The 56686-nt window shown below is 62.2% G+C and carries 54 protein-coding genes and 1 pseudogene (1 of these 55 running past the window's edge); 44 read left to right on the top strand and 11 right to left on the bottom strand.

Annotated features, from left to right (window positions below):
* From CSQ91_RS26925 to tatC, 26 genes are all read left to right on the top strand, one after another.
* Positions 1 to 979, top strand: partial view of a glutamate synthase-related protein gene (locus CSQ91_RS26925; RefSeq protein WP_099390114.1) — the final stretch only. The gene continues 3722 nt to the left of window position 1, outside the view; only the last 979 of its 4701 coding nucleotides appear in the window; its start codon lies beyond the left edge, outside the window; its stop codon occupies positions 977 to 979.
* A 79-nt stretch (positions 980 to 1058) separates the two neighbouring features.
* A complete protein-coding gene (locus CSQ91_RS26930) occupies positions 1059 to 2522 on the top strand; it encodes a glutamate synthase subunit beta (RefSeq protein WP_070257787.1) in 1464 nt (487 codons plus the stop codon).
* Positions 2523 to 2782: 260 nt separating this feature from the next.
* Positions 2783 to 3592, top strand: a complete 810-nt coding sequence (locus tag CSQ91_RS26935; RefSeq protein WP_034781028.1) for an ABC transporter ATP-binding protein — start codon at positions 2783 to 2785, stop codon at positions 3590 to 3592.
* On the top strand, positions 3589 to 4371 hold the full coding sequence (mlaE, locus tag CSQ91_RS26940; RefSeq protein ID WP_034780952.1) for a lipid asymmetry maintenance ABC transporter permease subunit MlaE: 783 nt from the start codon (positions 3589 to 3591) through the stop codon (positions 4369 to 4371). The genes CSQ91_RS26935 and mlaE overlap by 4 nt, the downstream gene beginning before the upstream one ends.
* A 79-nt stretch (positions 4372 to 4450) precedes the next feature.
* Positions 4451 to 4921, top strand: a complete 471-nt coding sequence (mlaD, locus tag CSQ91_RS26945) for an outer membrane lipid asymmetry maintenance protein MlaD (RefSeq protein ID WP_034753810.1) — start codon at positions 4451 to 4453, stop codon at positions 4919 to 4921.
* Entirely contained in the window at positions 4918 to 5802 is an 885-nt protein-coding gene (locus CSQ91_RS26950; RefSeq protein ID WP_099390115.1) for an MlaA family lipoprotein, read from the top strand. The genes mlaD and CSQ91_RS26950 overlap by 4 nt, the downstream gene beginning before the upstream one ends.
* Before the next feature lie 71 nt (positions 5803 to 5873).
* On the top strand, positions 5874 to 6509 hold the full coding sequence (locus CSQ91_RS26955) for an MlaC/ttg2D family ABC transporter substrate-binding protein (RefSeq protein WP_034780950.1): 636 nt from the start codon (positions 5874 to 5876) through the stop codon (positions 6507 to 6509).
* Between the two features lie 52 nt (positions 6510 to 6561).
* Positions 6562 to 6909, top strand: a complete 348-nt coding sequence (locus CSQ91_RS26960; RefSeq protein WP_034780949.1) for an STAS domain-containing protein — start codon at positions 6562 to 6564, stop codon at positions 6907 to 6909.
* A 211-nt stretch (positions 6910 to 7120) separates the two neighbouring features.
* Positions 7121 to 8038: an ABC transporter ATP-binding protein gene (locus CSQ91_RS26965; protein ID WP_034780948.1), complete on the top strand. Its 918-nt coding sequence runs from the start codon at positions 7121 to 7123 to the stop codon at positions 8036 to 8038.
* Entirely contained in the window at positions 8035 to 8796 is a 762-nt protein-coding gene (locus CSQ91_RS26970; RefSeq protein WP_034753822.1) for an ABC transporter permease, read from the top strand. The genes CSQ91_RS26965 and CSQ91_RS26970 overlap by 4 nt, the downstream gene beginning before the upstream one ends.
* Before the next feature lie 46 nt (positions 8797 to 8842).
* Positions 8843 to 9079, top strand: a complete 237-nt coding sequence (locus tag CSQ91_RS26975; RefSeq protein WP_034753824.1) for a BolA family protein — start codon at positions 8843 to 8845, stop codon at positions 9077 to 9079.
* Positions 9080 to 9083: 4 nt separating this feature from the next.
* On the top strand, positions 9084 to 10334 hold the full coding sequence (gene murA, locus CSQ91_RS26980) for a UDP-N-acetylglucosamine 1-carboxyvinyltransferase (RefSeq protein WP_034780946.1): 1251 nt from the start codon (positions 9084 to 9086) through the stop codon (positions 10332 to 10334).
* Between the two features lie 12 nt (positions 10335 to 10346).
* Positions 10347 to 11015, top strand: coding sequence for an ATP phosphoribosyltransferase (gene hisG / locus CSQ91_RS26985; protein WP_034780945.1), 669 nt, complete (start codon positions 10347 to 10349; stop codon positions 11013 to 11015).
* Positions 11016 to 11041: 26 nt separating this feature from the next.
* Entirely contained in the window at positions 11042 to 12367 is a 1326-nt protein-coding gene (hisD, locus tag CSQ91_RS26990) for a histidinol dehydrogenase (RefSeq protein WP_070280158.1), read from the top strand.
* Positions 12364 to 13296: a DNA-methyltransferase gene (locus CSQ91_RS26995; protein ID WP_373630591.1), complete on the top strand. Its 933-nt coding sequence runs from the start codon at positions 12364 to 12366 to the stop codon at positions 13294 to 13296. The genes hisD and CSQ91_RS26995 overlap by 4 nt, the downstream gene beginning before the upstream one ends.
* A 33-nt stretch (positions 13297 to 13329) precedes the next feature.
* The gene (gene hisC, locus CSQ91_RS27000) at positions 13330 to 14424 is read left to right on the top strand and encodes a histidinol-phosphate transaminase (protein WP_099390116.1); all 1095 of its coding nucleotides are present in this window, start codon (positions 13330 to 13332) and stop codon (positions 14422 to 14424) included.
* Positions 14425 to 14443: 19 nt separating this feature from the next.
* The gene (gene hisB / locus CSQ91_RS27005; protein WP_010402123.1) at positions 14444 to 15034 is read left to right on the top strand and encodes an imidazoleglycerol-phosphate dehydratase HisB; all 591 of its coding nucleotides are present in this window, start codon (positions 14444 to 14446) and stop codon (positions 15032 to 15034) included.
* A gap of 38 nt (positions 15035 to 15072) precedes the next feature.
* A complete protein-coding gene (hisH, locus tag CSQ91_RS27010) occupies positions 15073 to 15711 on the top strand; it encodes an imidazole glycerol phosphate synthase subunit HisH (RefSeq protein ID WP_099390117.1) in 639 nt (212 codons plus the stop codon).
* A gap of 69 nt (positions 15712 to 15780) precedes the next feature.
* Positions 15781 to 16554, top strand: a complete 774-nt coding sequence (hisA, locus tag CSQ91_RS27015) for a 1-(5-phosphoribosyl)-5-[(5-phosphoribosylamino)methylideneamino]imidazole-4-carboxamide isomerase (RefSeq protein ID WP_099390118.1) — start codon at positions 15781 to 15783, stop codon at positions 16552 to 16554.
* A 60-nt stretch (positions 16555 to 16614) separates the two neighbouring features.
* Entirely contained in the window at positions 16615 to 17376 is a 762-nt protein-coding gene (hisF, locus tag CSQ91_RS27020; protein WP_034753845.1) for an imidazole glycerol phosphate synthase subunit HisF, read from the top strand.
* A gap of 34 nt (positions 17377 to 17410) precedes the next feature.
* Positions 17411 to 17848: a phosphoribosyl-AMP cyclohydrolase gene (gene hisI, locus CSQ91_RS27025; RefSeq protein WP_034753847.1), complete on the top strand. Its 438-nt coding sequence runs from the start codon at positions 17411 to 17413 to the stop codon at positions 17846 to 17848.
* Positions 17845 to 18216, top strand: coding sequence for a phosphoribosyl-ATP diphosphatase (locus tag CSQ91_RS27030; protein WP_070257793.1), 372 nt, complete (start codon positions 17845 to 17847; stop codon positions 18214 to 18216). The genes hisI and CSQ91_RS27030 overlap by 4 nt, the downstream gene beginning before the upstream one ends.
* Positions 18217 to 18232: 16 nt before the next feature.
* Entirely contained in the window at positions 18233 to 18604 is a 372-nt protein-coding gene (locus CSQ91_RS27035) for a histidine triad nucleotide-binding protein (protein WP_070257794.1), read from the top strand.
* An 80-nt stretch (positions 18605 to 18684) separates the two neighbouring features.
* Entirely contained in the window at positions 18685 to 18921 is a 237-nt protein-coding gene (tatA, locus tag CSQ91_RS27040) for a Sec-independent protein translocase subunit TatA (RefSeq protein WP_034780931.1), read from the top strand.
* A 48-nt stretch (positions 18922 to 18969) separates the two neighbouring features.
* Positions 18970 to 19503 (top strand): Sec-independent protein translocase protein TatB, encoded by a 534-nt coding sequence (gene tatB / locus CSQ91_RS27045; protein ID WP_099390119.1) that lies wholly within the window; start codon positions 18970 to 18972, stop codon positions 19501 to 19503.
* Complete coding sequence (gene tatC, locus CSQ91_RS27050) at positions 19500 to 20255, top strand: twin-arginine translocase subunit TatC (RefSeq protein ID WP_034780926.1); 756 nt, start codon at positions 19500 to 19502, stop codon at positions 20253 to 20255. Before tatB ends, tatC begins: the two co-directional genes overlap by 4 nt.
* Positions 20256 to 20339: 84 nt before the next feature.
* Here tatC and CSQ91_RS27055 read toward each other — a convergent pair whose 3' ends face one another.
* From CSQ91_RS27055 to CSQ91_RS27075, 5 genes are all read right to left on the bottom strand, one after another.
* Positions 20340 to 20720, bottom strand: coding sequence for a hypothetical protein (locus tag CSQ91_RS27055; protein ID WP_070280156.1), 381 nt, complete (start codon positions 20718 to 20720; stop codon positions 20340 to 20342).
* Positions 20721 to 20891: 171 nt separating this feature from the next.
* Complete coding sequence (locus CSQ91_RS27060; RefSeq protein WP_099390206.1) at positions 20892 to 22751, bottom strand: DUF885 domain-containing protein; 1860 nt, start codon at positions 22749 to 22751, stop codon at positions 20892 to 20894.
* A 169-nt stretch (positions 22752 to 22920) separates the two neighbouring features.
* Positions 22921 to 23409, bottom strand: a complete 489-nt coding sequence (locus tag CSQ91_RS27065; protein ID WP_099390120.1) for a hypothetical protein — start codon at positions 23407 to 23409, stop codon at positions 22921 to 22923.
* Positions 23410 to 23478: 69 nt separating this feature from the next.
* Positions 23479 to 27660 (bottom strand): DEAD/DEAH box helicase, encoded by a 4182-nt coding sequence (locus CSQ91_RS27070; protein ID WP_099390121.1) that lies wholly within the window; start codon positions 27658 to 27660, stop codon positions 23479 to 23481.
* Complete coding sequence (locus CSQ91_RS27075) at positions 27657 to 29600, bottom strand: dipeptidyl-peptidase 5 (RefSeq protein WP_099390122.1); 1944 nt, start codon at positions 29598 to 29600, stop codon at positions 27657 to 27659. Before CSQ91_RS27075 ends, CSQ91_RS27070 begins: the two co-directional genes overlap by 4 nt.
* Positions 29601 to 29800: 200 nt before the next feature.
* Between CSQ91_RS27075 and hemE the strand changes: the two genes are divergently transcribed.
* Positions 29801 to 30886: a uroporphyrinogen decarboxylase gene (gene hemE / locus CSQ91_RS27080; protein ID WP_034780918.1), complete on the top strand. Its 1086-nt coding sequence runs from the start codon at positions 29801 to 29803 to the stop codon at positions 30884 to 30886.
* Positions 30887 to 31457: 571 nt separating this feature from the next.
* On the opposite strand, the gene CSQ91_RS29325 is transcribed toward hemE, so the two are convergent.
* Positions 31458 to 31592: a hypothetical protein gene (locus CSQ91_RS29325; RefSeq protein ID WP_256607843.1), complete on the bottom strand. Its 135-nt coding sequence runs from the start codon at positions 31590 to 31592 to the stop codon at positions 31458 to 31460.
* Positions 31593 to 31727: 135 nt separating this feature from the next.
* On the opposite strand from CSQ91_RS29325, the gene CSQ91_RS27085 reads away from it, so the two are divergent.
* Positions 31728 to 33785 carry a primosomal protein N' gene (locus tag CSQ91_RS27085; protein ID WP_099390123.1) on the top strand — a complete coding sequence of 686 codons (2058 nt, stop codon included), beginning with the start codon at positions 31728 to 31730 and terminating at the stop codon, positions 33783 to 33785.
* Positions 33786 to 33799: 14 nt separating this feature from the next.
* On the opposite strand, the gene CSQ91_RS27090 is transcribed toward CSQ91_RS27085, so the two are convergent.
* A complete protein-coding gene (locus CSQ91_RS27090) occupies positions 33800 to 34690 on the bottom strand; it encodes an ArgP/LysG family DNA-binding transcriptional regulator (RefSeq protein ID WP_099390124.1) in 891 nt (296 codons plus the stop codon).
* Positions 34691 to 34818: 128 nt separating this feature from the next.
* Between CSQ91_RS27090 and CSQ91_RS27095 the strand changes: the two genes are divergently transcribed.
* Positions 34819 to 36267 (top strand): dihydrolipoyl dehydrogenase, encoded by a 1449-nt coding sequence (locus CSQ91_RS27095; protein WP_099390125.1) that lies wholly within the window; start codon positions 34819 to 34821, stop codon positions 36265 to 36267.
* A 166-nt stretch (positions 36268 to 36433) separates the two neighbouring features.
* Positions 36434 to 37555 carry an HD-GYP domain-containing protein gene (locus CSQ91_RS27100; RefSeq protein ID WP_257217493.1) on the top strand — a complete coding sequence of 374 codons (1122 nt, stop codon included), beginning with the start codon at positions 36434 to 36436 and terminating at the stop codon, positions 37553 to 37555.
* A gap of 9 nt (positions 37556 to 37564) precedes the next feature.
* Here the strand turns inward: CSQ91_RS27100 and CSQ91_RS27105 are convergent, their stop codons facing one another.
* Positions 37565 to 38050, bottom strand: coding sequence for an SRPBCC family protein (locus CSQ91_RS27105; protein ID WP_034780908.1), 486 nt, complete (start codon positions 38048 to 38050; stop codon positions 37565 to 37567).
* Between the two features lie 209 nt (positions 38051 to 38259).
* Between CSQ91_RS27105 and CSQ91_RS27110 the strand changes: the two genes are divergently transcribed.
* Positions 38260 to 40320, top strand: coding sequence for a UvrD-helicase domain-containing protein (locus CSQ91_RS27110; RefSeq protein ID WP_051991465.1), 2061 nt, complete (start codon positions 38260 to 38262; stop codon positions 40318 to 40320).
* A 7-nt stretch (positions 40321 to 40327) separates the two neighbouring features.
* Here CSQ91_RS27110 and CSQ91_RS27115 read toward each other — a convergent pair whose 3' ends face one another.
* Together CSQ91_RS27115 and CSQ91_RS27120 are read right to left on the bottom strand one after the other, a co-directional pair.
* Entirely contained in the window at positions 40328 to 40684 is a 357-nt protein-coding gene (locus CSQ91_RS27115; protein ID WP_099390126.1) for an addiction module antidote protein, read from the bottom strand.
* The gene (locus CSQ91_RS27120) at positions 40681 to 41073 is read right to left on the bottom strand and encodes a type II toxin-antitoxin system RelE/ParE family toxin (protein WP_306508877.1); all 393 of its coding nucleotides are present in this window, start codon (positions 41071 to 41073) and stop codon (positions 40681 to 40683) included. Before CSQ91_RS27120 ends, CSQ91_RS27115 begins: the two co-directional genes overlap by 4 nt.
* 154 nt (positions 41074 to 41227) lie before the next feature.
* Here CSQ91_RS27120 and CSQ91_RS27125 point away from each other — a divergent pair, with 154 nt between their 5' ends.
* From CSQ91_RS27125 to CSQ91_RS27175, 12 genes and pseudogenes are all read left to right on the top strand, one after another.
* Positions 41228 to 41446, top strand: coding sequence for a SlyX family protein (locus tag CSQ91_RS27125; RefSeq protein ID WP_070290273.1), 219 nt, complete (start codon positions 41228 to 41230; stop codon positions 41444 to 41446).
* Between the two features lie 154 nt (positions 41447 to 41600).
* On the top strand, positions 41601 to 43766 hold the full coding sequence (locus tag CSQ91_RS27130; RefSeq protein ID WP_257217494.1) for a M3 family metallopeptidase: 2166 nt from the start codon (positions 41601 to 41603) through the stop codon (positions 43764 to 43766).
* 223 nt (positions 43767 to 43989) lie between these two features.
* Complete coding sequence (locus CSQ91_RS27135) at positions 43990 to 46143, top strand: M3 family metallopeptidase (protein WP_099390129.1); 2154 nt, start codon at positions 43990 to 43992, stop codon at positions 46141 to 46143.
* A gap of 109 nt (positions 46144 to 46252) precedes the next feature.
* Complete coding sequence (locus CSQ91_RS27140; RefSeq protein WP_034780902.1) at positions 46253 to 46465, top strand: VF530 family DNA-binding protein; 213 nt, start codon at positions 46253 to 46255, stop codon at positions 46463 to 46465.
* 11 nt (positions 46466 to 46476) lie between these two features.
* A complete protein-coding gene (locus CSQ91_RS27145; RefSeq protein ID WP_034753883.1) occupies positions 46477 to 46755 on the top strand; it encodes a DUF4404 family protein in 279 nt (92 codons plus the stop codon).
* Between the two features lie 226 nt (positions 46756 to 46981).
* A complete protein-coding gene (locus CSQ91_RS27150) occupies positions 46982 to 49243 on the top strand; it encodes a YgiQ family radical SAM protein (RefSeq protein WP_218963777.1) in 2262 nt (753 codons plus the stop codon).
* Positions 49244 to 49534: 291 nt separating this feature from the next.
* Positions 49535 to 49639, top strand: a pseudogene (locus CSQ91_RS29430) (zinc-ribbon domain-containing protein); the annotation flags it as partial.
* Between the two features lie 186 nt (positions 49640 to 49825).
* Positions 49826 to 50599 carry a hypothetical protein gene (locus tag CSQ91_RS29050; protein ID WP_257217496.1) on the top strand — a complete coding sequence of 258 codons (774 nt, stop codon included), beginning with the start codon at positions 49826 to 49828 and terminating at the stop codon, positions 50597 to 50599.
* 49 nt (positions 50600 to 50648) lie between these two features.
* On the top strand, positions 50649 to 51374 hold the full coding sequence (locus tag CSQ91_RS27160; protein WP_143451104.1) for a hypothetical protein: 726 nt from the start codon (positions 50649 to 50651) through the stop codon (positions 51372 to 51374).
* A 66-nt stretch (positions 51375 to 51440) separates the two neighbouring features.
* Positions 51441 to 52556 (top strand): zinc ribbon domain-containing protein, encoded by a 1116-nt coding sequence (locus CSQ91_RS27165; RefSeq protein WP_143451105.1) that lies wholly within the window; start codon positions 51441 to 51443, stop codon positions 52554 to 52556.
* 8 nt (positions 52557 to 52564) lie between these two features.
* Positions 52565 to 53644: a zinc ribbon domain-containing protein gene (locus tag CSQ91_RS27170; protein ID WP_034780893.1), complete on the top strand. Its 1080-nt coding sequence runs from the start codon at positions 52565 to 52567 to the stop codon at positions 53642 to 53644.
* A 162-nt stretch (positions 53645 to 53806) separates the two neighbouring features.
* Positions 53807 to 54712 (top strand): EamA family transporter, encoded by a 906-nt coding sequence (locus tag CSQ91_RS27175; RefSeq protein WP_099390133.1) that lies wholly within the window; start codon positions 53807 to 53809, stop codon positions 54710 to 54712.
* On the opposite strand, the gene CSQ91_RS27180 is transcribed toward CSQ91_RS27175, so the two are convergent.
* Positions 54682 to 55413 carry a DUF4261 domain-containing protein gene (locus CSQ91_RS27180; RefSeq protein WP_099390134.1) on the bottom strand — a complete coding sequence of 244 codons (732 nt, stop codon included), beginning with the start codon at positions 55411 to 55413 and terminating at the stop codon, positions 54682 to 54684. The genes CSQ91_RS27175 and CSQ91_RS27180 overlap by 31 nt on opposite strands.
* Before the next feature lie 248 nt (positions 55414 to 55661).
* On the opposite strand from CSQ91_RS27180, the gene CSQ91_RS27185 reads away from it, so the two are divergent.
* Positions 55662 to 56621 carry a sugar ABC transporter substrate-binding protein gene (locus CSQ91_RS27185; RefSeq protein WP_099390135.1) on the top strand — a complete coding sequence of 320 codons (960 nt, stop codon included), beginning with the start codon at positions 55662 to 55664 and terminating at the stop codon, positions 56619 to 56621.
* The last annotated feature ends 65 nt before the right edge of the window (positions 56622 to 56686 follow it).

Below are 56686 nucleotides of genomic sequence, written 5' to 3' on the forward strand. Positions count from 1 at the left end.
GCAGGGCCTGGACTTCTCGGCCATCTTCCACAAGCCGGAAACGCCGGATGGCCAAGCCTGTCGCCACGTGGAATTCCAGGACCATGCGCTGGAAAAAGCGCTCGACCACAAGCTGATCGCGCAAGCGCGCGCGGCGCTGGAGAAGGGCGAGCGCGTCTCCTTCATCTCGCCCGTGCGCAACCTGAACCGCACGGTGGGTACCATGCTGTCCGGTGAAGTGGCGAAGAAATACGGCCATGCCGGCTTGCCGGACGACACCATCCACATCCAGCTGCAAGGCACGGCGGGCCAGTCGGCCTGCGCCTTCCTGGCGCACGGCATCACGATCGACCTAGTGGGCGAGGGCAACGATTACGTGGGCAAGGGCCTGTCGGGCGGGCGCATCATCGTGCGGCCGAATACGGAATTCCGTGGCTGGGCCGTGGACAACATTATCATCGGCAACACGGTGCTGTACGGCGCCATCGCCGGCGAAGCCTTCTTCAATGGCGTGGCGGGCGAACGCTTTGCCGTGCGCAACTCGGGCGCCACCACGGTGGTCGAGGGCCTGGGCGACCACGGCTGCGAATACATGACGGGCGGCACGGTGGTGGTGCTGGGCAACACGGGACGCAACTTCGCGGCCGGCATGTCGGGCGGCATCGCCTATGTGTATGACCCGGCCGGCGACTTTGCCAGCAAGTGCAACACGGCCATGGTCAGCCTGGACAAGGTCGTGTCCGCAGCGGAACAGCATCTCGACCGCGATGCCTGGCATACGCAGCACCGCGACGGCGTGCCGGAAGCCGACGAGGTCATCCTCAAGCGCCTGATCGAGCGTCACTTCAAGCACACGGGCAGCACCCGCGCCCGTGTCCTGCTGGACGACTGGGCCGCGGCGCGCGGCAAGTTCGTGAAAGTCTTCCCGAACGAATACAAGCGCGCGCTGATTGAAATGGCTGCCGATGCCGCCATGGAAGTCCAAGCCGTCGCCGCCTGAGCCAGCCAAGATCAATCGCATAGAGCAATGACAGGGAGCGGCCAAGCCGCTCCCAGCCAGCAAATACAAAGGAAACATCGTGGGTAAAATTACCGGCTTCATGGAATTCAAGCGCCAGGACGAACACTATCTGGAGCCTGCCGCGCGTCTGAAGAACTACAAGGAATTCGTGCTGCACCTGTCGGACGCGCAAGCGACCGTGCAAGGCGCGCGCTGCATGGATTGCGGCATTCCCTTCTGTACCACGGGTTGCCCCGTGAATAACATCATTCCCGATTGGAATGACCTGGTGTACCGCGGCGCCTACCGCGAAGCGCTCGACATCTTGCATTCGACGAATAACTTCCCGGAATTTACGGGTCGCATCTGCCCGGCGCCGTGCGAATCGGCGTGCACCCTGGGCATCCACGAAGATCCGGTCGGCATCAAGTCCATCGAACATAAAATCATCGACATGGGCTGGGAGCACGGCTGGGTCACGCCGCAGCCGGCGGGATTCAGCACCGGCAAGAAAGTGGCCATCGTCGGTTCCGGCCCTGCGGGCCTGGCGGCGGCGCAGCAGCTGGCGCGCGCCGGCCATGCCGTCACCGTTTTTGAAAAGAGCGACCGGGTCGGTGGCTTGCTGCGTTACGGCATCCCTGACTTCAAGATGGAAAAATCGCACATCGACCTGCGCGTGAAACAGATGGAAGCCGAAGGCGTGGTCTTCCGCACCAGCGTGCTGGTCGGCAAGGATTTCCCTGCTCACGTCAACAACTGGGCCAAGGAAACCATTTTCCCGGAAGACCTGGAAAAAGAATTCGACGCCGTCATCATGGCCGGCGGCGCCGAGCAGCCGCGCGACTTGCCCGTGCCGGGCCGCGAACTGAAAGGCGTGCATTTCGCCATGGATTTCCTGCCGCTGCAAAACAAGGTCAACGCGGGCGACAAGCTCAAGGACCAGATCAAGGCGACGGGCAAGCACGTGGTGGTGATCGGCGGCGGCGACACGGGTTCCGACTGCGTCGGCACCTCGAACCGCCATGGCGCCGCCTCAGTGGCCCAGTTCGAACTGATGCCGCAGCCGCCGGAACAGGAAAACAAGCCGCTGGTCTGGCCTTACTGGCCGACCAAGCTGCGCACCTCGTCCTCGCACGAGGAAGGCTGCGAGCGCGACTGGGCCGTGGCCACCAAGCGTTTCGAAGGCAAGGGCGGCAAGGTGGAAAAGCTGATCGCCTGCCGCGTCGAATGGAAAGACGGCAAGATGAGCGAAGTGCCGAACTCGGAATTCGAGATGAAGGCGGACCTGGTCTTCCTGGCCATGGGATTTGTTTCCCCTGTGCAACAAGTGCTGGAAGCGTTCGGCGTCGATACGGATGCGCGCGGCAATGTCAAGGCGACAACGGATGGCGCCGGCTGCTACCAGACGTCGGTGGCCAAGGTGTTTGCGGCAGGCGACATGCGCCGTGGCCAGTCGCTGGTGGTGTGGGCCATCCGCGAAGGGCGCCAGTGCGCGCGCGCCGTGGATGAGTTCCTGATGGGCGCATCCCTGCTGCCGCGCTAAAAAACGAGCAATTGTTCGTTTTTTTGCCAGGGCCACGGCGCGGATCGCGACGTGGCCTTTGTTCTTTTTACTTATCAAGTCAACAGCCATGCATGCCATCGCGCAGGGACGCGATGTGGCGGCCGAATTTCCACTACAATATCTGACTTTCGATTCATTAGTGTTGTATTCTTCCCCTTTACGGGGCTGTCCCAAGGGGTGTCTCAGCAGAGGTTGGCGTTTCTGCACTACAATACGCCATTAAAATAGTGAGCTTCGTCGTGCCAAATCTTGTTGAGATCCGTGATTTACACTTTGCCTATGGAGAACGTTCGATTTTATCGGGCCTTCAAATGGATTTCCCACGTGGAAAAGTTGTGGCCGTCATGGGTGGCTCCGGCAGTGGCAAGACGACCGTATTGCGCCTGATCGGCGGGCAGTTGCGTCCCAGTTCCGGTTCCGTGAATGTCGACGGCCAGATCGTGCATACGCTGGGGACCGACGAGTTATACCAGTTGCGCCGCAAGATGGGCATGCTGTTCCAGCACGGCGCCCTGTTTACGGACTTGACGGCGTTCGAGAACGTGGCGTTTCCCCTGCGCGAACATACGGACTTGAATGAAGAGCTGATCCGCACCCTGGTGCTGATGAAGCTGCACGCCGTGGGACTGCGCAATGCGGCGCAATTGAAGCCGGCCGAGATCTCGGGCGGCATGGGCCGCCGCGTCGCGCTGGCGCGCGCCATCGCGCTCGACCCCGAACTGATCATGTATGACGAGCCGTTCGCCGGCCTGGACCCGATTTCCATGGGCGTGACGGCGAATTTGATCCGCAATCTGAACGATGCGCTGGGCTCCACGTCTATCCTGGTATCGCACGATGTGAAGGAGTGTTTCGCCATCGCTGATTATGTCTATTTTCTGTCATCGGGCAAGATCGTGGCGCACGGCACGCCGGCCGAGATGGCCGTGTCGACGCATCCGTACGTCAAGCAGTTCGTCAATGCCGAGGCCGATGGCCCCGTACCGTTCCATTATCCGGGCAAGTCGCTGGCCGACGACCTGGGTCTGCAGACGGGGGGCGGCCGATGATCGCGCGTTTCCTGGCGGCGATCGGTGCATGGTTGCGCAATTCGGTACAAGACCTCGGCTTTGCCGTGCGTTCGTTTTTTATCATCATCGCCTCGTCGGGCGGGCTGTGGCGCCGTCCGCGTCTGGTGATTGAGCAACTGTTTTTTATCGGTAACCGCTCTCTGGTGATTACCGCCGTCTCCGGCCTGTTTGTCGGCATGGTGCTGGGCTTGCAAGGGTATTACACCTTGACCACGTACGGCGCCGAACAGTCGCTGGGCTTGCTGGTGGCGTTGTCCCTGACGCGCGAACTGGGCCCGGTCGTCACGGCACTGCTGTTCGCGGGCCGCGCCGGCACGTCGCTGACGGCGGAAATCGGCCTGATGAAGGCGGGCGAGCAATTGTCGGCCATGGAAATGATGGCCGTAAACCCGATCCAGCGCGTGCTGGCGCCCCGTTTCTGGGCCGGCGTGATCGCCATGCCGATCCTGGGCGCCATCTTTACGGCCGTCGGCATCATCGGCAGCTATCTGGTCGGCGTGGTGCTGATCGGCGTCGATGAAGGCTCGTTCTGGTCGCAGATGCAAGGCGGCGTGGATGTCTGGAAAGAAGTGGGCAATGGCACCATCAAGAGCCTGGTGTTTGGTATTGCGGTGACCTTCATCGCGCTGTTCCAGGGTTACCAGGCACAGCCGACGCCGGAAGACGTGTCCGGCGCCACCACGCGCACGGTGGTCATTTCATCGTTGATGGTGTGGTGGCTCGATTTCATGATGACGGCGTTGATGTTTAGCAAGTAATTGCCGATCAGCTACAAACAGCGGGCCTGGGCAAGATGTTGCGCAGGCGGCAGCAAGTAAAAATTATTTAGGATTGTTTATGCAACGTAAATCTTTGGATGTCTGGGTCGGCTTGTTCGTCTTGCTGGGTGTGGCGGCATTGATGTTTCTGGCGCTTAAGGCCGGCAATATGAGCTCGCTGTCTTTCAGCAAGACGTATACCATTAGCGCCAAGTTCGACAATATTGGCGGCCTCAAGCCGCAGGCGCCCGTCAAGGGTGCCGGCGTGGTCGTGGGCCGGGTCTCGGAAATCGTCTTTGACGACAAGACCTACCAGGCGCTGGTGAAACTCGACATCGAAGATGGCTACAAATTTCCGAAAGACAGCTCGGCCAAGATTTTGACGGCCGGTTTGCTGGGTGAGCAATATATCGGCCTGGAAGCAGGCGGCGATTTGGCGAACCTGGCAGAGGGCGACAAGATCGCCCGTACTCAATCGGCCACAGTGCTGGAAGACCTGATCAATCAGTTCATCTACAGCAAGGCAGCGGAAGGAAAGGACAGCAAATGAGCGAGTCGACCAAGCAATCCCAAGGCAGCCTGGTACGTATCGGCCTGGCCATGGCCATCGCCGCCAGCGTGAGCGCTTGCGCCACCGGCACCAACCCGCGCGACCCGCTGGAAGGGTATAACCGCGCCATGTTCAAGTTCAACGACACCGTTGACCAGGTGGCCCTGAAACCGGTCGCCACGGCTTACAAGAAAGTCACGCCATCGTTCGTGCAAACGGGCGTGGGCAACTTCTTCGGCAACTTGTCCGACGTGTGGAGCGCCGTAAACAACTTATTGCAAGGCAAGGCTGAAGCGGGCTTGCAAGACGTCGTGCGCGTCAGCATGAACTCGACTTTCGGTATCCTTGGCCTGATCGATATCGCCTCGCAGGCGGGCATTCCGAAGCACAGCGAAGACTTTGGCCAGACCCTGGGCTGGTATGGCGTCCAGTCTGGTCCGTACGTGATGCTGCCGCTGCTGGGCCCATCGACCGTGCGCGACACGGCGGCCCTGCCGCTCGATATCGCGGGCGACCCATGGCGCTACAAGGATCCGGTCAATGTGCGCAATATCGGCACGGTGACGCGCGTGGTCGACAAGCGCGCTGCGCTGCTCGACGCGACCAACCTGATGGAAGCGGCCGCGCTGGACCGTTATGAATTCATCCGCGACGGCTTCCTACAGGCGCGCGAAAGCAAGGTTTTCGATGGCGATACGGACCGCCGCGACCGCAAAGTGCCAAAAAACGACACCAGCGATTACGAGCCGGAGTACGATGCGAAACCCCAGGCGGCCCCGGTAGAAGCGCCGCCCGCCAAGGTTGCCGCCCAGCTGGCACCTGCGGACCTCGTAACATCTGGTAGCAATACCGTTGCATCCGAGGCCAAGTCGCAGGAGTAAACTCCGGTACAGGAACACCACGGCTGCGATCAACGCCAGCCGGTGCATAGCAACACCATGAAAGGTAAACCATGAAATTGATGAAACAACTGCTGGCGATGGCCACCATCGCCTTTGCCACCGCCGCCCAGGCCGCCCCCGCCGTGGAAGCGCCGGACGTATTGGTCAAACGCATCAGCCAGGACGTGATCGACACGGCCAAGTCGGACAAGGCCATCCAGGCTGGCGATATCAAGCGCGTCACGGAATTGGTGGAAAGCAAGATATTGCCGTACGTGGATTTCCAGCGCATGACGGCCCTGGCCGCGGGCCGCCACTGGCGCGATGCCACGCCCGACCAGCAAAAGCAGCTGGCCGCGGAATTCCGCACCCTGCTGATCTACACGTACTCGGGCGCCCTGTCGCAGATCAAGAACGAGACCGTGGAATTCAAGCCGCTGCGCGCCGATCCTAGCGATACGGAAGTGGAAGTGCGCTCGCAGGTGAACGTGGCGCGCGGCGAACCCGTGCCCCTGAACTACCGCGTGGCGAAAACCCCGTCCGGCTGGAAGATCTATGACATCAACGTGCTTGGCGCGTGGCTGGTGGAAACGTACAAAAGCAGCTTTGCCAGCGAGATCAGCAAAGGCGGCATCGATGGCCTGATCAAGACCCTGGCCGCGAAAAACAAGGCCCTGGCCAGCCGTCCCGCTGCCAAAGCCAAATAATCGGCTATCATATAGCTCCTGACCCAGCTCCAGACCAGCGCAGCCCGACGCCATGCCAGACTCTCTCGACACCTTGCAGTCCCTGACTTCCCTGACCGTGCACAATGCCACTTCGGCATTGGAGCAGGGTCTGGACGCCATCCGCTCGGGGCAGACGAAGTTTGACTTGCGCAACGTCAAGGCCGTCGATTCGGCAGCCGTCTCCGTCATGCTGACGTGGCAACGCGCCGCGCAGGATGCCGGCGGCGTGCTGGAGCTGAAAAACCTGCCGAACAACCTGAAAAACCTCACCAAGCTGTATGGCGTCTGCTCGCTCGTCTCGAGCACCCTGAGCGCCGACGACTGCGCCAGCGCCGGCGGCCACGCCGAACGCAGCCCGTCCGACCTGCATCATCATTGATCCTGTCCCACTCCCCGCATCAGCAGTAGCTTTCAAGCCGGCAGGCCAGCAGCGCCGCCGGATTGATCTCCAAGTGTTCCACGAATTTTCCAACTATAATTGACTGTTGCGCCGTCCTCGCCTGAAGGCGGCGCCCTGCACCGGCCTGCCGGCCTGGATGTCTCCGGCAACTGGCGCATCACACCAGACGCATTACACTTGAAACAAGCACATGACCGCAATTCAAATAACGAATGTAGAAAAGAGCTATAAATCGCTCAAGGCGCTGGGCGGCGTGTCGCTGGCCATCGAGGAAGGCGAATTTTTCGGCCTGCTCGGCCCGAATGGCGCTGGCAAGACGACCCTCATTTCCATCATCGCCGGCCTGATACGCCCCGACGCGGGCACCGTCAAGATCCACGGCCACGATGTCGTCACGGACTTCCGCAATGCGCGCCGCAACCTGGGCGTGGTGCCGCAGGAACTGGTGTTCGACCCGTTCTTCACCGTGCGCGAAACCCTGCGTTTGCAGTCCGGTTACTTCGGCCTGCCGAACAACGACAAGTGGATCGACGAGGTCATGGAAAACCTCGACCTCACCGGCAAGGCCGACACGAATATGCGCGCCCTGTCCGGCGGCATGAAGCGCCGCGTGCTGGTGGCCCAGGCGCTGGTGCACAAGCCGCCCGTGATCGTGCTCGATGAGCCGACGGCCGGCGTCGACGTGGAACTGCGCCAGACCCTGTGGAAGTTCATCTCGCGCCTGAACCGCGAAGGCGGCCACACGGTCGTCCTGACCACCCACTACCTGGAAGAGGCGCAAGCCATGTGCCAGCGCGTGGCCATGCTGAAGACGGGCAAGGTGGTGGCGCTCGACACCATGTCGGCCCTGATCCGCCGCATCGCCGGCTCGCAGCTGCAGGTGCACCTGAAACACGGCGCCTTGCCGGCCGACCTGCAGCACCTGGTGCTGCACCCGGAAGAACAGCAGGCGCCGAACAAGTTCAGCCTGCGCGTCAACGAATACAGCGAAGTCGAAAAAATCCTCGCCCGCCTGCGCGAAGCGGGCACCGAGATCGATGAAATGCAATTGCAACAAGCCGACCTGGAAGATATCTTCTTGCAGATCATGGATAAAGGTACCGTATGATTTCGACAGGATTTCGCACCCTCGTCTACAAAGAGACGCTGCGCTTCTGGAAAGTGGCGACGCAAACCGTGGCCGCGCCCGTGCTCACGTCGATGCTGTACCTGCTGGTATTCGGCCATGTGCTCGATGGCCGCGTGGAGCCGAGCCCCGGCGTCAGCTACACGGCCTTCCTGATTCCCGGCCTGGTGATGATGAGCGTGCTGCAAAACGCGTTTGCCAATTCCTCGTCCTCGCTGATCCAGTCGAAGATCACGGGTAACCTGGTGTTCGTGCTGCTTACGCCTTTGTCGCACTGGGAAATCTTCTCGGCGTATGTACTCGCTTCCGTCGCGCGCGGCCTGGCCGTGGGCTTTGGTGTGTTTGCCATCACGTGCTGGTTCGCCGACCTGTCGTTTGTCGCGCCGCTGTGGATCGTCGTCTTCGCGTTTCTCGGCGCCGCCATGCTGGGCACCATGGGCCTGATCGCCGGCATCTGGGCCGAGAAATTCGACCAGCTGGCCGCCTTCCAGAACTTCCTGATCATGCCGGCCACCTTCTTGTCGGGCGTGTTCTATTCGATCCACTCGCTGCCCGCCTTCTGGCAGACGGTGTCGCATTTGAACCCGTTCTTTTACATGATCGACGGTTTCCGCTACGGCTTCTTCGGCGTGTCCGACGTCAGCCCGTGGCTTAGCTTGTCCATCGTCGCCGGCTTCCTCGTGATCCTGGCGCTGGCGTCGATCCGCCTGCTGAAAAGCGGCTATCGCTTGCGCCATTGATTACGGCACATCACATCACTACATTATTCAATATCAAGGACTTATCGTGACCACCACTCCAGAACTGATCCACGGCTATCTGTCGGCCGGCCTCGAATGCACGCACCTCGAAGTGGAGGGCGATGGCCAGCACTTCCAGGCCGTGATCGTCTCGCCCGCGTTTGCCGGCAAGCGCCTGATCCAGCGCCACCAGATCGTCTACGCGGCGCTGGGCGACCGCATGCGCGAAGAAATCCACGCGCTGTCGATGAAAACCCTGACACCTGAAGAATTCCAAGGATAAGCACATGGACAAGCTCCTCATCAACGGCGGCAACCGCCTGAACGGCGACATCGCCATCTCCGGCGCGAAAAACGCCGCCCTGCCCATCCTGTGCGCCGGTCTGCTGACCGCGGGCGACCTGGACCTGACCAACGTGCCGCATTTGCACGACGTGGCCACCATGTTGAAACTGCTGGGCCAGACGGGCTTGAAAGTGCGGCAGGACGGCGACCGCGTGGTCCTCAACGGCAGCGCCATCGACACCCTGGAAGCGCCGTATGAACTGGTGAAAACCATGCGCGCCTCGATCCTCGTGCTGGGCCCCATGCTGGCGCGCTTCGGCGAAGCCAAGGTCTCGCTGCCGGGCGGCTGCGCCATCGGTTCGCGCCCCGTCGACCAGCACATCAAAGGCCTGGAAGCGCTGGGCGCCGAGATCCGCATCGAGGCGGGCTACATCTACGCCAAGTGCGCCAAGCTGAAAGGCGCGCGCATCGTCACCGACATGATCACCGTCACCGGCACCGAGAACCTGCTGATGGCCGCGACCCTGGCCGAAGGCGAGACCATCCTGGAAAACGCCGCCTGCGAACCGGAAGTGACCGACCTGGCGCACCTGCTGGTGGCCATGGGCGCGAAGATCGACGGCATCGGCACCAGCCGCCTGGTGATCCAGGGCGTGGACGCCTTGCACGGCGCTTCCCACGCGGTGATCGCCGACCGTATCGAAACGGGCACCTTCCTGTGCGCCGTGGCGGCCACCGGCGGCGACATCACCCTGCGCAATGTACGCACCGATATCCTCGACGCGGCGCTCGACAAGCTGCGCGCCATGGGCCTGACGATGACCTTCGGCGCCGACTGGATCCGCGCCGAGATGTCGGCCCGTCCGAACCCCGTCAGCTTCCGCACGACGGAATACCCGGGCTTCCCGACCGACATGCAGGCGCAGTTCATGGCCGTGAACACGATCGCCAACGGCGCGAGCCGCGTCACCGAGACGATTTTCGAGAACCGCTTCATGCACGTGCAGGAAATGAACCGCCTGGGCGCCGATATCACCATCGAGGGCAACACGGCCATCATCGCCGGCGTCAAGCAGCTGCGCGGCGCGCCCGTGATGGCGACCGACCTGCGCGCCTCGGCGTCGCTGGTGATCGCGGCCCTGGCCGCCGACGGCGAAACGCTGATCGACCGCATCTATCATCTCGACCGCGGCTACGACCGCATGGAAGTGAAGCTCTCCGCCGTCGGCGCGAACATCGTACGCATCAAATAACAAGGAACGAGCATGAACGGATCGAACACGGGCGACAATTCGCAGTTGATACTGGCGCTCTCGAAAGGCCGCATTTTTGAGGACACCATGCCGCTGCTGGAAGCGGCCGGCATCCGGGTGCTGGAAAACCCGGAGACCTCGCGCAAGCTGATTTTGGCCACCAACGATCCGAACGTGCGCGTCATCATCGTGCGCGCCAGCGACGTGCCGACCTACGTGCAGTACGGCGCGGCCGATTTCGGCGTGGCGGGCAAGGATGTCCTGCTCGAACATGGCGGCGAAGGCCTGTACCAGCCGATCGACCTGAATATCGCCGCCTGCCGCATGTCGGTGGCGGTGCAGGCCGGTTTTGATTACGAAAAGGCCGTGCACCAGGGCGCGCGTCTGCGCGTGGCCACCAAGTTCGTGCACACGGCGCGCGAGCACTTCGCCGCCAAGGGCGTGCACGTCGACCTGATCAAGCTGTATGGCTCGATGGAGCTGGCGCCTTTGGTCGGCCTGTCCGATGCCATCGTCGACCTGGTCAGCACGGGCAGCACCTTGCGCGCGAATAACCTCGTCGAGGTCGAGCACATCATGGAAATCTCGTCGCGCCTGGTGGTCAACCAGGCTGCGCTCAAGCTCAAGCGCGAGCGCTTGCAGCCGATTATCGAGGCGTTTGAACGCGCCTCGCAAGCCTAGACACATTCAGTAGCAGAAAGCCGATTATGCCGATACAGATACGCAAGCTCGATTCAAGCCAGGATGGTTTCCAACAATCGCTCGACACGCTGCTGGCGTTCGAGGCGGGCACCGATGCAGCGATTGAAATGTCGGTCGCGAAAATCCTGGCCGATGTGAAAACGCGCGGCGATGCCGCCGTACTGGAATACACCAACCGTTTTGACCGCATCCCGCATGGCGGCGCGGCGGAAATGGCGGCCTTTGATATTTCGCAAGCCGAATTGCAGGCGGCCCTGAACGGCTTGCCGTCGGCCCAGCGCGAGGCGCTGCAGATCGCCGCACAGCGCATCCGCGCGTTCCACGAACGCCAGCGCGAGGAATTGCGCGGTTTTACCTATACCGAGCCCGATGGCACGGTGCTGGGCCAGAAGATCACGCCGCTCGACCGGGTCGGCATCTACGTCCCGGGCGGCAAGGCTGCCTACCCCTCGTCCGTGCTGATGAACGCCATTCCCGCACACGTGGCGGGCGTGGGCGAAATCATCATGGTCGTGCCGACGCCGGATGGCGTGAAAAACCAGATGGTGCTGGCCGCCGCAGCGATTGCCGGCGTGACGCGCGTGATCACCATCGGCGGCGCGCAGGCCGTTGGCGCGCTGGCCTACGGCACGCAGACGATTGCCGCCGTGGATAAAATCGTCGGCCCCGGCAACGCCTATGTGGCCGCCGCCAAGCGCCGCGTGTTCGGCATCGTCGGCATCGACATGATCGCCGGGCCATCGGAAATCCTGGTGCTGTGCGACGGCACGACGGACCCGGACTGGGTCGCGATGGATCTGTTTTCGCAGGCCGAGCACGACGAACTGGCGCAGGCGATTCTGCTGTGCCCTGACGCCGACTACATCGCGAAAGTGGAAGAGAGCATCGCCAAGCTGCTGCCGACGATGCCGCGCCAGGCCACCATCAGCACCTCGCTGCAGGACAGGGGGGCGCTGATCAAGGTGCGCAGCATGGAAGAAGCGTGCGAGATCGCCAACAGCATCGCGGCGGAACACCTGGAAATCTCGGCGGAAAACCCGCAGCAGTGGGCCGAGCAGATTCGCCATGCGGGCGCCATGTTCCTGGGCCGCTTCTCGTCCGAATCGCTGGGCGACTATTGCTGCGGTCCCAATCACGTGCTGCCGACTTCGCGCACGGCGCGCTTTTCCTCGCCGCTGGGCGTGTACGATTTCCAGAAGCGCTCGTCCATCATTCACGTCAGCGAGGCTGGCGCGCAAACCCTGGGCCGCGTCGCCGCCACGCTGGCGTATGGCGAAGGCTTGCAAGCGCACGCACGCAGCGCCGAACTGCGTCTGAAGCCGCAGCCATGACGAATATGGCGGAGCAGCCGGACTGGGTCAACCGGGTCTATTGCGAAGATGCGCTGGCAGGGCTGGCGCGCATTCCCGATGGCTCGGTGGACCTGATCCTGACGGATCCGCCGTACAACCTGGGCAAGGATTACGGCAATGCTTCGGACCAGCAGTCGGTGGCCGATTACCTGCGCTGGACGGAAGAATGGATCGATGCGGCACTGCCCAAGCTGAAAGCCAACGGCAGCCTGTATATCTTCCTCACCTGGCGCTATTCGCCGGAGATCTTCGTCATGCTGAAACAGCGCATGGCGATGATGAATGAAATCATCTGGGACCGCCGCGTGCCGTCCATGGGCGGCAGCGTGCGCAGCTTTTCATCGGTGCACGACACCATCGGCTTCTTCGTCAAGCGCAAGGATTACTATTTCGACCTTGACGCGGTGCGCATCGCCTACGACGCGGCCACCAAGAAAGCCCGTTCGCGCTCGATCTTCATCGGCGCCAAATGGCTGGAAGTGGGCTACAACCCGAAAGACTTGTGGAGCGTGTCGCGCCTGCACAAGGAACACCCGGAACGGGCCGACCACCCGACGCAAAAGCCGCTCGAGATCATCGAGCGCATGCTCAAGGCGTCGTGCCCACCCGGCGGCGTGGTGCTCGACCTGTTCATGGGCAGCGGTACCACGGCCCTGGCGGCGAAGCGCTGCGGGCGCGATTTCGTCGGCTTTGAACTGAACCCCGACTACTGCGCCATCATCGAACAGCGGCTGGCGGCGCTGGCGCAGGAGCTGGCCGCGCCGGCCGCGACCAAGCCCGCCAAGGCGGCAGCGAAGAAACCGGCAGCGGCCAAAAAACCGGCCGCCGTGAAGAAACCGCCCGCCGCGAAAAAAGCGCCGGCCCGCAAGGCGCGCAGCGCCGCCGTGCCGGAAGACGTCGTCATTTAGTCTCCATTTAATTCCATCAGGAGTGTTTGCAGCATGTCTTTCCTCGATCAGTTAATCAGCAACACCGTGCGCTCCGATGTGCGGGCCGTCAAAAGCTACCAGGTAGCCGATGCCAGCGGTTACATCAAACTCGATGCGATGGAAAACCCGTATCCGCTGCCGCAGCATCTGCGCGAGGAGCTGGGCGCGCGCCTGGCCGGCGTGGCGCTGAACCGCTATCCACCGTCGTACGCCAGCCTGCAGGCGGCCATCTGCGCCAAGCTGGGCGTGCCCACCGGCTTTGACGTCATGCTGGGCAACGGCTCCGATGAACTCATTTCCATCCTGGCCATGGCATGCGCCCACCAGGAGTCGGGCAAGCGCGCCGTGCTGCTGGCGCCCGTGCCCGCCTTCGTCATGTATGCGCGCTCGGCGCAGTTTGCCGGCATGGATTTCGTCGGCGTGCCCTTGCAGGCCGACTTCAGCCTGGACATGCCGGCCATGCTGGCGGCGATCGAAGAGCACCGCCCGGCGCTGGTCTTCCTCGCCTATCCGAACAACCCGACGGGCAACCTGTTTGCCGCTGCCGATATCGAACGCATCCTGGCGGCCCTGGGCGACACGGGCATAGCCGTCGTCGACGAAGCGTATGAGCCGTTCGCGCAGCGCAGCTTCATGGGCCGTTTGCCCGAGTTCGAAAACCTGGTGGTGATGCGCACCGTGTCGAAACTGGGCCTGGCCGGCATCCGCCTCGGCTACATGTCGGCCGCGCCGGCCCTGCTGGCGCAATTTGAAAAGGTGCGCCCGCCGTATAACGTGAATGTGCTGACGCAGGCGGCGGCCGAATTCGCGCTCGATCATCTCGACGTGCTCAATGCCCAGGCGGCCTTGCTCAACAGCGCGCGCGATGACCTGGCGCTGCGCCTGGCGGCACTGCCCGGCGTGACCGTGTTTCCCTCGAAGGCAAATTTTCTTCTGATTCGTGTGGCTGATTCCGACGATGTTTGCGCAAAACTGCTTGCCCGCAGGGTTTTAATTAAAAATATGAGTAAAATGCATGTTGCGCTGGCCAATTGCCTGCGCATCAGCGTCAGCACCCCGGAAGAAAATTCCCTTTTTTACGATGCCTTCAAGGCATCCCTCGTTTAGCCTATCGCCAGAGCCTCCCATGAACCGCACCGCAGAAATCACGCGCAACACCAATGAGACGCAAGTTCGCGTCGCCCTCAACCTGGACGGCACGGGCCAGCAAAAGCTCAATACGGGCGTGCCCTTCCTCGATCATATGCTGGACCAGATCGCCCGCCACGGCTTGATCGACCTGGATATCGAAGCGACGGGCGACGTGCATATCGATAACCACCATACGGTGGAAGACGTGGGCATCACCCTGGGCATGGCCGTGGCCAAGGCCATCGGCGACAAGAAGGGCATCCGCCGCTACGGCCACGCGTATGTGCCGCTGGACGAGGCGCTGTCGCGCGTGGTGCTCGATTTCTCGGGCCGCCCGGGCATCGAATACCACATCCCGTTTACGCGCGCCATGATCGCCGGCTTCGACGTCGACCTGACCCTGGAATTTTTCCGCGGCTTCGTCAACCATGCGGGCGTGACATTGCATATCGACAACCTGCGCGGCACGAATGCCCACCATCAATGCGAAACCGTGTTCAAGGCCTTTGGCCGCGCGCTGCGCATGGCTGCCGAGCTCGACGAGCGCGCGGCCGGCATCATTCCATCGACCAAGGGCAGCCTGTAAGCGCCGCTCTCGCTATATTGTAGATTCCGGGATCAAACATGAATAAAATTGTGGTGGTGGATTACGGCATGGGCAATTTGCGCTCGGTAGCGCAAGCGCTGCGCGCCGTGGCGCCGGAAGCCGACGTACGCATTTCCGGCGCGGTGGAAGATATCGACCGCGCCGACCGCATCGTCTTGCCGGGCCAGGGCGCCATGCCTGACTGCATGCGCAGCCTGCGCGAATCGGGCGTGCTCGAAGCGCTGCTGCGCGCCGCCGACAGCAAGCCCGTGCTGGGCGTATGCATCGGCGAGCAAATGTTGTTCGACGGCAGTGAAGAAGGCAATGCGGCCGGTCTGGGCTTGTTGCCAGGCAAAGTCGTGCGCTTTCAGCTCGACGGCCAGGTGCAGGAAGATGGCTCGCGCTTCAAGGTGCCGCAAATGGGCTGGAACCAAGTGCGGCAGACGGCATCCCATGTCATGTGGGATGGCATTGCCGACAACGCGTATTTTTACTTCGTGCACAGCTATTTTGCTCAACCTCAAGAGGCGGCGCACACGGTGGGCGAGACTGTCTATGGTGCGCCGTTCGCTTGTGCCGTCGCTCGTGATAATATTTTCGCGACACAGTTTCACCCTGAAAAAAGTGCTGCCGCTGGCTTGCAGCTGTACAAGAACTTTGTTCACTGGCAACCCTGACGTACCCTATTGATGCACCTTCGTGGCCTACCGGCTTCGCTTTTCACTCACTCTGATACCACACTGACCATGCTGCTAATTCCCGCCATCGACCTGAAAGACGGTCACTGCGTACGCCTGAAACAAGGCGATATGGAACTCGCCACCGTATTTTCCGAAGACCCGGCCGACATGGCCCGCCATTGGCTGATGCAAGGCGCGCGCCGGCTGCACCTGGTCGACTTGAACGGCGCCTTTGCCGGCAAGCCGAAGAACGAAGGCGCCGTCAAGGCCATCCTGAAAGCCGTGCAGGATTTCGCCGTGGAAAACGACATCGAGGAAATCCCCGTGCAGCTGGGCGGCGGCATCCGTGACCTCGACACCATCGAGCGCTACCTCGACGCCGGCATCACCTACATCATCATCGGCACGGCGGCCGTGAAAAGCCCCGGTTTCCTGCACGACGCCTGCAGCGCCTTCCCGGGCCACATCATCGTCGGTCTCGATGCCAAGGATGGCAAAGTGGCAACGGATGGCTGGAGCAAGATGTCGGGCCACGAAGTGATCGACCTGGCGAAAAAATTCGAAGCCTACGGCGTCGAAGCTATCATCTATACGGACATCGGCCGCGACGGCATGATGGGCGGCATCAATATCGAGGCCACCGTCAAGCTGGCGCAAGCCGTCAAGATTCCCGTCATCGCCTCGGGCGGCCTGCACAATATCGGCGATGTGGAAGCGCTGTGCGCGGTCCAGGCCGAAGGCATCGAAGGCGTGATCTGCGGCCGTTCCATCTATGAAGGCACGATCGACTTGGCGCAGGCGCAGGAACGCGCCGACGAACTGACCGACGCCGCCGTTTAAGCCTGCCTGGCCGGGGCGTGCGCGTGCATGCCCTGGCCTGGCGACAATCTGGATACCATCATGCTTGCAAAACGTATCATCCCCTGCCTCGACGTGACGAATGGCCGCGTTGTCAAAGGCGTCAATTTCACGGAATTGCGCGACGCCGGCGACCCGGTGGAAATTGCCCGCCGTTATGACGAGCAGGGCGCCGATGAAATCACTTTCCTCGACATTACCGCGTCCAGCGACAACCGCGGCCTGATCTTCGACATCATCGAAGCCGTGGCGTCGCAAGTGTTCATTCCGCTGACCGTGGGCGGCGGCGTGCGCGTGGTGGAAGACGTGCGCCGGCTGCTCAACGCGGGCGCCGACAAGGTCAGCATCAACACCTCGGCCGTGACGAATCCCCAACTGGTGTACGAAGCCTCGCAAAAGCACGGCTCGCAATGCATCGTCGTCGCCATCGACGCCAAGCAGGTGTCGCCCGGCAAGTGGGAAGTGTTTACCCATGGCGGGCGCACTGCCACGGGCCTGGACGCGTTCGAGTGGGCGCGTAAAATGGAAAGCCTGGGCGCCGGCGAAATCTTGCTCACCAGCATGGACCGCGATGGCACCAAGGTCGGCTTCGACCTGGGCCTGACGCGCGGCGTGTCCGATGCCGTCAGCATTCCCGTCATCGCCTCGGGCGGCGTGGGCGGCTTGCAGGATCTGGTCGATGGCATCAAGGTGGGCCGCGCGGACGCCGTGCTGGCCGCCAGCATCTTCCACTATGGCCAGCACACGGTACAGGAAGCCAAGCGTTTCATGGCGCAGCAGGGCATTCCCATGCGCCTGGCGTAAAGATCAGCAGTAAATACAGGCAGGATAGAAGAACATGCAAAACGGAACCATCGTAGCAAGCAATGCCAAGTGGCTGAAAAAGGTCAAATGGGACGAGCACGGCCTGGTGCCCGTGATCGCGCAGGAAGCGGGCAGCAATGACGTGCTGATGTTCGCCTGGATGAACCGCGACGCGCTGGCGCGCACGGTGGAACTGGGCGAGGCCGTGTACTGGAGCCGTTCGCGCAAGAAACTGTGGCACAAGGGCGAAGAATCGGGCCACACGCAAAAGGTGCTGGAAATCCGCCTCGATTGCGACGAAGACGTGGTCTTGCTGAAAATCGAGCAAGCGGGCGGCATCGCCTGCCATACGGGCCGCCATTCGTGCTTCTTCCAGAAGTTCGAAGGCGACGAAAAAACGGGCGAATGGCAAGTCACCGACCCCGTCCTGAAAGACCCCGAGACGATTTACGCGGAAAGCAAGAGCAAATGAGTGAAACGTTAAAACGCCTGGCCGCCGTGATCGAATCGCGCAAGCTGGCCAACGGCGGCGACCCCGCCACGTCGTATGTCGCGCGCCTGTTTGCCAAGGGCGATGACGCCATCCTGAAAAAAATCGGCGAAGAGGCGACGGAAACCGTGATGGCCGCCAAGGATGCGCGCCGCGACAACGACTCGTCGAAGGTCTTGTACGAATGCGCCGACCTGTGGTTCCACTCGCTGGTGATGCTGGCGCAGTTCGACCTGACGCCGCAGCAGGTGCTCGACGAGCTGGCGCGCCGCGAAGGCCTGTCCGGCCTGGAAGAAAAGGCGGCACGCAAGGATGAGCTGCGCGACGCCGGCGAAACAGACAAACACTGACCTGATTGGAGCGTGCGTGGATAACTGCATTTTTTGCAAGATTGCTGCAAAACAAATTCCCTCGACCATCGTGTATGAAGACGAGGACTTGCTGGCCTTTAAGGACATCAACCCGGCCGCCCCCGTGCATCTGCTGTTGATCCCGAAGCGCCACGTGGCCAGTCTGTCCGATTGTGACGATAGCCATACGGAAATGCTGGGCAAGCTGCTGCGCCTGGCGCCGAAACTCGCCGCCGAGTTCGGCTGCGCCGTCAGCTATGACGCCGATGGCACGCCTGCCGGCGGCTTCAAGACCATGATCAACAGCGGCCCGAACGGCGGGCAAGAGGTGTATCACCTGCACATGCACGTGTACGGCGGCCCCCGTCCCTGGCGCGGCCAGCACTGATTTCGCCGTGCGCCGGGTTCACGTGTATACTACCGGCATTGGTTGACGCTATTCGGGCACCGTCCCGCAAGGAGAATGTGATGGGTTCATTGAGTATTTGGCACTGGGTGATCGTTCTGGTCATTGTGATGCTGGTCTTCGGCACCAAGAAACTGGGCAATATCGGCGGTGATATCGGCAAGGCCGTCAAAGGCTTCAAGGATGGCGTCAAGGGCGAAGATGACGCTCCGGCAGCCAATACCCCTCCTGCTGCGCCATCGCAAGTGGCCGACAAAAGCACCATCGACGTCGAGACGAAAGAGAAAAGCAAGTTCTGATAGCGTGGCGGGGCGCTTGCCTCGTCCGGTAACAGCCCTTGTCCGCTTATGATCGATCTCGGTCTCTCTAAAATCGCCATCATCGGCGTGGTTGCGTTGATAGTCATCGGCCCTGAAAAGTTGCCGAGAGTGGCGCGCATGGCCGGTACCCTGTATGGCCGCGCGCAACGCTATCTGAACCAGGTGAAATCCGAAGTGTCGCGCGAAATTGAGATGGAAGAGCTGAAAAACCTGCAGAAGGAAGTGCAGGATGCGGCCCATTCCGTCAAGCAAAGCGTGGAGAAGTCCATGCATGGCGTGGAAAACTCGATCTCCGGCAACCTGGCCGAGGTGGAAAACGCCTGGCGCGGCGATTCCAGCGCGTATGAGGGGCATCACGATGCCCATGAAGCCATGCTGCGCGCCACCAACGATGACCTGGCCCGCAAGGCGCGCGAATTCCGCCGCAAGAAGCTGGTGCGCAATTCCGCCATCCCTGGCTGGTACAAGCAGCGCCATGGTGGCAAGCTGCACGTGCAGTCGGCGGCCGCCCGCGTGGCGCGCTTCCGTCCGCGCGCCAGTTCCTCCTCCTTTTACTCATGAGTAGCAAATCTCCGGTGGAAGAAACTTTTATCTCGCATCTGGTCGAGCTGCGCAACCGCCTGGTCAAGGCCTCGATCGGCATCGCCGTCGTCTGTGCCGTGCTGTTCTACTGGCCCGGCCCTTCGCAAATCTACGATTTTATTGCGGAGCCGATGATCGCCTCGCTGCCGGCCGGCTCGAAAATGATCGCCACCGGCGTCATTTCGCCGTTCCTGGTGCCGATGAAAGTGACGCTGGTGATCGCCTTCATCGTCGCTTTGCCCTGGGTGCTGTACCAGATGTGGGCCTTCATCGCCCCCGGTCTGTACACGCATGAAAAGCGCCTGATCGCGCCGCTGGTCATCTCGTCGTCGCTGCTGTTCATCGCTGGCGTGGCCTTCTGCTATTTCTTCGTGTTTGGCCGCGTCTTTCACTTCATCAGCGACTTTTCGCCATCGTCGATCGCGGTGACTCCCGATATCGAAAACTATCTCGATTTCGTCATGTCGATGTGCCTGGCCTTTGGCGCCACCTTCGAAGTGCCCGTGGTGGTGGTGATCCTCGTGCGCATGGGGCTTGTGTCCATCGCGAAACTCAAGGAAGTGCGTCCCTACATCATCGTTGGCGCCTTCGTGATTGCCGCCATCGTCACGCCACCGGACGTCGTCAGCCAGTTCTCGCTGGCCATCCCTATGTGCCTGCTGTTCGAGCTGGGCTTGCTGGTGGCGCCCATCTTCGTCAAGGCAACCCAGGCGCCGGAAGAAGCGTCCTAGACGGCCCGCAACGCGTGCCGATACGAGCCGCTGGCCTCCCTCGGGAGCTGCGGCTTTTTTATCGCCAAGAAAGTTGGTGGGTGCTTACTGCAGCATCAGTTTGCTGAGGATGCCCAGGTTGAGCAGGATCAGGGTGCTCATCATCCAGTACACGTGCTTCATGTCGGCGCCATGGCGCAAGTCCAGGCGTTCCAGGCGGGCGTCGAATTTTTGCTCCAGTGCATCTATTCTGGTATCGAATTTCAGTTCCAGCGCATCCACTCTGGTATCGACCTTTTGCGCCACCAGCTTGATTTCCCCCAGCAGATTGCGCTCCAGCGCCGCCAGCTCGCCATGCACGACCACGACCGAACCCAGTACTTCGCCCAGCGCCGTCGCATGCGCTTCCGCCTGCTGGGTGGGCACGCCGGCCGAGGCGAGGCGTTTGGCGTAATCGAGGGTGTCGAACTGGATGGGCATATGCATGGACGCTCCTGTATCCAGCCTAGCAGGAAAATCGGCAATTGCCAGTGAGGAGTGCGATGGCGCCTGCCTTCCCATGAGCTTAATGGACAGGGCAGCCGGTGGTTTGCGATAGCGCAAACCCATGCAAAAAGGGCGCCGTGGCGCCCTTTGCAAACTGATGGCGAGTGCCAGTTAATTCATCAATTCCTTGATGACTTTCACGGGCGCGCTGCCGTAGCTGAGGAATTGCTCATGGAAATCCTTCAGTACGAATTTGTTGCCCAGCGCTTGCTTGCGTTGTTCGCGCAAGTCCATGATTTCGCTGTAGCCGCTGAAATAGCTGGTCAGTTGTACCGAGCTCAGCTGCACGCGGCGCCATTTCTCTGTCGCTTCACGCTTGGTCTGGAAGGCCTGGCGCGTCAGCAGGTCGAGCGCTTGCGCTTCCGTCATGCCCAGCACGTGCACGCTGTAGTCGAGGATGGTATTGGTGACGCTGCGCAAGTTCCACTTCGAATACATCAGCCACATTTCCGGCGCGTTATTGCCATAGCCCGATTCGAGCATCATGCGTTCGCCATACACGGCCCAGCCTTCGATCATGGCGCCGTTGCCGAAGATGGACTTGACCAGCGACGGCGACTTGTTGGCGTACACGAGCTGCGTGTAGTGGCCGGGGATGGCTTCGTGGATGTTCAGGATCTGCAAGATCCAGTGGTTGTATTCGCGCAAGCTGCTTTCCGCCTGTTCCGGTGTTTCGCCATCGAGCGGCGTCACGTTGTAATAGGTGCGGTCTTGCGGACGGTACGGGCCGGGCGCCTCGATGCTGGCGCCAGCCACGCCGCGCTGGTAGGCAGGGGTTTCACGCACGACCAGGGGCTTTTTCGGATCCATCGTCAGCAGGTTGTGGCTGGTTACCCATTCCTGCAATTGCGGGATCTGGCGGCGGATTTCCGGCACGAAATCGGCGGCCGCCACGTGGTTGCTGGATAGCTTGTCGATCACCATGCCGATCTTTGCCGTGCGGTCCGCCGGCTTGGCCGTATTGCCCATGGTTTTCACCCACAGCTCGTCGGACAGGCTATCCATGTGCTCGAGCAGCTTTTCGCGCGCGGCCAGGGCCTTCTGGTACATCTGCTCGGCGCTCACGCTGGCCTGGATATCGTAGGCGAATTTCTGTTCATACAGCTCCTTGCCGATGCGGAAGGAGCGCGCGTTGCCGTTCTGCGCCAGCGCGGCATCCTGTTCCGTCAGCCAGGCCGCGTAGCCTTGCACGGCCGTGCGGGCCGCGGCGATGCGCGCGTTGTACAGCTGTTTTTCCGCCGGCGTCAGGATGGAGCCCTGTGCCGTCTTGTTCAGGTCATCAAGCACGCTGAGCACGCCGGCGCTCTGGGCGATGGCCAGCTGCGTGTGTTCGCGCGTGGGATTGACGATGCTGGCGCGCGCGGCCGCATAGTATTGCGGCACGCTGGCGATGCGCTTGAGCAAGGTGCGCAGGCGCTGCGGCTGGGCCGCGTATTCCGTGTTCAGGATAAAGTCGATGGAGCCGGCCACGTTGTACTGGGCGGGATTCCATTCGAATTCGCGGAAGGTGGTCAGATACCAGCGGTCCGCTTGCAGTTTATTCGTCAGCAAGGCCAGGTCGGTACGTTGCTTGTCCGACATTTTGCCGGCATTCAGCTTGCCGAACTTGCCCAGCCATTCTTCGATGAAGGCCAGCTGCTTCTGGCGGCTGGCCGCGTCGGGAATGCTCAGGTTGGCGGCACCATCGTACTTGCCGACGGAAATCGCGCTTTCCGGGTCCAGGCGCCACAGGGCCGTGAGGAACTGGCCGCTCAGGTTATTCATGGAACGGTCGCTGCTGTTCTCGCTGGCCACGGCCGCTACCGTGGCTGCCGTGGCGGCGCTGACGACGGCCGCCTTCTTGGCGACGGTTTTTTTCTTGCTGCTGCTGCTCGTTGCCTTGCCTTGCTTCTGCGGCTTCTTGGCGGCGCTGGCCGGTGCCAGGGTAAAGGCCATCATCAATGCGGCGAGCGCAACTTTATTTTTTATCAGCATAGTTTATCTCTTGAATATTTTGCCGTTTGTTCTCATCAGAAAATAATAAACTGATAATATAAGTAACAAACAACTATTGAAAGGTTGGCCTTGCTTGCCTGGGCGGCCCAAAGATTAGCATTAATTGCCGCCGCTGCGCAGTTTTTTGCGCCGGGCGCGCGCGGCCCTAGACGACGATGGCGCTGCCGCGCAGCATGTCCTGGTGATGCGCATTCAGGGCCGCCACGGCATCCTTGCCGCGCGCCATGCCGGTGGCGTGGATTTCCGTTTCCTGCGTGTAGCGCTGGCTGACGCGCACCGTATAGGACTGGAACAGCCAGCTCCAGAAGTTCGTTTCATAGACGGCTTCATCCATGTCGCGCCATTTCACGCCCGTGAGTTTCTTTTTCCACGGCAAGATGCCGGAGGCCAGCCAGACGCCTGCTTCATCGTAGTACAGCTGGTAGCTGCGGATGGTCAGCAGGCGGTAGCCGACGATCAGGGCCGAACCGATCAGCACCACGAAGGCGGCGCGCGCGTTGTACTTGAAGGCCAGCGGCAGGGCGGCAAAGAATAGCAGCACGGCAATGAGGAAGGTGCTGACGTAGGCGGTCCAGGATTTGCCGCATAAAAAGGTGGCGCGCTGGCCGGCGCTGGTGGCGATATAGTCGGTCATGGCATGGAAGGGCAACAGGGAAAAACGATCATCGCATGGAACGCGGTGGCGCCGCTCATTTTTTCAATCTCATTGTTTCAACCCTTCCTGCAGCATGCCCAGCATGTCATTGGCCGACATGCGCGCGGCCGCATCGCTGCCTTCCAGCAAGCTGTCGGCCAGGTCGCGCTTGTGCTGGTGCAATTCGACGATGCCTTCCTCGATCGTGTGTTTCGCCACCAGGCGGTAAATGGTGACGGGGCGCAATTGCCCCATGCGGTGGGCGCGGTCCGAGGCCTGGTCTTCCACGGCCGGGTTCCACCACGGGTCCATGTGGATCACGTAATCGGCCGCCGTCAAATTGATGCCCATGCCGCCCGCCTTCAGGCTGATGAGGAAAACGTCGCCCTCGCCCGCCTGGAAGGCGTCCACGCGGCGCTTGCGCTCCTGCATGGGCGTGCTGCCATCGAGATACTGGTAGCGCACGCCATGCTGCTCCAGGTGCTGGCGGATCAGGGTCAAATGGTCGACGAACTGGCTGAAGACGAGCACCTTGTGGCGGTTTTCCAGCAAGCCCGACAGCAATTGGGCGAACGCCGCCAGCTTGCTGCTGGCCAGGCCCAGCTCGGGCGCCACCAGTTGCGGATTGCAGCAGGCGCGGCGCAGTTTCATGATTTCCGCCAGGATCTGGATGGCTTTCTTCGATGCCGGCCCTTCCACCATGGCCAGCTTTTCCAGCGCTTCGCGGCGCAGGGATTCGTACAGCGCTGTTTCCTGCGGCGACAATTCCACTTCCAGCACGATTTCCGTGCGCGATGGCAATTCCGACAGCACTTGCGTCTTCGTGCGGCGCAAGATGAATGGCGCGATCAGGCGGCGCAAGCGCAAGCGCGCCCCGGCCGCCGCCCGCTTGTCCTGATCTTTCTCAATGGGCCCGGCGAAGCGCAAATTAAACTGGTCGAGGGTCCCCAGCAAGCCGGGGTTGATGAAGCGGAACAGGTTCCACAATTCGCCCAGGTGGTTTTCCAGCGGCGTGCCGCTGGCCACCATGCGGAAGTCGCCCTGCAGGGCCATCACGGCTTGCGAGCGCTTGGTGGCGCCATTCTTGATGGCTTGCGCTTCGTCGAGCACGATCGTATGCCAGCGCACGCCGGCAAACATAGTGGCTTCCTGCTGCAGCAAGCCATAGCTGGCCACCACCACGCCGAAGGGCTGCAAGGTATCGAGCATGTCGGCGCGGTCGCCGCTGCCGAATAGTTTGATGTTCAAGGTGGGCGCGAAGCGCTGCGCTTCGCTGATCCAGTTCATGCACACGGACGTGGGGGCGACGACCAGGGTGGGGCCGTGCGGCGCGCGCGCCAGGATCAGGGCCAGCGCCTGCAAGGTCTTGCCGAGTCCCATATCGTCGGCCAGGCAGGCGCCCACGCCCCAGTGCGCCAGCCGCGCCAGCCAGTTAAAACCGGCCAGCTGGTAATCGCGCAAGTCCGCCTGCAAGGTGCTGGGCAACTGCGGCTGATAGTCGTCGAGGGCGCGCAGGCGCAGCAAGTGTTCGCGCCACAGTTTGTCGGCTTTGACGCCGCCCGCGTCGTTGGCCAGCTCTTCCAGCGCGAAGGCGGCCAGCGGGTGGATGTGTACGCCGTCGGCATGCGCCTCGCCATATGCGGCCAGCTCCGACAGCCGGCGGTGCAATTCGTCGCTGAGGGCCAGGAACTGGTTGTCGCCCAGGGCCACGAAGCGGCTTTTGTTGTTCTGCATCAAGTCGAGCAGGGCGCGCAAGTCCATCACCTTGTCTTCGTCGATCTGCACTTCGCCGCTGGCGGCAAACCAGTCTTTTTCGCTCTTGATATTCAGGCGCATCTGGCCGCTATCGATGCGTTTCGACACGCGCATGGTTTCGCCTTCCGGCCAGGCCAGCACCATGCTGTCTGGCTCCAGCGCCTGCAATTCCACCAGCAATTGCAGGCCCAGCGCAGGCTGGCCCAGCAGCCACTCGCCATGCTCTTCCTCCGCTTCTTCCAGTACCAGGCATTTTCCGATCAGCTGGCGCTGTGCTTCGCGTTCCGCGTTCAGGTCGCGCCGCGCTTGCACTGCCCGGCCCGCCACGTCGGCAAACACGCTTTCGGCGCCGCTGCCGGGGGCGTAATAGGCGCCGTTGTCGAGCAGCGGACGCACGAGGATCTGCATTTTCAGGCCCTGCTGGTAGGGCAGCAGGTGCACGTGCAGGCGGTGGTCGGCCGTGATCGCTTCCGCGTCGCCGGCGCCGCCGCCGATGTCCGATTGCACGGTCACCATGGACGAAATGGCGCCGATCGCCTGCATCACCTGTTTCTCGGCATGCAGGGGCACGGACAGGCCCAGGCCCACGATGGCGCCGATGCGCCGGTGCTCGTCGAGGATGTGCACCACGCGCAAGCGCGTCGGCGTTTCGCGCTGCACCACCACATTGCTGCCGTTGTCGGGCAGCGGCGGTTGCATGCCCAGCCACAGCTGTCCTTCGTGCGACTTGATCAGGAGCTCGGGCGCGCCGGCGATCAGTTCCACGCGCGTGTCGGGATGGTCGAGCCAGAACACGAGCGAGTGGCCCACCAGCAAGACGGCGGCCTTGTCGAGCTCGATTTCATAGCGGGGCGCCGACGAATAATACTGTTTGAACGGCGCGATGCTGCCCGCCGCGCGCGCGTCTTGCGGCGTGAGAAAATCGATGTCGCCCGCCTCTTCGGCCAGGCGTTTGAGACCCATGGCGCGGCCCTTGCTCCAGCCGCCGCGCGCGTCGCGCTTCTGCTCGCGCACTTCCACGGCCGTGAGGCCGAAGCGCGGGTCGAATGCCACCAGCCACACGAGGCGCGACACGCCGCCCAGCGCTTCGGCGGGCGCGTTCTGCTGCAGGTTGATCAGCGCGCTCAGCTGGCGCTGCCACGCTTCCTGGCGCTCGAACCACGGCGCCATGTCCGTCAAGCCGTGTTGCGCCCGCTTGGCCGTCGCATAGCGCTCCTGCCGCGGCTCGCCCATCAAGCCCAGCAAGCCGGCCGCCTGCGCCGCGATCAGATCGTAGCCGGCTGCGTCCGCCTGCTGCACCAGCGACCGCAGCTGGTCCTTGCGTTCGCTCAATTGCGGTAGCGCCAGCCAGTAGTACAGCAAGCCCTGGAACAGCTGCGCCTGCAGTCCCGTTTCCCAGCTGCGCGTGGAGATGCTTTCCGCCAGCTGCACGCCGCCGCGCACCAGGCGCAAGGTGTTCAGTTGCTGGTAGACGATGCTGTCGTGGTTCGGCTGCGCATGCAGGGCGATATCGAGGTAGGTTTCCGCGCTTTTCAGCAGCTTGGCGTCGTTACCGCGCAGCAAGGCCAGCACGTACAGGTGGCCGCCGATGCCCGTGAAGCACAGCTTGCGCTTGCCCGCCTCCTTGCGCAGTCCTTTCAAGGCTGTCTCGAAGCCCGCCACGGCGTGCGCGTGCTCGCCGCGCAACAGGGCGATGCTGCTGTCGACAAACAGCGCCTGCGGTCCCTGCTGGCCCGCCAGGTAGCGCGCGGCCGCGTCGAGTTCGCCGCACAGCAGGGCGTCTTCGGCCAGGGCCAATGGCAGGGCGGCACCGATATGGTCGCCGGCGGCCGCCTGGCGCGCATGATGCGCGCGCGCGTATGCGCGGATGGCGTGCGCAGTGGCCGGCTCGCGCGGGGCGTTGCCCAGCAGCACGGCGAGGATGTCATCCTGCAGTTGCGGCATGACGAAAGACAACATTTCCGGTTCGAACGGCCGGCCGAAGATCTCGATCAGCGGATGCAGCTGCTGCGCTTCATAGCACGCCATGCAGGCGGCCAGGATGGCGGCCACGTGGCGCACCTCGTCATTGCGCAGCAGGGCGATGCGCAGGCGCGCCACGCCTTGCCGGTAGCTGCGCAATTCCACATAGCCATCCCAGTTGCGGCGCACGGGGTTGATCAGCTCGATGGCCTGGCACAGGTCGCGAAACACCAGGTGCTCGATGGCCGCGCGCATGGCGGGCCAGCGCAGCCTCGCTTCACAGGCAAAGCCCCGCCCGACGATCTCGGATGCCAGCGCCAGGCGCGTCAGCCGCTGCAGCATGTTGGTTACCACCAGCAGGGAAAACGGCGTGCCGTCCGGCTCGACGACATTGGCGCGCTGCAAGTGTTCATACACGGCATGCTTGCCCACCGGTTCGCCCGTGATCGCCAGCAAGGCCAGGATCATCTGTTCATGCTGCTCCAGTGCGGCGAACTCGTCCAGCAGGTGTTGGTCACCATTCTGCTCGCTCATGCGGACAAGTTGGCGATCTGCACGGGCGGCTCGCCGGCCGCCACGGGCAGGCCGAACACGCGCTGGTAGAAATACAGTTCCGCCTCCAGGGTGCGCACGATGTTTTCCGCCTTGCGGAAGCCGTGCCCCTCGCCTTCCAGCGGTACATACGCGACGGGTACGCCGCGCGCCTGCAAGGCGTCGACCATCAGCTGCGACTGCTGCGGCGGCACGACCTTGTCATCGAGGCCCTGGAAGAAGATCATCGGGCGCGACAATTTATCCGTGTGGTGGATGGGCGAGCGCTCGCGGTACAGCGCCTCGGCCTGCGGCTGCGAGGCGATCAGGTAGTCGGTGTAGCGCGATTCGAATTTGTGCGAATCGTCGTCCAGGCCCTTCAGGTCGGACACGCCATAGTAGCTGGCGCCCGCCTTGAAGACGTCGTGGAACGTCAATGCGCACAGGGTCGTCAGGCCGCCCGCGCTGCCGCCGCGGATGATCAGGCGTTCCGGGTCGGCCAGGCCGTTGGCCGCCAGGTAGCGCGCGCCGGCGATGCAGTCTTCCACGTCGACGATGCCCCATTGCCCGCGCAGCGCGTCGCGGTATTCGCGGCCGAAGCCGCTGCTGCCGCCATAGTTGACGTCGAGCACGCCGATACCGCGGCTGGTCCAGTACTGCGTTGCCAGTTTCAAGGTATTGCTGGCCATGCTGGTGGGGCCGCCGTGGCTGATGACGATGACGGGCGGCAATGTTCCTGCCGGCGCCTGCACGTCGCCATTGGTGGGCGCATAAAAGAAGGCGTGTGCCGTGCGGCCATTGCTGCTGGTAAAACTCAAGCTGCGCGGCACGGACAGGTAAGCGAGCGCGGGCAGGGCCGTGATCGATTGCGCCAGCACTTCCAGCTCATGGTTAGCCAAATCGATGCGCGCCAGTTCCAGCGCAATGGTGGGGCTGCCGCCCAGCAGTGCGACGAAGCCGGGCCCCACGCGCAGTTCGCGGATTTCCTGGTATGGGTGGGAAATCGGCTCCAGCTTGGCCGCCGCCACGTTCAATTGCGCCAGGTAGCTGATGCCGGCCTGGATATACGTGCAGACGATCTCGTCGTCGGAAAGAAAGCCGTACATGCTGCCGCCGAAGGTCCAGTGCGGCGTGGCAAATTCCGCTTCCATCGGGCACAGTGCCTCGATGTCGGCGCCGTGCAGGCGGTACAGATTCCACCAGCCGCTGCTGTCGGAGACGAAGTGCAGCAAGCCGTTCGGCGACCATTCCGGCTGGCAGATCGATTCGCGCGCGCCGCCGGCGATCAGGCGCGGCGAACCGAGGCTGCCGTCCGCATGCACGTCGGCCAGCCACAGTTCCGTGCCTTGCCATGGCAGGCGCGGGTGATCCCAGCTGATCCAGGCCAGCTGGCTGCCGTCCGGCGACAAACGCGGCGCCGCATAAAAGTCGTGGCCGCGCGCCAGCATCGTTTCGCGCCCGTCGAAGCCGACGGCCACCAGGCAGTTTTCCGGATGCGCGTGGCCTTCCGCCGGATGCTGCTCGCGCACGGCGATCAGACGGGAACGGTCCGCATCGACCACAAAATCCGCATGGCGCGTGCTGCCGCCCGTGGTGAATGCTTCCGGGGTGCCGTCGCCGTCCACGCGGTACAGGCAATTATCGGCGAAATGCGAGAAATACACGCTATCGCCCGCAACGGCATACGCGCCGCCGCCGTATTCATGCACGCGGGTGCGCACATTGAAGGGCGCCGGCGTCAGTTCATCGACACGCGCGCCGCGCTGGCGCAGCAGGGTGTTGCGGCCCGCCTCGCTGGCGCGTCCGGCCAGCCAGAACACGTCGCTGCCATCCGCACCGCCCAGGGCCAGCTGCGTCAGCGGCGAGGCGCCGGCGGCGACGATGGCCGCGCTGATCGGCGATGGCCAGATGCCATAAGGGGTGCTGGATGCGGTCGAGGTCATGCGGGCTCCGTGTAGTGAGGGGATCAAGGGCCGCCAGGCAGGGTCAGGGCGCGCGGCGGCGTGCATCATCATAATGGAAGGGCAGGCACAACGAAAGTCATCGCTGTGCGTGGCAAATGCTGCAAAGCGGCACTGGAATCAATGAAATGGCGGCGATTGGATGCGATAATACCGCTTCTCCAAGCTATTGATTGCCTTCCATGCCACAATTTGCTCCGCTCCAGAATGATACTTTCCTGCGCGCCTTGCTGCGCCAGCCGACCGAGCATACCCCTGTCTGGCTGATGCGCCAGGCGGGCCGCTACTTGCCCGAATACCGCGCCACGCGCGAGCGGGCTGGCTCCTTCCTGGGCCTGGCAAAGAATCCCGATTACGCGACGGAAGTCACCTTGCAGCCCCTGGAGCGTTTCCCGCTCGACGCGGCGATTTTGTTTTCCGACATCCTGACGGTGCCCGACGCCATGGGCCTGGGCCTGTATTTCGCCGATGGCGAAGGCCCGAAGTTCGAGCGCCCGCTGCGCACGGAACAGGACGTGAAGGCCTTGCAAGTGCCGGACCTGGCATCGCTCGACTACGTCTTCAAGGCCGTCACGCAAATCCGCACGGAACTCAACGGCCGCGTGCCGCTGATCGGTTTTTCCGGCAGCCCGTGGACCCTGGCCTGCTACATGGTGGAAGGCGGCGGCTCGAAAGAGTTCCATACCATCAAGAAGATGCTGTACAACCGCCCGGACCTGATGCACCACATCCTGGCGATTAACGCCACCTCCGTGGCGCAGTACCTGAACGCGCAAATTGATGCCGGCGCGCAAGCCGTGATGATTTTCGATTCCTGGGGCGGTGCGCTGGCTGACGGCGCCTACCAGGAATTCTCGCTGGCCTACATGCAGCAAGTGGTGGCGCAGCTGAAACGCGACAAGGATGGCGTCAAGATTCCCGCCATCGTGTTTACCAAGGGCGGTGGCCAATGGATCGAGCAGATCGCCGATATCGGCGCCGATGCCGTGGGCCTGGACTGGACCGTCAACCTGACGCGCGCGCGCCAGCTGGTCGGCCATAAAGTGGGTTTGCAGGGCAATCTCGACCCGGCCATCCTGTTCGCCAGCCCCGAGCAGATCCGCGCCGAAGTGGCGAAAGTGCTCAACGCCTTTGGCGCGCCATCGGCCGGCACGGGCCATGTATTCAACCTGGGCCATGGCATTTCCCAGTTCACGCCACCGGAATCCGTTGAAGCGATGGTGGAAGCCGTGCACAGCATGAGCCGCGCCATGCGCAGCGGGCAGTAATTTCAGCGCCTCTCCTCGCGCAGGGACAGAAAAGGCAGGCTTTCCAGCGGAAGCCTGCCTTTTTCTTTGCTGCGCCCTAGCAAGAAATACCGACTTATGCACAATTTTTTTTGCTGCGGAAATAAGAGGCAGTCGAAAAGCCATGCCCGGGGATGCTTTGCAAGTGCTTGATTATTAAGAAATAAAAAATGCCTTGTTCGGCGGACTTTGTTGCTATTGATAAGGTTATTCTTTCGTTCGCAGGCCTTATTCCTTCATTGTCCACAAAGTTATCAACAGATTCTGTGGATAAAATTGAAAAGTAATTTGTTAACCGATACTTAGCGTCGATGCTCAGGTTTCACGTGAAGTGTATGTTGCAGCGCATGATAATTGAACAATGTTTCGCCGCCCGGCTGGTAAAAACGAACGCTTGCCCGGCAATTGTCAACTTTGCCGCAAGCCGCCCCCGTTTTTCCCAAACGGGTGCCTCAAAGTGGTGCTGATTTCTGTATAAATAAATTACAAATGGTTCAGTTATGCACAGCGGCGGAAATGTCCTGTGGATTTGTAGCCTCCCGGGCATCAATTTTTAAGCCATTGATTTTAAATGGTTAATTTTTCTTGCGTGCCGCTCTTGACGGCGATCGAAATTTTCTGTCCACATTTTTCTGAAAGTTAATTTTGCTTTGTCCACAAAGTTATCCACAGAATTTTCTTCAGGCATGATGACATGCTGTCCTGTCCGCCGTTAGGCGTTTGATAGGTGAAACAAGTATCATGGCCCGCTGGCTTGATGCCGGACATCCCGCGCGCCATTTCCCCTGCGGCGCGCTTTTTTATTGAGATAGGCCCTACTTCCATGTCGCAGTGCATTTTGACGTCGTGCATCCTGAAAATCGCGCTCGACACGCCCTTGAACGCCCTGTTCGACTACCGCTGGAACGCGGCGGTGGATGCCGGTGCGGACGCTGTCGTGGTACTGCCGCAAGTGGGGCAGCTGGCGCTGGTGCCGTTCGGCCGGCGCGAAGTGATGGGGCTGATTGTCGGCGTGTCCGACAGCACCGACGTGCCCGCCGCGAAACTGAAGGACGTGCTGGCCGTGCGCCACCAGCTGGCGCCCCTGTCGGAACAGTGGCTGGCGCTGGCCGCCTTTGCCGCCGATTACTACCAGCGTCCGCTCGGTGAAGTGGCGCTGCCGGGTTTACCGAAAAATCTGCGCGTGCTGACCACCGTGGCGCTCGACCGCGCCATCAAGAAGCTGGGCAAGCTGGCCGACGCGCATGACGGCACGCCGTCGAACATGCCGGCGCTCAACCCGGCACAGCAGGAAGCGGCGGACGCCATCGGCGGCGCCCAGGGTTTCAAGCCAACCCTGCTGTACGGCGTGACGGGCAGCGGCAAGACGGAAGTGTATCTGCAAGCCTGTGCCCAGGTGCTGGCGCGCGAGGACGATGCGCAAATCCTGATTTTGGTGCCGGAAATTAACCTCACGCCCCAGCTGGAAGGCAATATCCGCGCGCGCTTTCCCGGCGTCATGCTGGCCACCCTGCACAGCAGCCTGTCCGAAGGCGAGCGCATGCTGCACTGGCTGGCCGCGCACCAGGGCCAGGCGCGCATCGTGCTCGGCACGCGATTGGCCATCCTGGCGTCCTTGCCGAAACTCAAACTGATCGTCATCGACGAGGAACACGACCCGTCCTACAAGCAACAGGAAGGCTTGCGCTATTCGGCGCGCGATCTGGCCGTGTGGCGCGCCTGGCAATTACAGATCCCCATCGTGCTCGGTTCGGCCACGCCGTCGCTGGAAAGCTGGCACCATGCACAGACGGGGCGCTACCGCAAGCTGGAATTGCGCGAACGGGCCGTCAAGAATGCGGTGTTGCCGCGCGTCAAGATTTTGGACATGGAGCGCGACAAGCCGAAAGACGGCCTGACTTCGCATCTGGTAGCCGCCTTGAAACTGCGCATGGAGCGCGGAGAGCAGTCGCTGCTGTTCTTGAACCGGCGCGGCTATTCGCCCGTGATCTGCTGCGAATCGTGCGGCTGGATCAGCAATTGCACGCGCTGCACTTCGTTCATGGTGCTGCACAAGCCCGAGCACCGCTTGCGCTGCCACCATTGCAGCCTGGAATTGCGCATTCCCCGCCATTGCCCCACCTGCGGCAACGTCGACCTGCAGCCGCTGGGACGCGGCACGCAGCGGGTGGAAGAAGGCTTGCAGCAATTGTTTCCCGAGGCACGGATCTTGCGCATCGACGCCGATTCCACGCGCAAGAAGGGCAGCGCGCAGGAAGCGTTCGACACCGTGCACCGGGGCGAAGTGGATATCTTGATCGGCACGCAGATGGTGGCCAAGGGCCACGATTTCAAAAAGCTGACCCTGGTCGGTATCTTGAATCCGGACACGGCCCTGTTTTCCCAGGATTACCGGGCCAGCGAACGGCTGTTCGCCCAGCTGATGCAGGTGGCGGGCCGGGCCGGGCGCGCCGCGCAGACGGAAGGGGGCAGCGTGTCCGAGGTGCTGATCCAGACGCGCTATGCGCGCCATCCCCTGTACGACGCCGTCGTCAACCACGATTACGACCACTTCGCCACGACCTTGCTGGAAGAGCGGGCCCAGGCGGCGCTGCCGCCGTATCTGTTCCAGGCCCTGCTGCGCGCCGAGGCGCCCGAACTGGCCACGGCCATCGAGTTCCTGCAGGCGGCGAAAGAGTGCATGGAACACCCGCAGGTGACCATCAATGACCCGATTCCCATGAGCATGACGCGCGTCTACAACGTGGACCGTGCCCAGCTGCTGCTGGAATCCCCCTCGCGGCCCGCGCTGCAGGCGTTTTTAAAAGAATGGCTGACGGAATTGCGCGCCATGAAGACGCGCGTGAAATGGTCGCTGGAAGTGGACCCGCTGGATATTTAAATCAAGTCACTGAATTAGTTCAGATAGTCGCGCGCGGACTTGACGATCTGCTCGGACAGCAGCTTGGTAAACGGCGTGTCCAGGGTCCACGCATGCCAGCTCAGCGGTACGTCCAGGGTGCTGCCCGGCATCAGATCCACGAGACGGTCCGTCGCCAGCGCCTGCGCGGCCAGGCGCTGCGGCATCAAGCCGTAGGCCAGGCCATCCTGGACGCAGCCACGGCGCGTCGCTTCCACGGGTAAGGTGTGGTGCGGAAACGGTTCACGCATGCTCAATTGTTCAGCAAGGAAACGCGCCAGCAAGCCGTGCTGGCCCACCACGGCGGGCGCCAGTTGCACCGCCTCGGCAATAAAACCATCGCCGAACCAGTGGCCTGCAAATACGGGTGTTGCCACGCAGACATAGCGCAAGGTGCCCAGCGGCGTGACGCTGGTGGCGGCCGCCGCGTCGATCGCTGTGCCAGACTCGGCTGCCACGCAGCCGAACACGGAGCCATCGCGCACCATCTGCAAGGCGCTGTCGCTGTCGGCCAGGCGCACGTCGAGCTGGCAGCGCGGTGGCGACAGCAGGGCGGACAAGGTGTCGGGAAACCACGTGGCCAGACTGTCGGCATCGATGGCGATGGCGATTTCCGGCATGCTGACGCTGTTGCCCAGGTCGATGTCGAGCGACGCTTCCATCAGCTTGACGTTGCGGTGATGCACGATCAGGCGCTGGCCCAGTCCCGTCGGCACGGCTGGCTGGCCACGGATGATCAGCAGGCGCCCGCTGGCGTCTTCCAGCGCCTTGATGCGCTGCGAGACGGCCGACTGGGTGATGCCCAGCGCCAGGGCGGCCTTGTCGAAACTGCCATGGCTGGCAACGGCGTCCAGCACGGCCAGCGCGCGATAATCGAGTGATCCCATTAGCTCAGCTTATAAATTTTGAAAATGATTAGTTATACTAATGCATATATTGCTGCAAAGTAAAACCTTATTTTTGGCAAACGGGTAGTATCGAACGCTGTGAGCAACCTCAGTGGATGGATAGCACCATGAAGACGATACGAGTGGATGTGGCCGTGATCGGCAGCGGCACGGCCGGCATGACGGCGCACAAGGCGGCGCGCATGCAGGGCAAGCGCGTGCTGATGATCGAAAGCGGACCGTATGGCACGACTTGCGCGAGGGTGGGCTGCATGCCCAGCAAACTCCTGATCGCGGCGGCCGAGGCGGCCCATGCCGTGGCTGCCGCGCCGGCTTTTGGCGTGCACCCGGGCCCCGTGCGCATCGATGGCCGGCAAGTGATGGCCAGGGTGCGCAGCGAGCGCGACCGTTTTGTCGGCTTCGTGCTCGACGGCGTCAACGCCATCCCTGACGAAGAAAAACTGCGCGGTCATGCGCGTTTTATTTCCCCCGGCACATTGCAGGTGGATGAGCATACGCTTGTCGAGGCCACCAGCGTGGTGATCGCCACCGGTTCCACGCCCATCGTGCCGCCCGAGTGGCAGGCGGCGGGAGACAGAGTCATCACCAGCGACGCCGTGTTCGAGTGGACGGACTTGCCCGCTTCCGTGGCCGTGGTCGGCAGCGGCGTCATCGGCCTGGAACTGGGCCAGGCGCTGGCGCGTCTCGGCGTGCGCGTGACCTTGTTTGCGCGTGGCAATAAAGTCGCGCAGCTGACGGACCCGCTGGTGCTGCGGGAGGCGGATGCCGTGCTGGCGCGCGAACTCGACATCCGCTTCATGACCAAGGTTGCGCACATGGTAAAAGCGCCGGATGGCAGCGGCATCCTGCTCACCAGCAGCGATGCCGCCGGCGTGGAAAAAACCGAGCAGTTCGAGTATGTGCTGGCCGCCATCGGCCGGGCGCCGAACGTGGACAAGATCGGCCTAGAAACGGCGCAAATCGAACTCGACCGCCACGGCATTCCTCTGCATGACCCGCATACCATGCAGTGTGGCAAGAGCGCCATCTTCATTGCCGGGGATGCCGACAACGCACTGCCGCTGCTGCCCGAAGCGGCCGACGAGGGCCGCATCGCGGGCGACAACGCGGCGCGCTTTCCTGACGTCAAACCAGGCTTGCGCCGCACGCCGTTGACGATTGCCTTCACGGAGCCGCAGATCGCCACCCTGGGCGCGACGTACCAGCAATTGTGCGTGAGCCATGCAGGCCGCTTCGCCGTCGGTGCCGTGTCATTCGGCAACCAGGGCCGCAGCCGCGTGATGCTGCAAAACCAGGGCTTGCTGCGCGTGTATGCGGAATTTGGCAGCAAGCGCTTTCTTGGCGCCGAGCTGATCGGCCCAAGGGCGGAACACCTGGGCCATCTGCTGGCCTGGGCACGCCAGGCGCAGCTGACGGTGCCAGCCATGCTCGACATGCCGTTTTACCACCCCGTCATCGAGGAAGGCGTGCGCACGGCCTTGCGCGAGCTGGCGCTGCACCTGGAAAAAGACCCGGAACACGCGCCCGGCTGCGCCGATTGCACACCCGGGCCCTGAATGCAACTTTATGATTTATATAATTTTGTAGACAAGCTCACATGATTGAGCGATCATCGCTGCCACATTGAAATATTGATTAAAAGCAAAAAACATTTCAATTGGCACATGCCGCCCATGCCGTAATGGTAAAAAGGGTAGCGGCTGGCGATGACACGGAGACGATGTGAAAATTCGGCGCATTTACGCGGGAGAACTCGCCCTGGGCGTGGCCCTGCCCTGGGACGTGCACGGCGAGACGGGCAGCCTGCTGGCCAGGCTGGGCCATGTCATCAGCAGCGAGAACCAGATCGCATTGCTGCTGGCGCATGGCGTCATCGCCGATACCAGTGCGGACGTGCCGCGCACGGCCACGGAAGCGCCGTCGGCCCTGCGCATGCTGAACCTTGTCACGGCAGGGCTGGCCCTCGTCCTGCCGGCCATTGCCGCCGGGCAGGCGGGCAGCCACCTATCCCTCGCGCCGCTGGCGCAGCTGGTGGAAGAGGCTGTTGCGCTGGATGCGGACGTGGCGCTGGCCTGCATCCTGCACAACCAGGGCGCGGGCGACTTTGCCGTGCGCCACAGCGTCGACACGGCCGTCATCACGGCCCTGCTGGCGCGCGCCCTGAAACTCGATGATGGCGTGATCCGCAGCGTGGTGCTGGCCGCGCTGAGCATGAATATCGGCATGCTGGAACGCCATGCGGATTTCCAGCACAAGGCGGGACCGCTGGACGCGCAGGAGCGGGCCTATTTGCGGGCTCATCCGCAAGCCGGTGTCGACCTGCTGCGCGCGGCGGGCGTCACGGACGCCGTCTGGCTGCAGGCCGTGCTGCAGCACCATGAAAACATCGATGGCAGCGGCTATCCGCTGGGCACGCAAGGCGAGGCGATCGGCATCGGCGCGCGCCTGATCATGCTGGCCGACCGCTATTGCGCGCGCGTTTCGAAGCGCAGCTACCGCCAGCCCTTGCTGCCGAACGTGGCCCTGCGCGAAATGCTGATGGCCGACAAGGCCACGCTGGATGCGCCGCTGGCGTCCCTGCTGGTGCGCGAGCTGGGCATCTACCCGGTCGGCACCTTCGTCAAACTGCTGAATGGAGAAATCGGCGTCGTCACGCGCAAGGGCTTGAATGCCGCCACGCCGCACGTGCAGTCGCTGATCGGCCCCCGCGGCGCGCGCCTGGACGTGCCGCTGCGGCGCGATACGCGCGTGGACTTGCACGCCATCCGCGAAGTGCTCAGTGCGGAGCAGGCGGGTTTGCAGTTTCGCCCTGATCAGCTGTGGGGCCGCAGCGCGCGAATGTAGCCCAGGCGCTTAGTTCAGCAAGCCCGCATCCAGCCGTCCTTCGACTGCCAGTTCGCGCATGATGCGCACGGTGTCGATGTCGGACTCCTTGTAGGCGGAACGGCGGAAGTCGTCGTACAGGGCGTTGGCCGCATCGGTGGCCGCGTCGTGGCCGTCGTCGTACTGGAAGCGTACCCACATGCTCGCTTCGTCGGGCATTTCGATGGTCATCACCAGCGAGGACGCGCTGATATCCTTTTGCGCCGGCACTTCGTAGCGCACCTGCAGTTGCGGCACCAGCACCACCCTGTCGTTGATGACCAGCTCGCCATAGCGCAGGCTGCGCGCGAAGCCGGTATCGCTGCGCTCGCTGATCTGGCATTCATCGAGGTGCGGCACGAACAGTTTCGGCGACTCGGCGCGCAAGACCAGGCCGCGCCAGACTTGCTCCAGGGTCAAGGTGTCGATCAGCGGGTTCAAAGGATCGTTGATTTCAATCAGGTGTTCAAATTTCATGGGACTGCCATTCGGTAAGTGGGCGCACACGGGCGATATAGGCGGAATGGTACTCCAGGCGTGGCCGTGCCGCACGCATTGCATGGGTCAAGATGGCGTCAGATGGCGATATATCAATGCCATTGCCTGTTTTTCAGGCATGGCCCGCCATGCAAATAGCCTGCGCGACGCTGTTACAATGGACTGCTGTTCCCTGCGGAAATACCCTGATGTCCAAAGCACCACAGTTCGGTCTGAATGCGCCCCAAAGCGAAGCGGTTACCTACCTCGACGGCCCTTGCCTGGTGCTGGCGGGCGCCGGCTCGGGCAAGACGCGCGTGATCACGCAAAAGATCGCCCATCTGATCGAAGACCGGGGCTATGACCCGCGCACCATCGCCGCCTTGACCTTCACCAACAAGGCGGCGCTGGAAATGCAGGAGCGCATCGCCAAGCTGTTGAAACAGCCGCGCCAGGCCAAGCAGTTGACGGTGTCGACCTTCCACTCGCTGGGCGTGAAAATCCTGCGCCAGGAAGCCAATGGCGTGGGGCTGAAGGACCGCTTTTCCATCATGGACAGCGACGACTGTTTTTCGCTGGTGCAAGACCTCGCCATTACCACCGATAAACAGGTCATTCGCGGCATCCAGAACGCCATGTCCTTGTGGAAAAATGGCCTGATCGACCCGGACATGGCGCTGGCACAAGCCAAGGATGAGGACGAGGCGAATGCGGCGCGCATCTACCGCAGCTATGTGGCAACGCTGTCCGCCTACCAGGCCGTCGATTTCGACGACTTGATCCGCTTGCCGGTGGAACTGTTCCGCAACAACGGTCCCGTGCGTGACAAGTGGCAGCGCCGTTTGCGCTATCTGCTTGTCGATGAATACCAGGATACGAACACCTGCCAGTACGAACTGGTGAAACTGATGGTGACGGGCATCGGCAAGAAGCCGATGTTTACGGCCGTGGGCGACGACGACCAGGCGATCTATGCGTGGCGCGGCGCCACCGTGGAAAACCTGAAGACCCTGGAGACGGATTTCCCCGATTTGCGCGTGATCAAGCTGGAGCAGAATTACCGCTCCACCATGCGCGTGCTCAATGCAGCCAATGCCGTCATCGGCAACAATCCTAAACTGTTTGAAAAGTCGCTGTGGTCCGAACATGGCCTGGGCGAGCCCATCAAGGTGCTGGGCATGCAGACGGACGAGCAGGAGGCGGAGCAGGTCGCCATCATGATCTCGGCCGACCATTTTGAACGCAAGAATAAATTTTCCGATTACGCCATTTTGTACCGGGGCAATCACCAGGCGCGCATCATCGAGCAGTGTTTGCGCAAGGAACGCATTCCGTACACGATTTCGGGCGGCCAGAGTTTCTTTGACAAGGCCGAGATCAAGGACATCATCAGCTATTTGCGCTTGCTGGCCAACGAGGATGACGATCCGGCTTTCATCCGCGCCGTGACGACGCCGCGCCGTGGCGTGGGGCAGTCGACCCTGGAGGTGCTGGGCGCGTTCTCGGGGCAGTGGCAGTGCTCGCTGTTCCAGGCCGTCTTCAAGGGCGGCATCGAGGCCAAGCTGACGGACCGCCAGTTGGGGCCGCTGCGCGACTTCTGCAACTTCATCAATGACCTGGAATCGCGCGCCAGCCGTCCGGGTGCGGCCGGCAGCGGCGACAACGCGGCCGAAGTGCTGGATGACATGATGAAGGAAATCCACTACGAATCGTATCTGTACGATGCCTTCGAGGAACGCCAAGCGCAAAGCAAGTGGCAGAACGTGCTGGAATTCGTCAACTGGCTGAAGGAACGGGGCCGGGGCGGCAAGGACCGCGATGGCGAAGAAAAGAACGTGCTGGAATTGACGCAGATGGTGGCCTTGATGACCATGCTCGAGGGCAAGGACGAGGAGCAGGACGCCGTGCGCATGTCGACCCTGCACGCGTCGAAAGGTCTCGAGTTTCCGCACGTGTTTCTGGTGGGCGTGGAAGAGGGGATATTGCCGCACAAGGGCGACCCTGACGCGCCGGCCGAAACCATCGCCGCGCGCATCCAGGAAGAGCGGCGGCTGATGTATGTGGGCATCACGCGGGCCCAGCGCACCTTGCACATTACGTGGTGCAAGAAGCGCAAGCGGGCTGGCGAGCAAGTCCATTGCGACCCGTCGCGCTTCATCAAGGAAATGGAACTCGACGTGGGCGACGCCGTGCCGACGGAAGCGGAAGTGATTTCGCCCAAGGAGCGTTTGGCGCGCATGAAGGCGCTGTTGGCCGCGCCGAAAGGGTAAGCGGCGCTCAGGCTTCCACGGCGCCGTCCGGCGTGGCCTTCGGCACGATGGCCAGCTGCATGCCCAGCGCATCGAGCATCTTTAAAATGGTTTCGAAGCGCGGCTTGCTGCCTTCGCGCAAGGCTTTATACGCGCCTTCGCGCGTGATGTCGGCCCTGGCCGCCACCTTGCCCATGCCGTAGGCGCGCACCACGTCGTTCATGGCGGACTGGAACAGTTCCGCATTGCCGGTGGCGACGATTTCGCTCATGTAGGCGGCCACGGCGGCCTTGCTGGTCAGGTGTTGTGCCGGGTCAAATTTGCTCAGTCCCAATGCTTCCAGGTCGTCGAGGTCGAAGGTGTCGTGGTCGATGTCGTGGTTCATTTCTTTCGTGCTCCTGTGGAGGGGCTTGCCGCCGCTTTTTTGAGGGCCGCCTGCCGGGCTTTCAGCTCCCGGAGGATCGCTTGCACCTGCTTTATGTCACGCTGCTGGCTGGATTTGTTGCCGCCCAACAGCAGCAAGATCAGGGTGCCCCGGTTCGTTTCATGAAAATACACGCGCCAGCCTGGCCCCGTCTGTAAAAAGCGCAGCTCGCACACGCCTTCACCCACTGGCCGCCAGTCGCCCTTTTTGCCGTGCTGCAAGTGCTTGATGCGCGCGTCGATGGTGGCGGCCGCAACATCGTGCAGCGAGTCTTCCCAGCGCCGGTATTCGGCCGTCTTGCGCGTGTCGATCAGCGGTGGTTCGGGTGGCGTGGATGCAGTTATTGTAATCGTTTGTTCTCATTCGTCAAGCGATTTGAGGGGGCCAAACGAAAGAATAGGCAGCAATGGCCGTCTGACCGATGGCGAATGGACGAGGTTTGTCCTGGCTCACGCTACTGCGGCGGTAGAATGCCGCTTTCAGTCAGAAATGAGCAGAAGCACCATGGACAATGCAGAACAGATGGAAACACGTTTCGTCGATATTGAAATCAAGCTGGCGCAGCAGGAAGACCTGGTCGAGTCGCTGAATCAGATGGTGTACCAGCAGGGCAAGCGCATCGACCAGCTCGAGGCGATGCTGCACAAGCTGGGCGAACATGTGCGCGACGGGGCGCAGCAGGCAAATGGCGGGCTGGTCAACGAACGTCCGCCGCATTACTAAATCGGCATCGTGGAGCGGGACGCATGAAAACCATTCATTACCCGCCGACCCGTTAAGGTCGGTCGTTGCGGGTGACGCAAGTGTGTCAGGCTGTTATTATTTCAAGCTGGCCCGCGACACAATCGCGGCTCTCTTGCGCTCCTAGAAAGTAGACATGACCCGTCCAACAATGCTCGTCATCGCCGCCAGCCTGATGCTGGCGCCAGCCGCTGCCGCTTTTGCCGCCACCGCCACCACAGCGCCTGCCACTGCCGCTACTGCGGCGGCAACGCTGCCCGCTTCGAACCCGTTTGCGCAGGCCAGCAGCCTGCCATTCAACTATCCACCGTTCGACAAGGTACAGGACGCCGACTACGCGCCCGCCTTTACGGCAGGCATGGCCGCCAACCTGGCGGAAATCAACGCGATTGCGAATAACAAGAAGCCAGCTACCTTCGACAACACCATCGTGGCCATGGAACGCTCGGGCCAGTTGCTGAGCCGCGTGCGCACCGTGTTTTCCGTGATGTCCGGTTCGAATACGAATGAGACGATCCAGGGCCTGGAGCGCGAACTGGCGCCGAAAATGGCGGCCCATAGCGACGCGATCATGCTCAACGACAAATTGTTCAAGCGCATCGACACCCTGTACGGCAAGCGCGACAAGCTGGGCCTGGATGCGGAATCGAAACGCCTGCTGGAACGCTACCACACCGATTTTGTACGCGCCGGCGCCAAGCTGTCGGCGGCGGACAAGGAAAAGCTGCGTGCCTATAACGGCCAGCTGGCTGCCCTGTCGACCAAGTTCGCGCAGAACGTGCTCAAGGAATTGAACGCCTCGGCCGTCGTCGTCGATACGCGCGAAGAACTCGACGGCCTGTCGCCAGCCGCCATCGAGGTGGCTGCCGGCCTGGCCAAGAAGCGCGGCCTGGATGGCAAGTATGTGATCGCCCTCGTCAATACGACGGGCCAGGCGCCGCTGTCGCTGCTGACCAACCGCGCCCTGCGCGAACGCATCATGGCCGCTTCGCAAGCGCGCGGCAGCCGTGGCGGTGAATTCGACAATACCCAGGAAGTGCTGGAACTGGCAAAACTGCGCGCCGAACGTGCTGCGCTGATGGGCTACCCGAACTACGCGGCGTATTCGCTGGAAGACCAGACGGCGCACGACACGACCGCCGTGAACGCTTTGCTGGGCGAACTGGCGAAGCCGGCCGTCGTCAATGCGCGCCGTGAAGCGGACGATATCCAGAAGGTCATCGATGCAGGCAAAGGCGGCTTCAAGGTGGGCGCTGCCGACTGGGCCTTCTATAGCGACAAGGTGCGCGCCGAACGCTACAACTTCGACGAGACTCAGTTGAAACCGTACTTTGAAATGCACAGCGTGCTGACCAAGGGCGTGTTCTTTGCTGCTGGCAAATTGTATGGCTTGACCTTCAAGCAGCGCACCGACTTGCCTGTCTACACGTCCGACATGCTGGTGTACGATGTCTTCAATGAAGACGGCACGCAGCTGGCCATCTTTACCTTGGACCCTTACGCGCGCAGCAACAAGCGCGGCGGAGCCTGGGCGAATGCCTACGTGGGCCAGTCGAGCTTGTTGAACCGCAAGCCCGTCATCGCGAATAACCTCAACATTCCAAAGCCGGAAGCGGGCCAGCCGACCCTGATGACGTTTGACGAAGTCAACACCATGTTCCACGAATTCGGCCATGCGCTGCACGGCATGTTTTCGAACGTGAAATACCCGCGCTTTGCCGGCACCAGCGTGCCGCGCGACTTCGTCGAATACCCGTCGCAAGTCAATGAAATGTGGGCGCTGTGGCCGGAAGTGCTGCAAAACTATGCCAAGCACTATCAGACGGGCGCGGCTATCCCGGCCGAACTGCTGGCGAAAGTGACGGCGGCCGACAATTTCAACCAGGGCTATAAAACCACGGAATACCTGGCATCGGCCCTGCTGGACCAGCGCTGGCACCAGCTGACTCCGGCACAGATCCCGACCGACGTGCTGGCGTTTGAAAAAGCCGCCTTGACGGATGCCGGCGTCGATTTCGCCCCGGCGCCGCCGCGCTACCGCACCACGTATTTCTCGCACGCGTTCGCGGGCGGCTACTCGGCCGGCTACTACGCGTATCTGTGGTCGGAAAAGCTCGATGCCGACACGGTCGAGTGGTTCAAGGAAAACGGCGGCCTGACGCGCAAGAACGGCGACTGGTTCCGCAATAAACTGCTGTCGCGCGGCGGCAGCGCCGATGCGCTCGACATTTACCGCAACTTCCGCGGCCGCGATGCGAAGATCGAGCCGCTGCTGGAACGCCGTGGCTTGAACGCCAAGTAATGCCCGTTCACCGGCCTGGCCGGTACTGAACATCGATGGCCGCCCCGCAACGGGCGGCCATTTTTATTTGGAGTTTTTGATTGTAAACCGTGGTAAACCGCGCATTTGGCGTGATGCACCACAGGATCGCCCATGTTGGATGACGCCTGTGTGACAGGCTGCTATGATCTACCACTGGCCCGCGACGCGATCGCGGTTCTTCCCGCGCTTCCTGAAAGATGTCATGATCCGTCCACAACTGCTCGTCATCGCCGCCAGCGTCATGCTGGCCCACGCCGCCCCGTCCGCCATGGCTGCCGCCACCGCAAAAACCGCGCCCGCCGCCGCCGTCAGCGCGCAGAACCCCCTGCTCAAAGCGAGCCCGCTGCCATTCCAGATGCCGCAGTTCGGCCTGATCAAGGATGCGCACTATGCACCGGCGTTTGCCGAAGGCATGAAACGCCAGCTGGCCGAAGTCAATGCGATTGCCAGCAACCGCCAGGCGCCCACGTTTGAAAACACCATCGTGGCCCTCGAGCGCACGGGGCAGCTGCTGCACCGCGTGCAAAGCATCTTCAGCAATATGACCTCGACCAACACGAACAGCGTGCTGGAAGCGGTGGAAGTGGACGTGTCGCCGAAGCTGGCCGCGCACGCCGATGCGATCACCCTGAATCCGAAACTGTTTACCCGCATCGACACCCTGTACGCCAAGCGCGACAAGCTGGGCCTCGACGCCGAATCCCTGCGCCTGCTGGAACGCTATCACACGGATTTCGTGCGCGCCGGCGCCAAGCTGTCCGATGCGGACAAGGAAAAATTGAAAGCCTACAACGCCGAGCAGGCGGGTCTGGAAACGGCCTTCGCGCAAAACGTGCTGAAGGAAACGAATGCCAAGAGCATCGTCGTTGACACGCGCGCCGAGCTGGCCGGCATGACGGACAGCGATATCGACACGGCCGCCTCGGCAGCCAAGGAGCGCGGCTTGACGGGCAAGTTCGTCATCGCCCTCGTCAACACCAGCGGCCAGCCGCCGCTGGCCGTATTGACGGATCGCAAGACGCGCCAGCGCCTGATGGATGCGTCGCTGAACCGCGGCAGCCAGGGCGGCGAGTTCGACAACCGCGCCATCGTGCTGAAGCTGGCCAAATTGCGCGCCGAACGGGCCACCCTGCTCGGTTACGCCAATTACGCCGCCTACTCGCTGGAAGACCAGACGGCCAAGACGACCACGGCCGTCAACACCCTGCTGTCGGAATTGGCGAAACCGGCCGTTGCCAACGCGCGCCGCGAAGCGGCCGACCTGCAGCAAGTGGTCGATGCCGAGAAGGGCGGCTTCCAGGTGGCGGCCGCCGACTGGGCCATCTACACGGACAAGCTGCGCAAGCAACGTTTCAATTTCGATGAAAACGAGCTGAAACCGTACCTGGAATTGAACAGCGTGCTGAACAATGGCGTCTTCTTTGCCGCCAATAAACTCTACGGCATCAGCTTCAAGCAACGCACTGATCTACCGGTGTACAACCCGGACGTGCGCGTCTACGACGTGCTCGACGCCAACGGCAAGCCGCTGGCCCTGTTCATCGCCGACTTCTATGCGCGCGGCAACAAGCATGGCGGCGCGTGGATGAATGAATACGTGTCGCAATCGTCGTTGATGGGCACGCATCCGGTGGTGGCCAACCAATTGAACATTCCGAAGCCGCCCGCCGGCCAGCCGACCTTGCTGACGTTCGATGAAGTGACGACCATGTTCCACGAATTCGGCCATGCGTTGCACGGCATGTTTTCGAACGTGAAATATCCGCGCTTTGCCGGCACCAGCGTGCCGAGTGACTTCGTCGAGTATCCATCGCAAGTCAATGAAATGTGGGCCGTCTGGCCGGAAGTGCTGCAAAACTATGCCAAGCACTACCAGAGCGGCGCGGCGATGCCGCAGGAATTGCTCGACAAGGTCACGGCCGCCAAGAAATTCAACCAGGGCTTCATGACGACGGAATACCTGTCGGCCGCCCTGCTGGACCAGCGCTGGCACCAGCTGGCGCCGAGCCAGATCCCGACCGACGTGCTGGCTTTTGAAGCTGCCTCGCTGAAGGATGCAGGCGTCGATTACGCACCCGTGCCACCGCGCTACCGCACCAGCTATTTCTCGCACAGCTTCTCGGGCGGCTACTCGGCAGCGTATTACGCCTACCTGTGGTCGGAAAAGCTGGACGCGGAATCGGTCAACTGGTTCAAGGAAAACGGCGGCCTGACGCGCAAGAATGGCGACTGGTTCCGCAGCAAATTGCTGTCGCGCGGCGGCAGCGTCGATGCGCTGCAACTGTTCCGCGACTTCCGCGGCCGCGATGCCACCGTGGAACCATTGCTGGAACGTCGCGGCTTGAACGCGAAGTAAGGCGTCCCCATCAGAAGCTTGCGTTGCGTTGACATGGCGCACGCAAGCTTTCCGTGCCGGCGGCGTAGAATTGAGTAAGATGTAAATAAGAAGGCAGTCGAAAGAGTATATGAGTCAGCAAGATTTGAATGGCATTACCCTGGAAGGTATCGTGACGCGTCTGCAGGCCCACTACGGTTGGGACGGCTTGGCCAAGCACATCGATATCAATTGCTTCATCAGCGATCCCAGCATCAAGTCGAGCCTGAAGTTTTTGCGCAAGACCCCGTGGGCCAGGAGCAAGGTGGAACAGCTGTACCTGGACACGCAATTTACTGACTGACAGGAAAAAACATGGATAGCAAACTCAAGGAATCGCTGCAACAACTGCATTCGACACTGGAAACCAGCGGCCCCGTCGATGAAGAACTGCATGGTTTGCTGCAAAAACTCGATGTCGACATCAAATTGCTGATGGAAAAGCGCGCCGCGCAGGAACAGGAAGAAGAGTCGACCACCTATGGACTGGCCGAGCGCAGCCAGGAATTGTCGGCCAAGTTTGCCGTCAAGCATCCGAAACTGGAGCCGGCTTTACGCGAATTGGGTGAGATTTTAGCCAATATGGGCATTTAAGCAAGTTGTGGGAAATGTCGGGCCTTGTCCTGCCGGGACGGGCCTTCTTTCCCCAAGTGATTGAAAAATAAACGTTTTTTGTACTGAAATCCAACAGTAAAAAGCAGGCCGTCAGGTTGGAAATGGCCAATTCCGGTACAATCCGTACCCTATGAGCTCCCCTACCAATTTATTTGCGACCGTTCCCAAGCGGTCTGCCCGCGCTGCCGTGGCGCCTTTCCTGCCGATGTCGCGTGCCGAGATGGACGCGCTGGGCTGGGACCAGTGCGACGTCATCCTCGTCACGGGCGACGCCTACATCGACCATCCGAGTTTCGGCATGGCCCTGGTCGGCCGTCTGCTCGAAGCGCAGGGTTACCGCGTCGGCATCATCAGCCAGCCGGACTGGCTGTCGGCCGACGCGTTCCGCATCCTCGGCAAGCCGCGCCTGTACTACGGCATTACCGCCGGCAACATGGATTCCATGGTCAACCAGTACACGGCCGACCGCAAGATCCGCTCCGACGATGCCTACACGGCAAATGCGGAACCGAACAAGCGCCCGGACCGCGCCGTCACCGTGTACGCCCAGCGCGCGCGCGAAGCGTATCCCGACGTGCCCGTGGTCATCGGCAGCATCGAAGCATCGCTGCGCCGCATCGCCCATTACGATTACTGGTCGGACAAGGTCCGCCGTTCCGTCTTGCCCGATTCCAAGGCTGATTTGTTGATCTTCGGTAATGCCGAGCGGGCGCTGGTCGACCTGACCCACCGCCTGGCTGCCGGCGAATCGATCAAGGACATCCGCGACTTGCGCGGCACGGCCTTCATGGTGCCGTCCGGCTGGCTGCCCGGCGACGACTGGGGCGTGCACAATTCCACCCGCGTCGACGTGCCCGGCAAGATCGATCCGCACTACAGCCCGTACGAGATGGTGCAGGAAGACAAGACCGCCTGCGCCACGGAAAATGCCTCGAAATCGGCCGAAGTCATCAAGCCGATCCGCATCATGAGCCGCGAAGAACGCCTGGCCATGGCCAAGGAAAAGCACGACAAGACGGTCGTGCGCCTGCCCTCCTACGATGTCGTCAAGGATGACCCCGTCATGTATGCGCACGCGTCGCGCGTGTTCCACCTGGAATCGAATCCCGGCAATGCGCGCGCCATGGTGCAGGCGCACGGCGAACGCGACGTGTGGCTCAACCCGCCGCCGCTGCCGCTGGCCATGGACGAGATGGATGGCGTGTACGACATGAATTATGCGCGCGCGCCGCACCCGAGCTATGGCAAGGCGCATATTCCCGCCTGGGAAATGATTCGCTTTTCCGTCAACATCATGCGCGGATGCTTCGGCGGCTGTACTTTCTGCTCGATCACGGAACATGAAGGCCGCATCATCCAGAGCCGTTCGGAACCGTCGATCCTGCGCGAAATCGAGCATATCCGCGATAAAACCAAAGGCTTTACGGGTACCATTTCCGATATGGGTGGTCCGACGGCGAATATGTACCGCCTGGCGTGCAAGGAAAAAGAGATCGAAGTCTCGTGCCGCCGCCTGTCCTGCGTGTATCCGTCCATCTGCGTGAACCTGGGCACGGACCACAGCAAGCTCATTTCCCTGTACCGCAAGGCGCGTGCCATTCCCGGCATCAAGAAAGTGTTGATCAGCTCGGGCTTGCGCTACGACCTGGCCGTGCGTTCGCCCGAGTACGTCAAGGAACTGGTGACGCACCACGTCGGTGGCCTGTTGAAAATCGCGCCCGAGCACACGGAAGAGGGCACCTTGTCGAAGATGATGAAGCCCGGCATCGGCGCGTATGACGAGTTCAAGGAAATGTTCGACCGTTTCTCCCTGGAAGCGGGCAAGAAGCAGTATTTGATCCCTTACTTTATCGCTGCCCATCCGGGAACGACGGACACGGACATGCTGAATTTGGCCCTGTGGCTGAAGAAAAACAATTTCAAGCTGGACCAGGTGCAAACCTTCATGCCCACGCCGATGGCCATGGCGACGACCATGTATCACACGCGCAAGAATCCTTTGCGCAAGGTGACGGCAGACTCGGAAGTGGTGGAAACGGCCCGCAGCGGCAAGATCCGCCGCACGCATAAAGCCTTCCTGCGCTACCAGGACCCGGCCAACTGGCCGATCCTGCGCGAAGCGCTGGTCAACATGGGCCGTGGCGACTTGATCGGCAATGGCGACAAGCACCTGATTCCTGCCTGGACGTCGTCCGAATCGGGCGGCCTGGCCGCAGGCGAACGCAGCCGCCAGACGCATGGCGCCGGCACGCCGGACAAGTTCAAGGTCACGCCAGGCAAGAACCGTATCGCCCTGGGCGGCACGGCCGCCGCACCGAAGGCGAGCGCTGTCGAATCGAAAGTGCGTCCATCGATCTTGTCGACCATCAAGACCAAGGCCAAGCCGGCCGCCGTGCCGATGGGCCGTGGCAGCAAGCCGCCAGCCAAGGGCGGCCATGCTGCGCCGGCACGGGGCGGACGCAAGTAAGCCAGCGTCACTGTTCCCGGCACCTGGGGCATCCTCTCGAAACCCGGCAACGCGTACTGCGTTGCCGGGTTTTTTGCTATCTGCGCCCCGGGATGGCGTGGCGGCAAGCCTTGGCAGCAGGATTTTTACCAATATTTAAAAAATGAATAGAGCAAAAGGCAATTTTCCCTTGTGGCAACTCAGTGTTTGAAAATATACTCGTTGGATATTTAGCCGTACGGCAACAAAGCTGCCATTCTGGCAAGCGCCAGCGTACGCGCCACCCAGTGTTTAGATGAAAAGAGATGCCAATTGAAATGCCTTTCCTGCCAGGCCGAGAATAAGCCGGGCGCAAAATTCTGCTCTTCCTGCGGCACGACGTTTGCCGCCGCTCCTGCCGCCGCCCCGCTGCCGGGCAAAGCCTGTGGCCAATGCGGCCATGACTGCAAGCCCGATGCCAAGTTCTGCCCCAAGTGCGCATTCAGCTTTGCCGTGGCGCCAGTGGCGTCGCCGGCACCGGTTCTTGAGCCGGTTTTTGAGCCCATTCCTGAGGTTATTCCTGAGCCGATTCCTGAACCATTGCGTGTGTTCGTTCCTGAGCCCGTGCCTGTGGCAGAAGTGGTCGCGGAAGCTGTCCCGGAACCGATTCCCGTTTCCATCCCGGCGCCAGTCGCGCCGCCGCCACCGCCCGTGCTGGAAAAGCGCCGTGCCGATCCCGTGCCTGCACCGGAACCAGAAGCCACTCCCGCACCCGTGGCAGACAGCGTTCCCGACACGCCGGTTGACAGCCAACCGGGCGGCAACCGCATGAAACTGGTCGCCGCCGCCGTCGCCGCGGTGGTGCTGCTGGGCGGTGCGGGCGCTTACTATTTCTTGTCCGGCAAGCCGGCTGCACCGGCATCCGAACCCGTTCCAGCCTTGCCCGCGCTGGAGGACCCTGCGCCTGCCGCCGAGCAGCCGCTGGCCATCAGCGACCCTGCGCTCGATGGCGCCACGACGGCCGATTTTGCCGCGACACCTGCCGCGGCTGCGGACGAACCCGCGCCAGTACCGGCGGCAGCACCTGCACCGGTGCCTGCTCCGGCACCCGCACCCGCACCCGCACCCGCACCCGCACCCGTCGTGGAAAAACCAGCCAAGCCCGTCAAGGTGACCCCGCCACCGGCGCCTGTCAAACAGACGACCGGCCTGGAAAGCGTGATCACGGAGAGCCTGTCGGAAGCGAGCCATTGCATGAGCCAGCGTAAATACGACTGTGCCATTGCCAACGCGAATGCCGTGTTGCGCATGGATACGGGCAACCGCTACGCGCTCGACATCAAGCGCAAGGCGAAGGAAGCGCAGGACAAGGCGCTGTCGCAAATCCAGATCGAGTAAGCCGCGCTGCTTGCCTTCCATTCCTATTTTGATCTTTCCGGAGAATAACGTGAAAAACTTGAACCAAATGGCCAAGCCCCTGGTGGCGATGCTGGTCGTGTCCTCGATGCTGGCCGGCTGCGCCGCGCCGGGCGGCCCTGGCGCCACCGGCAATAACACCGCCGCCGGCACGGAAGCGGCCAGCGGCGAATGCAATACGGCCATGCTGGCCGGCATCGGCGCCGTCGTGGGCGGCTTGCTGGGCGGCGGCAACAACACCGTGCGCGGCGCGGCACTGGGTGCCAGCCTGGGCGCGCTTGCCTGCGTGGCCTTGAATTATCAAAGCCAGCAAGTCAAGACGGCGCAGCAGGTGCAGACCGACTACAAGGTGGCCAACAAGGGCAAGCTGCCCGAGCAGTCGACCCTGGTGACGTACGAGACGGGCTTTACGCCATCTTCCGTGCGTCCGGGCCAGAAGGCGCAGACCAATTCGTATATCGAAGTGGCGGCCGGCACGCGCGATCCGAACCCGCTGGTGGAAGAGGAATTGAGCCTGTACAAGCCAAATGGCGAGCTGATCAAGACTGTGCGCAAGGTCGTCAGCAGCAATAACGGCAGCGGCGCCTACAAGGGCGGCTTCTCGATTCCCATGCCGGAAGGCGTGCCGCAGGGCATTTACCCGGTGCGCACGGCGCTGTACCTGAATAGCAAGCGCGTCGGCGGCCAGGACGTCAAGCTGCAGATCGTCCAGCGCCAGGCGCCCGCGAGCGAGCTGCAACTGGCGCTCGCCTACTAACACCTTGGTACCACGGGGCGGCCCGGCATGCCGCTCCATTCCCGATTCATTTCCACTAGGCTTTACATGACCACTTCCACCGAAGCACATAACCCTCTTCCCTTTTCTTCCGCCGTGGGCTCGCTGATCGAAGCGACCGATGCCATCAAGAACTTCCGCGCGATTGCCCTGCTGGCCCTGACCTTCATCGGCGCCGTGCTCGTCGGTGGCGTGCTGGCGACGCTTGCCGGCGGCATGAGCAGTCCGCTGCTGGCCTTTTTCGGCGGCTTGATGGCCTTCCTCGTGATGTTCTACGGTTCCAACGCCGTGGGCATCCTGCTGATGCGCGATGCGCAAGGCCAGCCGGGCATGAGCCTGGTGGATGCCGTGCTCGTTTCGCTGTACACGAGCCACCGCCTGATCGCGGTCGTCTTCCTTGAATTCCTGATCGTGCTGGCGGCCATGATCGCCATCGCCATCATCTTGTTTGTCTGCAAGATCCCCGTGCTCGGCCCCGTGCTGTACACGGTTGTCTTCCCGCTGTCGGCCATCGTGCTGGGCGTGCTGGTGTTTGCGCTGTTCTACGTGATGCTGCCGCTGGCAGGTCCTGCCGCCTGGTCGGGTGCCAGCGTGTTCCAGATCATTGCCCGTCTGAACCTGATCGTGCGCACCAAGCTGGTGTCCGTGATCTTGCTGGAAGTGCTGCTGTTCCTGATCACCTCGTTTGTGGCCCTGCTGATCTTTGGCGTGCTCGGTACCGGCGTGTCGCTGACCAGCGGCATGTCCGCAGGCATCCTGGGCCTGGGCGGCCAGATGAACATGTATTCCCTGGCTTCGGGGCTGAACGGCGGTTCCGGCTACATCATCGCAGCCGGCCTGGGCGGCGGCTTGCTGTTGGCGGCCGCGGCCGTAGTGCCTGGCCTGATCTTTACCAAGGGCGTGTGCATCATTTACCTGAACGCCACGCGCAATGTCGATTTCAGCGCCTCCGAAGCAAGCCTGAACGACGGCCTGGCGACGGTCAAGAAAAAAGCCGAGGAAGCGCGTGAACGCGCGCGCGCCCTGGCCGAGCAGGCGACTGCCCCAGCCGCACCTGCCACGCCGGCTGCCGCACCTGTTGACAGCCTGCAATGCCCAAGCTGCAAGGCACCGGTCGCGTCCGATGACGTGTTCTGCGGCGAATGCGCGCATAAACTCAAGTAAGGCATACCATGGCTCACTTCTGCACCAAATGCGGCACCGCCTATGTCCCCGGCGCGCGCTTCTGCGATGAATGCGGCAAGGCCGTGAACGCCGCCGCAGCCGCGCCGGCGCCGGCCGTGCCGGCCAGGCCGGCTGGTGTGCAGCGGCGCCACCTCATCCTTGTCGGCGGTGCGCTGGCGGTGGTCATCGTGGCCGGTGGCGCCCTGGCGTGGCTGCTGGCGCCAGAGGCGGCCTCGGCCAGCAGTTTCAGCCGCGCCATCGATACCCACCTGGCGGCCGACGAGGCGGTGCGCGACAAGCTGCTGTGCCTCACCAACTTGCCGTACCAGAAGGAAGAGATCCGCGTGGCCTCGTACGACACTTCTACCCGGCAATGGCTCGATATTCTCGTGCGTAGCGGACTGTACAGTGCTCCCGTGGAACAAAGCAGCGGTGGCTGGGTTGCGCAATCGCAATTTGTCTACGCGCTGGCTGCACCGGGCAAGGCGGCCTTGCGCGGCGACAAGCTGTGCGTGGCCAAGGGCCTGAAAGTGTCCAAGGTCAGCGGCTACGACCAGGTGCGCGACCTGGGCGCACAGCAAGTGGCGATGGCCAAGGCCACCCTGGCATTGACCGATGAGGCGGCATGGTTCGCCAAGTCGGCGGACCGCGCGCTGATCCTGCAACGCTTGCCGGATGGCGACCTGGAAGTGCGGTTGCCGCTGGCGCTGGTCGACAAGCAATGGCAAGTCATCGACGAAGCGCAGATGAGCCAGGCGGCCATGACCGGTGCGCTTGGCAAAGCGCCGGCCGGGCAGGGCGCGGGCATGCTGGACAAGCTGAAGAGCGCGTTCCGCTTTGGCGGCCACCCGGCGGTGGGGAAATGGCAGGCGGCGATGGGCAATGTCCTGGAATTTACAAGTGACAGCGTGATCAATAACGGGACGTCGACCAAGGCCACCTTCACCACCAAGGGCAATACCGTGACGATCACGCCGGAAGGCGCGGGCGAAGCGGCCATGGACATTATCGTCAGCGACGATGGCAGCACGGCGCAGATCAGCATGGGCGGCATGCGGGTGACGACCCTGCGGCGCATGCGCGATTAAGTCCTGATCCAGGCGGTGCAGCTTGCCGCCTTGTATCCTTCGCGGAGCCCGGCCATGCCGGGCTTTTTTACGCTTGTCATCCGGCGGCGCAGCGAATGATTTATCTTGACATCAAGATAGTTCGCGCCCACACTCGCTTTATCTTAATGTCGAGATAGTTGTATGGCCTCTTCCTCCGTCCGTCCCGCCTGGGGCGACATTCTGCTCACGGCGCTGGCGCCCCTGATCTGGGGTTCCACGTACATCGTCACGTCCGAACTGCTGCCGCCGGACCGGCCCTTCACGGCGGCCCTGATCCGCGTGCTGCCGGCCGGCTTGCTGTTGCTGCTGGTCATGCGGCGCTTGCCCGCGCGGCGCGACTGGATCCGCGTACTGCTCCTGTCCGCGCTGAATATCGGCGTGTTCCAGGCCCTGCTGTTCGTGGCCGCCTACCGCTTGCCGGGCGGCCTGGCGGCCGTGGTGGGGGCCATCCAGCCGCTACTGGTGATGGGCCTGGCCTGGGGTGTGGAAGGGCGCCGTCCGGCCCGCCTGGCCTTGCTTGCCAGCGTGCTGGGTGTGGCCGGCATGGGCGTTTTATTGTTGTCGCCGCGCACGGTATGGGAACCCGTCGGCATCGCCGCCGCGCTGGGCGGCACGGCGTGCATGGCGGCCGGCACCTATCTGACGCGGCGCTGGAAGCCGGACTTGCCCGTGCTGGCGCTGACGGGCTGGCAATTACTGCTCGGCGGCCTGATGCTGGCGCCCGTCGCCTGGCTGGCCGACGCACCGCTGCCGGCCTTGTCGCTGCAGCAAGTATTGGCCTACGCCTATCTGTGCCTGGCCGGCGCCCTGCTGGCGTATGCGCTGTGGTTCCGCGGCATCGCCAGGCTGTCGCCCGTGGCCGTCTCCTCGCTGGGACTGCTCAGTCCCCTGATGGCCGTCGTGCTGGGCTGGGCCTTGCTGGGCCAGGCCATGACGGGCTGGTCGATGCTGGGCTTGCTGCTGGTACTGGCCAGCGTGCTGGCCGTGCAGTGGGCCAGCGCCCATCCAGTAGCAGATCAGGCCGCTGTCAGGCGCCAGATGCCATAGGGATTGCTGAACAGGTCGTCGTCCGGGTAGGGCTGGCCATCGGCCGTGTGCACGCGGTAGCGCGGCGCATCCGCCGCTGCGCGGAAAGTCTGACCGTCCAGGATGCTGGGCGCTTCGCTAAATAGGTAGTGTGTAAAGGCGTGCAAGACTTGCGCGGGCGACTCGCAGTCGTGGCGCGCGATGATGGCGTCGTGCAATCCGAGATTGTGCATGCCGCAGGTATAGCAGTTATCTGCGTCACCGACATAGGCTACCAGGGCGGTATGTGCACTGAACATTTGTAGATATTGCGTAAAGTGCAGCCAAGCGTCCGGCGCATGCGCGATGCCGCTGCTCTCCACCTTGACGCCAAAGCCGCCCGCCTGCAGCAGGCAGCTGGCCGCCAGCATCATCGCCTCGGCGTTGGCGCGCGAGCCGCCCTGGCCTTCTAAATACACCACCGTCCGGTGTGTGCCGATCAATTGCATGGAGGGCGTGTCGCGCCAGTGGTAGCCTACGGCGGCAAAGGCATGTGGCATGCGCGGGTCAGCGTGTTCTTGCACCACCGTGCAGCTAAAACCTGATTCCATGTGCATCAATACACTACCTGCAAACAGATATGAGTCGTCGCTGTGCATGATCGCCTGACGCAGTGCGTCGTGATCCGCCCAAGGACCAGGGATGCACAGGACGAGTTGTGGTGCGGGCAGCGTGTGGTGCATGGGGGAAAGTCTCGGTTGGGGAAGGCCGTATTCTAGATGATCTGGCAAGGTGGCGAGTAGTGTAAGTAGCCTTGCCCGCTCTGTGAATGGTGGCGTTCCCGCGCTTTTTTGCTGCACCGCACATACAGTTTTGCTTGCACTGATATAGGGCATTGAGGCACTATTCGCTTCGCGCAAACGTTTGCGCGCAACGAATTTCCTAAAAAGCATGCAGTACACGTGCTTGACCAACAACTCTGGAGACGCTCATGACATTCCGTATTCGCCTGAAAATGATTGCCGCCGCTGTCCTCGTGTGTGCCTTGCCCGCCGTGCCGGCGATGGCGCAGACGCCAGCCAAACCAAAGGTGGCATTGGTGATGAAGTCGCTCGCCAATGAATTTTTCCTGACCATGGAAAATGGCGCCAAGGCGCATCAGAAGGCCAATGCCGCCAAGTACGACTTGCTGTCGAACGGCATCAAGGATGAAACGGATACGTCGAGCCAGATCAAGCTGGTCGAGCAAATGATCGTTTCGCGCGTCAACGCGCTGGTGATCGCCCCGGCCGATTCGAAGGCGCTGGTGCCGGTGCTGAAGAAAGCCATCGACGCGGGCATCATCGTCGTCAATATCGACAACAAGCTCGACGCGGGCGCCCTGAAAGAGAAGGGTATTTCCGTGCCATTCGTCGGCCCGGACAACCGCAAGGGCGCCAAGGTGGTCGGCGATTACCTGGCGCAGCAAATCAAGAAGGGCGACCCCGTCGGCATCATCGAAGGCGTGTCCACCACCTACAACGCGCAGCAGCGCACCCTGGGCTTCCAGGACGCCATGAACGCGGCCGGCGCCAAGGTCGTCAGCGTGCAGTCGGGCCAGTGGGAAATCGCCCCCGCCAACACGGTGGCAGCCGCCATGCTGAACGCCAATCCGAATATCAAGGCTTTGCTGTGCGGTAACGACAACATGGCCATCGGCGCCATTTCCGCCATCAAGGCGGCCGGCAAGACGGGCAAAGTGCTCGTCGTCGGCTACGACAACATCAACGCCATCAAGCCGATGCTGGCCGATGGCCGCGTGCTGGCTACCGCCGACCAGTTCGGTTCGCAGCAAGCCGTGTTCGGCATCGAGACCGTGCTGAAAGCCCTGGCGCAGAAGAAGAAACAGGCCGAGCTTGGTGGCGTCATCGAAACCAAGGTCGAACTGGTCGCCAAGGGCGCCAAGTCCTGATCGTTTGATCCCGCCGGAACCGGCGCCTGCGTACTCACCGAGTAGGCGGCGCCGGCCCCGCCGCC

The organism is Janthinobacterium sp. BJB301, assembly GCF_002735685.1.
Lineage (GTDB): Bacteria > Pseudomonadota > Gammaproteobacteria > Burkholderiales > Burkholderiaceae_D > Janthinobacterium > Janthinobacterium lividum.

What these genes read in the sequence shown, in the direction of transcription:
- mlaE (WP_034780952.1), top strand. Translation starts at nt 3,589, where the DNA reads ATGATCGCGCGTTTCCTGGCGGCGATCGGTGCATGGTTGCGCAATTCG.
- mlaD (WP_034753810.1), top strand. Translation starts at nt 4,451, where the DNA reads ATGCAACGTAAATCTTTGGATGTCTGGGTCGGCTTGTTCGTCTTGCTG.
- CSQ91_RS26950 (WP_099390115.1), top strand. Translation starts at nt 4,918, where the DNA reads ATGAGCGAGTCGACCAAGCAATCCCAAGGCAGCCTGGTACGTATCGGC.
- CSQ91_RS26955 (WP_034780950.1), top strand. Translation starts at nt 5,874, where the DNA reads ATGAAATTGATGAAACAACTGCTGGCGATGGCCACCATCGCCTTTGCC.
- CSQ91_RS26960 (WP_034780949.1), top strand. Translation starts at nt 6,562, where the DNA reads ATGCCAGACTCTCTCGACACCTTGCAGTCCCTGACTTCCCTGACCGTG.
- CSQ91_RS26965 (WP_034780948.1), top strand. Translation starts at nt 7,121, where the DNA reads ATGACCGCAATTCAAATAACGAATGTAGAAAAGAGCTATAAATCGCTC.
- CSQ91_RS26970 (WP_034753822.1), top strand. Translation starts at nt 8,035, where the DNA reads ATGATTTCGACAGGATTTCGCACCCTCGTCTACAAAGAGACGCTGCGC.
- murA (WP_034780946.1), top strand. Translation starts at nt 9,084, where the DNA reads ATGGACAAGCTCCTCATCAACGGCGGCAACCGCCTGAACGGCGACATC.
- hisG (WP_034780945.1), top strand. Translation starts at nt 10,347, where the DNA reads ATGAACGGATCGAACACGGGCGACAATTCGCAGTTGATACTGGCGCTC.
- hisD (WP_070280158.1), top strand. Translation starts at nt 11,042, where the DNA reads ATGCCGATACAGATACGCAAGCTCGATTCAAGCCAGGATGGTTTCCAA.
- CSQ91_RS26995 (WP_373630591.1), top strand. Translation starts at nt 12,364, where the DNA reads ATGACGAATATGGCGGAGCAGCCGGACTGGGTCAACCGGGTCTATTGC.
- hisC (WP_099390116.1), top strand. Translation starts at nt 13,330, where the DNA reads ATGTCTTTCCTCGATCAGTTAATCAGCAACACCGTGCGCTCCGATGTG.
- hisB (WP_010402123.1), top strand. Translation starts at nt 14,444, where the DNA reads ATGAACCGCACCGCAGAAATCACGCGCAACACCAATGAGACGCAAGTT.
- hisH (WP_099390117.1), top strand. Translation starts at nt 15,073, where the DNA reads ATGAATAAAATTGTGGTGGTGGATTACGGCATGGGCAATTTGCGCTCG.
- hisA (WP_099390118.1), top strand. Translation starts at nt 15,781, where the DNA reads ATGCTGCTAATTCCCGCCATCGACCTGAAAGACGGTCACTGCGTACGC.
- hisF (WP_034753845.1), top strand. Translation starts at nt 16,615, where the DNA reads ATGCTTGCAAAACGTATCATCCCCTGCCTCGACGTGACGAATGGCCGC.
- hisI (WP_034753847.1), top strand. Translation starts at nt 17,411, where the DNA reads ATGCAAAACGGAACCATCGTAGCAAGCAATGCCAAGTGGCTGAAAAAG.
- CSQ91_RS27030 (WP_070257793.1), top strand. Translation starts at nt 17,845, where the DNA reads ATGAGTGAAACGTTAAAACGCCTGGCCGCCGTGATCGAATCGCGCAAG.
- tatA (WP_034780931.1), top strand. Translation starts at nt 18,685, where the DNA reads ATGGGTTCATTGAGTATTTGGCACTGGGTGATCGTTCTGGTCATTGTG.
- tatB (WP_099390119.1), top strand. Translation starts at nt 18,970, where the DNA reads ATGATCGATCTCGGTCTCTCTAAAATCGCCATCATCGGCGTGGTTGCG.
- tatC (WP_034780926.1), top strand. Translation starts at nt 19,500, where the DNA reads ATGAGTAGCAAATCTCCGGTGGAAGAAACTTTTATCTCGCATCTGGTC.
- CSQ91_RS27055 (WP_070280156.1), bottom strand. Translation starts at nt 20,720, where the DNA reads ATGCATATGCCCATCCAGTTCGACACCCTCGATTACGCCAAACGCCTC.
- CSQ91_RS27065 (WP_099390120.1), bottom strand. Translation starts at nt 23,409, where the DNA reads ATGACCGACTATATCGCCACCAGCGCCGGCCAGCGCGCCACCTTTTTA.
- CSQ91_RS27070 (WP_099390121.1), bottom strand. Translation starts at nt 27,660, where the DNA reads ATGAGCGAGCAGAATGGTGACCAACACCTGCTGGACGAGTTCGCCGCA.
- CSQ91_RS27075 (WP_099390122.1), bottom strand. Translation starts at nt 29,600, where the DNA reads ATGACCTCGACCGCATCCAGCACCCCTTATGGCATCTGGCCATCGCCG.
- hemE (WP_034780918.1), top strand. Translation starts at nt 29,801, where the DNA reads ATGCCACAATTTGCTCCGCTCCAGAATGATACTTTCCTGCGCGCCTTG.
- CSQ91_RS29325 (WP_256607843.1), bottom strand. Translation starts at nt 31,592, where the DNA reads ATGCCTGAAGAAAATTCTGTGGATAACTTTGTGGACAAAGCAAAATTA.
- CSQ91_RS27085 (WP_099390123.1), top strand. Translation starts at nt 31,728, where the DNA reads ATGTCGCAGTGCATTTTGACGTCGTGCATCCTGAAAATCGCGCTCGAC.
- CSQ91_RS27090 (WP_099390124.1), bottom strand. Translation starts at nt 34,690, where the DNA reads ATGGGATCACTCGATTATCGCGCGCTGGCCGTGCTGGACGCCGTTGCC.
- CSQ91_RS27095 (WP_099390125.1), top strand. Translation starts at nt 34,819, where the DNA reads ATGAAGACGATACGAGTGGATGTGGCCGTGATCGGCAGCGGCACGGCC.
- CSQ91_RS27105 (WP_034780908.1), bottom strand. Translation starts at nt 38,050, where the DNA reads ATGAAATTTGAACACCTGATTGAAATCAACGATCCTTTGAACCCGCTG.
- CSQ91_RS27110 (WP_051991465.1), top strand. Translation starts at nt 38,260, where the DNA reads ATGTCCAAAGCACCACAGTTCGGTCTGAATGCGCCCCAAAGCGAAGCG.
- CSQ91_RS27115 (WP_099390126.1), bottom strand. Translation starts at nt 40,684, where the DNA reads ATGAACCACGACATCGACCACGACACCTTCGACCTCGACGACCTGGAA.
- CSQ91_RS27125 (WP_070290273.1), top strand. Translation starts at nt 41,228, where the DNA reads ATGGACAATGCAGAACAGATGGAAACACGTTTCGTCGATATTGAAATC.
- CSQ91_RS27130 (WP_257217494.1), top strand. Translation starts at nt 41,601, where the DNA reads ATGACCCGTCCAACAATGCTCGTCATCGCCGCCAGCCTGATGCTGGCG.
- CSQ91_RS27135 (WP_099390129.1), top strand. Translation starts at nt 43,990, where the DNA reads ATGATCCGTCCACAACTGCTCGTCATCGCCGCCAGCGTCATGCTGGCC.
- CSQ91_RS27140 (WP_034780902.1), top strand. Translation starts at nt 46,253, where the DNA reads ATGAGTCAGCAAGATTTGAATGGCATTACCCTGGAAGGTATCGTGACG.
- CSQ91_RS27145 (WP_034753883.1), top strand. Translation starts at nt 46,477, where the DNA reads ATGGATAGCAAACTCAAGGAATCGCTGCAACAACTGCATTCGACACTG.
- CSQ91_RS27150 (WP_218963777.1), top strand. Translation starts at nt 46,982, where the DNA reads ATGTCGCGTGCCGAGATGGACGCGCTGGGCTGGGACCAGTGCGACGTC.
- CSQ91_RS27165 (WP_143451105.1), top strand. Translation starts at nt 51,441, where the DNA reads ATGACCACTTCCACCGAAGCACATAACCCTCTTCCCTTTTCTTCCGCC.
- CSQ91_RS27170 (WP_034780893.1), top strand. Translation starts at nt 52,565, where the DNA reads ATGGCTCACTTCTGCACCAAATGCGGCACCGCCTATGTCCCCGGCGCG.
- CSQ91_RS27175 (WP_099390133.1), top strand. Translation starts at nt 53,807, where the DNA reads ATGGCCTCTTCCTCCGTCCGTCCCGCCTGGGGCGACATTCTGCTCACG.
- CSQ91_RS27180 (WP_099390134.1), bottom strand. Translation starts at nt 55,413, where the DNA reads ATGCACCACACGCTGCCCGCACCACAACTCGTCCTGTGCATCCCTGGT.
- CSQ91_RS27185 (WP_099390135.1), top strand. Translation starts at nt 55,662, where the DNA reads ATGACATTCCGTATTCGCCTGAAAATGATTGCCGCCGCTGTCCTCGTG.